The 55,229-nt window shown below is 62.7% G+C and carries 43 protein-coding genes; 26 read left to right on the top strand and 17 right to left on the bottom strand.

Annotation, left to right across the window (positions count from 1 at the left end; translation table 11 throughout):
• The 5 genes from CO670_RS25095 to CO670_RS25115 all read right to left on the bottom strand — a co-directional run.
• Window positions 1–491, bottom strand: a 491-nt coding sequence (locus CO670_RS25095) for an aldehyde dehydrogenase family protein (RefSeq protein WP_141502379.1), incomplete at its 3' end; no start/stop codon positions are given.
• Between the two features lie 137 nt (window positions 492–628).
• Window positions 629–940: a cupin domain-containing protein gene (locus tag CO670_RS25100; RefSeq protein WP_097592738.1), complete on the bottom strand. Its 312-nt coding sequence runs from the start codon at window positions 938–940 to the stop codon at window positions 629–631.
• Complete coding sequence (locus CO670_RS25105; protein WP_097592739.1) at window positions 924–2,612, bottom strand: choline dehydrogenase; 1,689 nt, start codon at window positions 2,610–2,612, stop codon at window positions 924–926. The genes CO670_RS25100 and CO670_RS25105 overlap by 17 nt, the downstream gene beginning before the upstream one ends.
• 70 nt (window positions 2,613–2,682) lie before the next feature.
• Complete coding sequence (locus CO670_RS25110; protein ID WP_097592740.1) at window positions 2,683–3,681, bottom strand: glycine betaine ABC transporter substrate-binding protein; 999 nt, start codon at window positions 3,679–3,681, stop codon at window positions 2,683–2,685.
• 147 nt (window positions 3,682–3,828) lie between these two features.
• Window positions 3,829–4,758 (bottom strand): NAD(P)-dependent oxidoreductase, encoded by a 930-nt coding sequence (locus tag CO670_RS25115; protein WP_097592741.1) that lies wholly within the window; start codon window positions 4,756–4,758, stop codon window positions 3,829–3,831.
• A gap of 98 nt (window positions 4,759–4,856) precedes the next feature.
• On the opposite strand from CO670_RS25115, the gene CO670_RS25120 reads away from it, so the two are divergent.
• Window positions 4,857–5,738, top strand: coding sequence for a LysR family transcriptional regulator (locus CO670_RS25120; RefSeq protein WP_097592742.1), 882 nt, complete (start codon window positions 4,857–4,859; stop codon window positions 5,736–5,738).
• Window positions 5,739–5,864: 126 nt separating this feature from the next.
• On the opposite strand, the gene CO670_RS25125 is transcribed toward CO670_RS25120, so the two are convergent.
• Complete coding sequence (locus CO670_RS25125; RefSeq protein WP_097592743.1) at window positions 5,865–7,151, bottom strand: ABC transporter substrate-binding protein; 1,287 nt, start codon at window positions 7,149–7,151, stop codon at window positions 5,865–5,867.
• Between the two features lie 191 nt (window positions 7,152–7,342).
• Between CO670_RS25125 and CO670_RS25130 the strand changes: the two genes are divergently transcribed.
• The 12 genes from CO670_RS25130 to CO670_RS25185 all read left to right on the top strand — a co-directional run bounded on the left by CO670_RS25130 (window position 7,343) and on the right by CO670_RS25185 (window position 21,448).
• Entirely contained in the window at window positions 7,343–9,862 is a 2,520-nt protein-coding gene (locus tag CO670_RS25130) for a hypothetical protein (protein ID WP_097592744.1), read from the top strand.
• 17 nt (window positions 9,863–9,879) lie between these two features.
• On the top strand, window positions 9,880–10,974 hold the full coding sequence (locus CO670_RS25135) for a glycoside hydrolase family 88 protein (protein WP_097592745.1): 1,095 nt from the start codon (window positions 9,880–9,882) through the stop codon (window positions 10,972–10,974).
• Window positions 10,971–12,335: a glycoside hydrolase family 28 protein gene (locus CO670_RS25140; RefSeq protein ID WP_097592746.1), complete on the top strand. Its 1,365-nt coding sequence runs from the start codon at window positions 10,971–10,973 to the stop codon at window positions 12,333–12,335. Before CO670_RS25135 ends, CO670_RS25140 begins: the two co-directional genes overlap by 4 nt.
• Window positions 12,323–13,429, top strand: coding sequence for a sn-glycerol-3-phosphate ABC transporter ATP-binding protein UgpC (ugpC, locus tag CO670_RS25145; protein WP_097592747.1), 1,107 nt, complete (start codon window positions 12,323–12,325; stop codon window positions 13,427–13,429). Before CO670_RS25140 ends, ugpC begins: the two co-directional genes overlap by 13 nt.
• A gap of 2 nt (window positions 13,430–13,431) precedes the next feature.
• Window positions 13,432–14,418 carry a sugar ABC transporter permease gene (locus CO670_RS25150; RefSeq protein ID WP_097592748.1) on the top strand — a complete coding sequence of 329 codons (987 nt, stop codon included), beginning with the start codon at window positions 13,432–13,434 and terminating at the stop codon, window positions 14,416–14,418.
• A gap of 13 nt (window positions 14,419–14,431) precedes the next feature.
• A complete protein-coding gene (locus tag CO670_RS25155) occupies window positions 14,432–15,478 on the top strand; it encodes a carbohydrate ABC transporter permease (protein ID WP_176539018.1) in 1,047 nt (348 codons plus the stop codon).
• Window positions 15,479–16,045: 567 nt separating this feature from the next.
• The gene (locus tag CO670_RS25160) at window positions 16,046–17,968 is read left to right on the top strand and encodes a HAMP domain-containing methyl-accepting chemotaxis protein (protein ID WP_097592750.1); all 1,923 of its coding nucleotides are present in this window, start codon (window positions 16,046–16,048) and stop codon (window positions 17,966–17,968) included.
• 226 nt (window positions 17,969–18,194) lie between these two features.
• The gene (gene blh, locus CO670_RS25165; RefSeq protein ID WP_097592751.1) at window positions 18,195–19,490 is read left to right on the top strand and encodes a bifunctional sulfur transferase/dioxygenase Blh; all 1,296 of its coding nucleotides are present in this window, start codon (window positions 18,195–18,197) and stop codon (window positions 19,488–19,490) included.
• A complete protein-coding gene (gene bigR / locus CO670_RS25170) occupies window positions 19,490–19,828 on the top strand; it encodes a sulfite-sensing transcriptional repressor BigR (RefSeq protein ID WP_245425981.1) in 339 nt (112 codons plus the stop codon). Before blh ends, bigR begins: the two co-directional genes overlap by 1 nt.
• On the top strand, window positions 19,825–20,232 hold the full coding sequence (locus CO670_RS25175; protein WP_097592753.1) for a YeeE/YedE thiosulfate transporter family protein: 408 nt from the start codon (window positions 19,825–19,827) through the stop codon (window positions 20,230–20,232). Before bigR ends, CO670_RS25175 begins: the two co-directional genes overlap by 4 nt.
• Window positions 20,229–20,669, top strand: a complete 441-nt coding sequence (locus CO670_RS25180; RefSeq protein WP_097592754.1) for a YeeE/YedE family protein — start codon at window positions 20,229–20,231, stop codon at window positions 20,667–20,669. The genes CO670_RS25175 and CO670_RS25180 overlap by 4 nt, the downstream gene beginning before the upstream one ends.
• Complete coding sequence (locus CO670_RS25185) at window positions 20,666–21,448, top strand: sulfite exporter TauE/SafE family protein (RefSeq protein WP_097592755.1); 783 nt, start codon at window positions 20,666–20,668, stop codon at window positions 21,446–21,448. Before CO670_RS25180 ends, CO670_RS25185 begins: the two co-directional genes overlap by 4 nt.
• A 68-nt stretch (window positions 21,449–21,516) precedes the next feature.
• On the opposite strand, the gene CO670_RS25190 is transcribed toward CO670_RS25185, so the two are convergent.
• Window positions 21,517–22,554: a LacI family DNA-binding transcriptional regulator gene (locus CO670_RS25190; RefSeq protein ID WP_097592756.1), complete on the bottom strand. Its 1,038-nt coding sequence runs from the start codon at window positions 22,552–22,554 to the stop codon at window positions 21,517–21,519.
• A 422-nt stretch (window positions 22,555–22,976) separates the two neighbouring features.
• Entirely contained in the window at window positions 22,977–23,609 is a 633-nt protein-coding gene (locus tag CO670_RS25195) for a TetR/AcrR family transcriptional regulator (protein ID WP_097592757.1), read from the bottom strand.
• A 111-nt stretch (window positions 23,610–23,720) separates the two neighbouring features.
• On the opposite strand from CO670_RS25195, the gene CO670_RS25200 reads away from it, so the two are divergent.
• The 5 genes from CO670_RS25200 (at window position 23,721) to CO670_RS25220 (ending at window position 31,837) form a co-directional block, all read left to right on the top strand.
• Window positions 23,721–24,794 carry an efflux RND transporter periplasmic adaptor subunit gene (locus CO670_RS25200; RefSeq protein WP_097592758.1) on the top strand — a complete coding sequence of 358 codons (1,074 nt, stop codon included), beginning with the start codon at window positions 23,721–23,723 and terminating at the stop codon, window positions 24,792–24,794.
• Window positions 24,791–25,879: an efflux RND transporter periplasmic adaptor subunit gene (locus tag CO670_RS25205; protein ID WP_097592759.1), complete on the top strand. Its 1,089-nt coding sequence runs from the start codon at window positions 24,791–24,793 to the stop codon at window positions 25,877–25,879. The genes CO670_RS25200 and CO670_RS25205 overlap by 4 nt, the downstream gene beginning before the upstream one ends.
• Complete coding sequence (locus CO670_RS25210) at window positions 25,876–28,947, top strand: efflux RND transporter permease subunit (RefSeq protein WP_097592760.1); 3,072 nt, start codon at window positions 25,876–25,878, stop codon at window positions 28,945–28,947. Before CO670_RS25205 ends, CO670_RS25210 begins: the two co-directional genes overlap by 4 nt.
• A gap of 133 nt (window positions 28,948–29,080) precedes the next feature.
• On the top strand, window positions 29,081–30,259 hold the full coding sequence (locus tag CO670_RS25215) for an alpha/beta fold hydrolase (RefSeq protein ID WP_097592761.1): 1,179 nt from the start codon (window positions 29,081–29,083) through the stop codon (window positions 30,257–30,259).
• Between the two features lie 126 nt (window positions 30,260–30,385).
• Window positions 30,386–31,837, top strand: coding sequence for an NCS1 family nucleobase:cation symporter-1 (locus CO670_RS25220; protein ID WP_097592762.1), 1,452 nt, complete (start codon window positions 30,386–30,388; stop codon window positions 31,835–31,837).
• A 97-nt stretch (window positions 31,838–31,934) separates the two neighbouring features.
• On the opposite strand, the gene CO670_RS25225 is transcribed toward CO670_RS25220, so the two are convergent.
• Window positions 31,935–34,910 (bottom strand): NAD(P)-dependent oxidoreductase, encoded by a 2,976-nt coding sequence (locus CO670_RS25225; protein ID WP_097592763.1) that lies wholly within the window; start codon window positions 34,908–34,910, stop codon window positions 31,935–31,937.
• Window positions 34,911–35,110: 200 nt separating this feature from the next.
• Window positions 35,111–36,994, bottom strand: coding sequence for a HAMP domain-containing methyl-accepting chemotaxis protein (locus tag CO670_RS25230; RefSeq protein WP_097592777.1), 1,884 nt, complete (start codon window positions 36,992–36,994; stop codon window positions 35,111–35,113).
• Here CO670_RS25230 and CO670_RS33080 point away from each other — a divergent pair.
• The 3 genes from CO670_RS33080 to CO670_RS25240 all read left to right on the top strand — a co-directional run bounded on the left by CO670_RS33080 (window position 36,945) and on the right by CO670_RS25240 (window position 39,082).
• A complete protein-coding gene (locus CO670_RS33080; RefSeq protein WP_176539017.1) occupies window positions 36,945–37,181 on the top strand; it encodes a hypothetical protein in 237 nt (78 codons plus the stop codon). The genes CO670_RS25230 and CO670_RS33080 overlap by 50 nt on opposite strands.
• A gap of 12 nt (window positions 37,182–37,193) precedes the next feature.
• The gene (locus CO670_RS25235; RefSeq protein WP_097592764.1) at window positions 37,194–37,904 is read left to right on the top strand and encodes a DUF4272 domain-containing protein; all 711 of its coding nucleotides are present in this window, start codon (window positions 37,194–37,196) and stop codon (window positions 37,902–37,904) included.
• A gap of 134 nt (window positions 37,905–38,038) precedes the next feature.
• Window positions 38,039–39,082 (top strand): magnesium and cobalt transport protein CorA, encoded by a 1,044-nt coding sequence (locus tag CO670_RS25240; protein ID WP_097592765.1) that lies wholly within the window; start codon window positions 38,039–38,041, stop codon window positions 39,080–39,082.
• On the opposite strand, the gene CO670_RS25245 is transcribed toward CO670_RS25240, so the two are convergent.
• From CO670_RS25245 to CO670_RS25265, 5 genes are all read right to left on the bottom strand, one after another.
• A complete protein-coding gene (locus tag CO670_RS25245; protein WP_097592766.1) occupies window positions 39,083–39,856 on the bottom strand; it encodes an aminoglycoside phosphotransferase family protein in 774 nt (257 codons plus the stop codon).
• A gap of 24 nt (window positions 39,857–39,880) precedes the next feature.
• On the bottom strand, window positions 39,881–40,762 hold the full coding sequence (locus CO670_RS25250; RefSeq protein WP_097592767.1) for an MBL fold metallo-hydrolase: 882 nt from the start codon (window positions 40,760–40,762) through the stop codon (window positions 39,881–39,883).
• Window positions 40,763–40,788: 26 nt separating this feature from the next.
• Complete coding sequence (locus CO670_RS25255) at window positions 40,789–41,232, bottom strand: type II toxin-antitoxin system PemK/MazF family toxin (protein WP_097592768.1); 444 nt, start codon at window positions 41,230–41,232, stop codon at window positions 40,789–40,791.
• Window positions 41,229–41,483, bottom strand: a complete 255-nt coding sequence (locus tag CO670_RS25260) for a hypothetical protein (protein WP_097592769.1) — start codon at window positions 41,481–41,483, stop codon at window positions 41,229–41,231. The genes CO670_RS25255 and CO670_RS25260 overlap by 4 nt, the downstream gene beginning before the upstream one ends.
• 69 nt (window positions 41,484–41,552) lie before the next feature.
• Window positions 41,553–41,915, bottom strand: a complete 363-nt coding sequence (locus tag CO670_RS25265; protein WP_097592770.1) for a hypothetical protein — start codon at window positions 41,913–41,915, stop codon at window positions 41,553–41,555.
• Between the two features lie 226 nt (window positions 41,916–42,141).
• On the opposite strand from CO670_RS25265, the gene CO670_RS25270 reads away from it, so the two are divergent.
• Genes CO670_RS25270 through glgB form a run of 3 tightly spaced genes read left to right on the top strand, consistent with a single transcriptional unit; the run spans window position 42,142 to window position 50,855 of the window.
• On the top strand, window positions 42,142–45,366 hold the full coding sequence (locus CO670_RS25270; RefSeq protein WP_097592771.1) for an alpha-1,4-glucan--maltose-1-phosphate maltosyltransferase: 3,225 nt from the start codon (window positions 42,142–42,144) through the stop codon (window positions 45,364–45,366).
• Window positions 45,367–48,648, top strand: coding sequence for a maltose alpha-D-glucosyltransferase (treS, locus tag CO670_RS25275; RefSeq protein WP_097592772.1), 3,282 nt, complete (start codon window positions 45,367–45,369; stop codon window positions 48,646–48,648).
• Window positions 48,645–50,855, top strand: a complete 2,211-nt coding sequence (gene glgB / locus CO670_RS25280) for a 1,4-alpha-glucan branching protein GlgB (RefSeq protein ID WP_097592773.1) — start codon at window positions 48,645–48,647, stop codon at window positions 50,853–50,855. Before treS ends, glgB begins: the two co-directional genes overlap by 4 nt.
• A gap of 6 nt (window positions 50,856–50,861) precedes the next feature.
• On the opposite strand, the gene CO670_RS25285 is transcribed toward glgB, so the two are convergent.
• Together CO670_RS25285 and CO670_RS25290 are read right to left on the bottom strand one after the other, a co-directional pair.
• Window positions 50,862–52,490, bottom strand: coding sequence for a thiamine pyrophosphate-dependent enzyme (locus CO670_RS25285; RefSeq protein ID WP_097592774.1), 1,629 nt, complete (start codon window positions 52,488–52,490; stop codon window positions 50,862–50,864).
• Entirely contained in the window at window positions 52,487–53,662 is a 1,176-nt protein-coding gene (locus CO670_RS25290; protein ID WP_097592775.1) for an amino acid aminotransferase, read from the bottom strand. Before CO670_RS25290 ends, CO670_RS25285 begins: the two co-directional genes overlap by 4 nt.
• Before the next feature lie 148 nt (window positions 53,663–53,810).
• On the opposite strand from CO670_RS25290, the gene CO670_RS25295 reads away from it, so the two are divergent.
• Together CO670_RS25295 and CO670_RS25300 are read left to right on the top strand one after the other, a co-directional pair.
• Entirely contained in the window at window positions 53,811–54,278 is a 468-nt protein-coding gene (locus CO670_RS25295) for an Lrp/AsnC family transcriptional regulator (protein WP_009995216.1), read from the top strand.
• 127 nt (window positions 54,279–54,405) lie between these two features.
• Window positions 54,406–55,197: a hypothetical protein gene (locus CO670_RS25300; protein ID WP_097592776.1), complete on the top strand. Its 792-nt coding sequence runs from the start codon at window positions 54,406–54,408 to the stop codon at window positions 55,195–55,197.
• The last annotated feature ends 32 nt before the right edge of the window (window positions 55,198–55,229 follow it).

A 55,229-nucleotide genomic window follows, 5' to 3' on the forward strand; every position in this document is an offset into this window, starting at 1 on the left:
TTCCAGCAGGCGATCTGCTGCGGATAGTTCCAGGCGCCGATGCCGACGCAGACGCCGAGCGGCACGCGCTTGGTATAGGCGAAATCCTGGCCGAGCGGGATATGGGCGCCGTTGAGCCCGGCCGGCGCGACCCCACCGAAGAATTCGAAGGCATCGGCGCCGGAGGTCGGATCGGCGACGATCGTTTCCTGGATCGGCTTGCCGGTGTCGAGCGTTTCCAGTTCGGACAGTTCGCGGTTTTTCTCGCGCATGATCTCGGCGGCGCGTTTCAAGATACGCCCGCGCGCCATCGGGCTCATCGCCGCCCATTCCGGCTGGGCGCGTTTGGCCGCCGCGATCGCCTTCTCGACGATCGCAGGCGTTGCCGCGTGCAGCCGGGCGATCACCTCGCCGGTGGCGGGATAGAGGCTCTCGATGACGGTGCCGTCGGTATCCTCGACATATTCGCCGTCGATAAAGTGCGAGGCTGTCGGCTGGGCTTTGAGCTCCAATTTGTCACTCCTTTTCGATGTTCAGAGGCCGGCGACTCTTGGAAGACGTGGATAAAAGAGCCCGCCCTTGCGGGCAGGCAAGTGCCGCTCTTGGGAACGAAATGAGCGGGAGAGGTTTCAACGAGAGGACGCGTGAATTACGCCGGCGATCCGGTGTCATGGTACCTATAGAGATTGGTGATCGGCTCCAGCACGGTCCAGACACCTTTGATGTCAGGCTTGATCGTCACGAAATCGTCTTTCTGGACGGCGAGCCTCGTGCCATCGGTGAAGGCAATTTCCGCCCGCCCCTCCATGACGCAGAACGACACCGCGCGGTCATAGTGGATCTCGAAGGGCTCCCTCGCGTCCGCCTCCCATGCCGTCCAGGATGCGACCCTCTTCTTAATTTCCGGCGTTGCGCGATCTCGCTGGACCCGATCCGTTTGAAAATTACGATCCGACTGCATGGTCACGATGTCCTTCCGTTGGGGCTTTGTAGTAGGCGATCTCACTTGCCGGCAGCGGCGTTCGGCCCCGAATGAGGTCGGATGCCTTTTCCGCGATCATGAAGGTCGTGGCGTTGATGTTTGCGCTTGGGATCGAAGGAATGATCGAGGCGTCGACGATACGCAGCCTCTCCGCTCCGATGAGACGAAGTTCGAGATCGACGACCGAGCGGGAATCGCCTGTCCGGCCCATCCGGGCGGTTCCGCAGGGATGGAACGAGCTCGTTACATCCTGCCGGATAAACGCCTCCAGTTCCGCATCGCTCCTGCATCGTTCGCCCGGAGCATCCTCGCGCTTCCGGTAGGGTGCGAATGCCGGCTGGGCCAGGATCTCCCTGCCGAGCTTCAGGCCCAGGAGGGTCTCCTTCCTGTCCCGTTCGGTCGCCAGATAGTTCGGATCGATCAGAGGCGGCTGGGCCGGGTCCGGTGATCGAAGGCGCAGCGAACCGCGGCTTTCCGGCCGCATAGGACCGACGCCGAGGCGATAGCCGCCGACGCGAGGATCGGGAATCCAGTTGGGTCCGAAGAAGACCGGGAAAAAATGGATCTGCAGGTTCGGATGCGTCACGCTGCTGTCGCTGCGCATGAAAGCGCCGACATGACACTGGTTGACGGCCGCAACGCCACCCTTGAACGCGAACCACTGGATGCCGGCCAGCATCATCTTGTCGAGCCGGAGATACTGGTTGAGGCTGTATCTGAGATCGCATTCGACCTGGATGTGGGTTTCGAAATGATCCTGGAGATTCTGTCCCAGCATCGGAACGTCGATCAGGGGCTCGATCCCCAGTCTCTTCAGATCGTCCGCAGGTCCGACTCCCGACAGCATCAGGATCTGAGGGCTGCCGAAAGCCCCGGAGCTCATGATGATCTCTTGGGCGGCGAAAACATCGACGGTCTCCGACCCACGGCGGAGCCGGACGCCGATCGCCCGGTTGCCCTTGAACAGGACTTTCAGAACCTGGCAGCCGGTGTGGATATGCAGGTTTCGCCGGGTCGGCTGCGCGTGAAGGTAGGAGGTGGAGGAACTTGAGCGAATGCCCTGCCCAACGCTCATCTCGAAGCGGCCGACGCCCTCCTGGCGATAGCCGTTGAAGTCCGCGACCTCTTCGTGGCCGGCCTGCTTGCCTGCCTCGAGAAAGGCCTGGTTCAAGGCGCCGAGATGCTCCTGACGCTTGACTTTCACCTTGCCCTCGGAAGAGCGGAAAGGGCCTTGTGCGCCTTCCAGACGCTCGAACCGCTTGAAGTAGGGAAGGCAATCGGCGAACGACCAGCCGTCGCAGCCGTCCCTGTCACGCCAGTCGTCGAAGTCGCGCGGATTGCCGCGCAGGAACGTCATGCCATTGATCGATGACGAGCCGCCAAGGACGCGGCCGCGCGGCTGGTCGATCTCGCGATTATCGAGATAGCGCTGCGGGGTCGTCTTGAACCAGTAATTATAGGTGCTGGTCGGCTTGAAAGCCGAACGAAGGCCGGCGGGCATTCGCAAGATCCAGCTGCGGTCCGAAGGGCCGGCCTCCAGGAGGAGAACCGAGGCGCTCTCGTCCTCGCTGAGCCGGCTGGCAAGCGTGCAGCCGGCCGTTCCTGCACCGACAATGATGTAGTCGTATCCTTCAGCGCGAAATGTCGGCACGGAAGATCTCCTGGCAGCAAAGGTTTGGTATTGAGGGGCGGGCAGGGCCGCCCCCTTTTCAAAGCTTCGGTCAGAGGGAGGCTTTGATCTTTTCCGCGGCCTCTGGCGAAACCCACTTCGTCCAGATTTCCGGGTGCTCGGAGAGGAAATGGCGTGCGCCATCTTCGCCGGTCGCCTGGTTCTCCGTCATCCACGCCATCAGCGCGTTCACGGTCTTGTTGTTCCAGCTGCGCGCCTTCAGGTAGTCGACGGCGGCCGGATCGGTGCGCTCGATGAAGGACTTGGAAGCGAGCGTCAGGACATTGTCCTTCGGGAACGTGTTCGGCTTGGGGTCCGCACATGTATCGACGGAGGTGCAGCGCTTCCATTCGGCCGCATCGTGCTGCGCGCCGAAATCCACCGGCACCATATCGTACATGCCGAGAAGCGAGGTCGGCTCCCAATAGAAGCCGAGCCAGGGCTCCTTGCGCTCGTAGGCCTTGGCCATGGAGCTGTCGAGTGCAGCCGCGGAGCCGGTGTCGATGACCTCGAAACCCTTGCCCTTGACGTCGAAGGCTTTCGAGAGCTGGTTCGTGGCGATCGTGCCACCCCAGCCGGTCGGGCCATTGAAGATCGCTCCCTTGGAGGGATCCTCCTGCGACGGGAAGGCTTCCGGATGAGCGAGTATCTCGGCAATTTTGTTGATGTTCGGGTTCTTGTCGAGCATGTAGCGCGGAATGAACCACCCGGCCTGGCCGCCATCGGTCAGCGAGGGCACGAGGGCGACGACGCGGCCCTCGGCCAGCGGTCCCTTGACCAGCTCGGGAAACAGATCGACCCAGGCCTCCGGAATGATGTCGGGCTTGCCCTTCTCCACCTGCGAGGTGATGCCGGATGCCGCGTCGACCACGATGATATCGGCGCTGCAGCCATACCCGTCGTTGAGAATGATCTTGTCGACGTTCGAAAGCACTTCCGCGCTCTGCCAGTTCATGCTGGCGATGGATACCTCACCGCAATCCGCCCTGGCGGCGGGAGCAAATGCGACGAGCGGAAGTGCGATGGCCGCACCAAGTGCGATAGTTTTCATGTTCCTTACTCCGTTGGTTTTTATGGTTTCCGGTTGGGAGGAGCAGCCATCGGATGTCGCCACCCGACAATTTCCTACATGGTCGGACAGCGATGGCTGCCTTCTTGTCTGCTGCCATGACCATGGATCGGCCGCGCCAAACGGCGGCTATTCGGCGGCCTGGTGCGTGACCAGCCACGGCGCCACCCAGTCGCCGTTGACGCGAAGCTCGATACCGGCGTCGTCCTCGACGACCTTGCACACCGTCATCTCGCCGGCATCAGGTCCGTAGCGTTCGGCCGCCTCGCGGAAACGCGCATGGCAGGCATCGAGGAGGTCGGATCGCGTGCCGGTGTCGTCAAGCAATTCCTTGATCAGCCCAAGGTCCTTGAGGCAAAGCTTGAGCGGGAATGAAGGATCGTAATGGCCGGCAAAGATCGACGGGACATCGTGTTGCATCACGAAGCTGTCGGCCGCACCGCCCTTCATCACGTTCCACCAGACATCCGGTTCGAGGCCCGCCTTTTTGGCGCAAACCATCGCCTCGCCGATCGCCGCGGCGTGAACCTTCCACAGCTGGTTGTTCACCAGCTTGGCGACGTAGCCGTTGCCGTACCGCCCGACTTTTCTCAACTCGCCCATGGCTTCGATCACAGGACGGGCGGCCTCGACGTCCGCATCCGCGCCGCCGACGAACATCGGCATGTCGCCGCGGATCGCTGCGTCGACCGACCCCGTGACGGGTGCATCGACGGGCCGGCCGCCGGCATCGACGAAGGGCTTTATCAGCTCGCGCATGAAGCGCGGCGACGACGTCGTCATGTCGATCCAGATCTTCCCCCGGCAATCGCCGCGGAGCAGCCCTTCCGGTCCGTTGAGAACGGCGTCCAGATGCGGCGGGCCGAAGACCATCGAGACGACGCAGTCGACACGGCTGATCATCTCGCCCGGGCTGCCGACCCAGGTGGCGCCCATCGCAACATGGTCGGCGGCCGCTTCGTGCCTGAGATCGAAGACGCAAGTCTCGAACCCCGCGCGAATGATGTTCTTCGCGGCATTGCTGCCCATGGTTCCCAGCCCGATAAAGCCGACTTTCATCTAATCCTCCCGGATGCATGTCCTCGGAAGAGACTAGACCGCAGCTTTGCTATTGGTAAAATGAGAAGTACCTATAGGTATAATTGGATATCTTAATAATGATCGATCTCGATATGAGGCTGCTACGGTCGTTCGTCTCGGTTGCGACGGAGAGGAATTTCTCCCGCGCCGCCGAGCGACTTGCGTGCTCGCAGGCCACCGTGTCGCTGCGCATCAAGAGCCTGGAGGAGATCCTCGGGCGAAAGCTCTTCAACCGGAGCTATCATCTCGTCGAACTGAGCGTTGCGGGCAAGGAGCTCCTGCCGCACGCGCAGATCATTCTCGACCACCATGATGCCCTCTTCGACAAGATGAGGAGCGGGAAAGTGGCGGGAAGCGTTAGCCTCGGCATCGCCGAAGATTATGGCGAGCCGTTCCTGTCACGTCTCATGCGCGTTATCGACAGTTCGTTCCCTGGTATCGAACTGAACGTGACATGCGCGATGAGCATCAGGCTTCAGAAATTGCTGGAGTCGCGGAAGCTGGATCTGGCGATCGTCACATTGCCAAATCAGAGGGAGCGCTCGACGCTTCTGAGCCGTCCGAAGCTGGTCTGGGTTTCCTCAGGCGATTACGTCGTCGACAGGAAAAAGCCGTGGCCGATGGCGTTCTATTCCGAAGGCTGCGCATTTCGCGCGGCCGCGGAAGCGGCGCTGAAACGGGAGGGCCATGCCTATCGCGAGGTGCTGACCACAGGAAGCGGCGAGGCGATCAAGAGTGCGGTCAGCTCCGGCACCGCGATAACGGTGATGGCCGAAGGAATCGTGCCCTATGGTTTCTCCGTCCTGCAGAGGGAGGCCGGTCTTCCCGAACTTCCCGAGAGCTGCATTCAGCTGGTCGAACGGGAGGATGGCCTCTCCAAGGCAGCGCAGCAGGTGAAGGTTTCGATCATGAAGCTGCTCGGTGTATCCGCGGATCATCCGGCCGCTTATCAGGCCTGAGTTTCCGCCGCCGATCGAAGTGGCGGGATGGCCGCACGGGCAAGGCCCCAAAAAACGATCAGCCACGGCCCGTTGCGAGGTCGTGGCTGATGCAGCGCGCAATCTGTGGGAGACAGGCGCGGCCGGTTACTTGTTGGCGGCGAGCGCCACGTTGACCTTTTCGACGTCGGCGCTCATGGCCTTGAAGGTGTCTTCGAGGGAAAGCTCGCCGACGATCAGCTGACTCATCCGCTGGACGATGAGCTGATAGATGGCGGACGAACCCTTGAGGCGTTCGAGGTCGCGGGCTGCCTTCGGCGCGCTATTGCGGGCCGAAAGGAAGACCGACATGGCGTCCTTGGCGTTCTTGCTGTCGAGCTTGTACTGCGGATCCTTGATGTCGGCGCCGGTCAGGATGACGTAGTTTTCGGCGATTTCACGCTGGATCTTTTCCGAGCCGAGGAACTCGATGAAGGCGGCGACGGCTTCAGGGTGCTTGGTGCGCTTGAAGCCGACGATCGCGGTGCCGCCCGGCATCGCGTAGCAGCCGGCATCGCCGCAGGGCGCGCTGATCGCCGTCCAGTCGAAGGCGTCGGCGATCTTCTTCTGGAACGGATTGACCATCCAGTTGCCGGCGAGATAGGTCACGACATTGCCGTTGACGAATTCGTCGCCCATGTTCTTGTACTGGGTTCCGCCGGCCGCCCCCCACATTTCCTTCGGGAAGGAGCCGTCCTTCGTCCAGTTGTAGAGATCGGTGATGTAGCGCTTGGCGGCATCGTCGGGGAAGGAGAACTTGCCGTCCTTGACGTAGTTCGAGCCGTAGGAGAAGGCCGCGCCGGAGAAGCGGTGGCCCGAGCGGTCCATCGTGAAGGGGATCTGGGCGCCGGTCGCCTTGGCGACGCGCGCGGAGGCTTCGACGATCTCCTTCAGCGTGGCGGTCGGCTTCGGAAGCGGTTCATTCGCCTGTTCGAAGAGCGTCTTGTTGACGAAGGGCAGATTGAAGGTCTGTGACGCGACATAGCCGTTGATCGAGTTCGGATCGTTGACGCCGGGGAAACGAAGCGTGTTCAGGCTGTCGCCGTGCAGCTTGGCGAAGCCGTCCGGGTCTTTCATCAGCGGGCGCATGTCGAGGTAATAGGGCGCGAGCTGCCAGTCGGTGATCTTGGCGATATCAGGACCTTCGCCGATGGCAAGCTGCACCGGCAGTTGCTTGGCGACGGCATCATAACCCGAGGAGACGAAGTTCACCTTGATGTCGGGATGCGCGGTCTCGAATTCCTTGCTCAGCGCTTCCATCCGCTCGACATAAGCCTGGTCGTCGTCGGTGAAGAGAAAGGTGATCGTCTGGGTTTCGGCCATGGCCACGCTGGACCAGGCGAAAGAAACGGTGGCCAGCGCCAGTGCGAAAGCCCCTGAGAGATAGGTTTTCATTTTCATCCTCCCATGAAAACATTTTCATCAATCGCGGCCTCAGCCATCGATAAGTGAATTTCATATACTTGACATTCGTTCCGTCAAGCTATTTTCTAAGCGAATAGCGATGTTTTTGAGCATTTTTCAAAAATAACGCACCCAAATCACCTAATGAAAATATTTTCATTGGATTGCGGAGGAGGCGATCTGTGAAAACGGAAAGCATCAAGCAGCCGGACGACACGGCGCCAGCCTACAGCGTGGCCGAGGGGCAGACGATCACGGCATGGGCCGTTTCCGCCCTCATCGAGCGCTATTTTCCCGGCGAGCCGGCCCCGGCCGAAGATCGCGTCAACTATCGTTTCATCAACGGTTTCGTGGATGTCGGCGACCTGCCGTGCCGCAAGGCTTTCTGGTCCACCATGGTCGGTCGCGATCTCGCCCCCGACACCTCCTGGCCGACCGAAAGCCTCTATCTTCCCGGCTCGAACCGCCGCGTCGAATTCACCAGCTTCTGGCATGTGCCGACACATGTCAGCCGGTGGCTGAAGGGCACGTTCAGGACGGACGCTCCCCGCACGCTCGACCTCGCCCTCAAGACCTGCGGCGGCGTTCGCATATGGGTCAATGGCCAGGAGGCGGTGCGTTTCGAGCCGTTCAAGCGCAACACCGAAAGCGCAACCGAGATCGCGCTGCCGCTCGACGCCGGCGACAACGAGATTCTCGTCCATACCGAAGACCTCGCCGAACGCGATACGACCTGGTTCTTCGAGCTCGAAATGCTGGACAGGGAGCCGCTTTCGGTTCTGCTGCCGGTCGCGCTCGATCAGGACGAGGTGCGCGAACTGGAGGCGCTTTCGCGCGGCGTGCGCCCGGCGCGCGACGTCTTCGTCAACGAGCCGCTGGAAATCGTCTTCGATACCGCGCCCGAGCGCGACCTGCCGGTGGAGATCAAGGTCGTCGGCCACGGCCATGAACGGCCGGTTCTCGCCCATGCGAAACTGACCCTTCACGCCCATCAGGGCCTGCTGATCGCCGAGGATGTCCGCGGCATTGCTGACGGTTATCACGGCATCCACATGACGATCGGCTCCGGGCCCGGCTCCGTCACCCGCGTCATCGATGCCGCCTTCATGAGCAGCATCGCGCCATTGCCGGCAGAGGCATCGCTTGCGGGCCGCAAGCGGCAGGCGCTGGAATACAGCGCCCGCTTCGGCGCCAACCGCGCCGGGCGTCTCATCGCGATGATGGAAACCGGCCATCTCGACCAGGAAAGCTTCGACCGCATCGTCGATGCGACGCTTGCCTCCATCGATGCGCGCGAGGATTGCTCCGATTTCATCATGGTGCCGCTCCTGTGGCTGCTCGGCGCCTATGGCGACCGGATGCCGGAGGCAACGGTCGAACGCATCCGCCATTCCGTCCTCTCCTACCGCTACTGGGTCGACGAGCCGGGTAATGACGCGATGTGGTTCTGGAGCGAGAACCATGTGCTCTGCTTCCATACGAGCCAGCTGCTGGCCGGGCTTCTGTTGCCGGACGCGATCTTTTCGGCCTCGGGCCGCACGGGGCGGCAGCAGGCGGAACTCGCCGTGGAGCGGCTCGGGCGCTGGTTCGACAGCGTCGAGGCCCATGGCCTGGCGGAGTGGAATTCGGCCGCCTATTACCCAATCGATTTCATCGGCCTGCTCGCGCTGGAGCGCTGGGCAGACAGCGGGATCGCCGATCGCGCCCGCGGCCAGATCGACCTCATCTTCCGCATGATCGCCCTCCACACGCTCGCGGGCGTTCCCGCCGGCTCCCAGGGCCGCGCCTATGACAAGGAGCTGCGCGCCGGCCCGCTCACCGAGCTGGCGCCCTTCGCCCAGGTCGCCTTCGGCACCGGTTGGCTGAACAACGGCGTTGCGGCGCTGACCATGTTCTGCGCCGGCGACTATGAGCCGCCGGCCGATCTCGCCGAGCTGGCTTCGCTGTCGCGGGGAAGAAGCGTCGAGGCGCGTTACAGCCAGGGGCTGGAGAGCGGAAAGCTCGTGCTCTTCAAGAACGAGGCGGCGCAGCTTTCGACGGTCGTCGACCACAAGACCGGCCGGAAGGGACACCAGCAGCACGTTCTGGATATCCGGCTCGCCGGCCATCCGATGGCGAGGCTGTGGGTAAACCATCCCGGCGAAGACGACCCGTGGGGCAATCAGAGACCGTCCTACTGGGCCGGAAACGGCATCCTGCCGCGTGTCGCCCAGCATCGCGATGTCGCCCTGCTGATCGAGGAAACGGGTGACGCACGGCACGCCTGGACGCATGCCTATATCGGCCGCGACGGCCTCGACGACCTGATCGTCGAGGACAAGTGGCTGATTGCCCGGTCGGGCAGGGGATTTGCCGCCCTCTGGGCGTCGAACGGCCTGGAGCTGGTCACCGACGGCCCGACGGCCGGCCGCGAGGCGCGCTCCTATGGACCACTCTGCGGCTGGGCGGCCATCGCGGCATGCGGCAATGGCGATGAGTTCAAGGCCTTTCTCGAGCGCCTGTCCCAGACGGCGGTTTCTTTCGATCCCGCGCTTCGGCGTCTTTCCCTGACGCCGCCGGGCGGTCCGGCGATCTCCCTCTCTTATGCCGATGGTCTTTCGATCGCCGGCAAGCCTCGGCCGTTCACGCATGACCAGCCGCACCCGATCCTCACTCACGACAGCGCGGCTACCGCCGCCGCTGACGGGCCGTTTTACTCCTGAGAATATAGGATTTCAGCATGAACACAGCATCTGTCGACAACGCCGCTCTCCTGACGACGATCGATCGCGTGGCGACGGCTTTCAGCCGGCTCAGGGGCATCAAGGAAGGTCTCGTGACCGACAATGCCGCCTCGGGAATCCAGTTCGACGAATGGGACTGGGAAGTCGGCGTCGGCCTTTACGGCTTCCTGCGCCGCGCGATTTCCGCCAACGACCAGAAGGCGCTGCAGGAGCTCGTCGCCTGGTACGGCGCCCAGATCGACCGCGGTCTGCCGCCGCGCCAGATCAACAGCACGGCGCCGATGCTGCCGCTTGCGATCCTCGTCGAGCATGTCGACCGTCCCGATTTCCGCGCCCTCGTCGAGGATTGGGCCGAATGGCTCGTCAAGGAGTTGCCGAAGACCGAAGACGGCGGCTTCCAGCACGTCGTCAAGGAACGCCTCAACGACGGCGAATTATGGGACGATACGCTGTTCATGGCCTGCCTGTTCCTCGCGCGCGCCGGCGTGCTCTGCGAGCGCAACGACTGGATCGACGAGGCCGTCTATCAGTTCGTCATCCACACCCGCTATCTCTCCGATCCGGTGAGCGGGCTCTGGTATCACGGCTGGACCTTCAACGGCCGGCACAATTTCGCCAATGCCTTCTGGGCCCGCGGCAATGCCTGGATCACCGTCGCCATTCCCGAACTCTTCGATCTCGTGCCGACGCTCGGCGAAAAGGACCGGCGTTTCCTGTCGAACGTCCTCGTCAGCCAGGTACGTTCCCTGAAAGCATATCAGCGGCCGGACGGCATGTTCACGACGCTGCTCGACGATCCCTCTTCGCCGCTGGAAACCTCGGCCACCGCAGGCATCGCCTATGGCATCCTGCGCGCCATCGACGCCGGCATTCTCGGCGAGAGCGACAAGGTCCATGCCGAGCGCGCGCTGAAGGCCGTGCTGGCGCAGATCGACGAGGAGGGCGTCGTCCACGGCGTTTCGGACGGCACGCCGATGGGCCATGACCTCGATTTCTACCGGCGCATCCCGAACCTGCCGACGCCCTACGGCCAGGCGCTGACCATGCTGCTGCTGACGGAAGTCTTCATCGAGAGCGGCCGACGCCAATGAGTGCCACCTCCCGCGTCGCGATCGAAGCGTTCGACGGCGATAATACCGATCGCCTGCAGGCGGCGATCGACACCCTTTCGGCTTCCGGCGGCGGACGCCTGGAACTCCTGGCGGGCATCCACCTCTGCCAGGGGCTCCGGCTGCGCTCCGGCGTCGATCTGCACCTTGCTGCCGGCGCGATCCTGCGTCCCATCCCCGACTATGCGGCCTATGCGCATACGACGGTTTCGGTGATCGCCGAAAAATCCGATCGCGGCATGATCGTCGCCAAGGGCGCGCGGCGGATCGGCCTGACGGGGGAAGGGCGCATCGAAGCCGGCTGCGAGAGCTTCATCATCGGGGACGACGAGACCGTCGGCACCTTCATCCCGGCCGAATTCCGTCCGCGCGTCGTCGTCTTCGAAGGCTGCGACGAGGTCGAGATCAGTACCGTCACGATCAGCCGCTCGCCGATGTGGACGCTGCATTTCGTCGGCTGTACCGATCTTGCGGTCCGCAACGTCACGATCGAAAACGACCGCCGCCTTCCCAATACCGATGGCATCGTGCTCGACGCCTGCCGCGGCGCGGTCATCGAGGATTGCAGCATATCGACGGCCGACGACGGCATCTGCCTGAAGACGAGCATCGGTCCCGAAGGTGTGGCCATCGGGCGATGCGAAAACATTCTCGTGCGCCGCTGCGCTGTTCAGAGCCTCAGCTGCGCGCTGAAGATCGGCACGGAAACGCATGGCGATGTCAGCAACGTCGTGTTCGAGGATTGCAGCGTCTCCTCTTCCAACAGGGCGCTCGGCATATTCTCCCGCGACGGCGGCCGGATATCGAATGTGAGGTTCTCCAGGATTGCCGTAGAGTGCCGCGAGACCCCGGACGGTTTCTGGGGCTCGGGCGAGGCGTTGACCGTCAATGTCGTCGACCGTATCGCCGAACGGCCTGCGGGCGCCGTCGAAAATCTTGTCGTCGAAGACGTGACCGGCCGCATGGAAGGGGCGATCACCATCATCGCGGCCGCGCCGGCGGGCATCCGCAACGTGTCGCTTGCCCGGATCGCCATCGATCAGCAGCCCGGGCAGCTCGGCACCGGGCGGACCTACGACCTGCGCCCGACCAATGCCGATCTCGCGCCGAAGGCCGATGGCGGCGGCCGCGCCAATGCCTGGACCCGCGGCGCGGACGGCCGGGTGATCGGCCTGCAGGACTATCCCGGCGGAATGCCGGCCGCCTATGTGGCCGGCGTCGCCGGGATCATGATGAACGAGGTGCGGATTACGAGACCGGCACCGTTGCCGCAAGGCTGGAACGAAAACGACGTCGTCATGGAAACGGCGGCACCTGATGGGAGTGGGGCATGGCAGAACTGAAACTTTCCACCGTCAACAAGGCGTATGGCACGGTCAAAGTCCTGCATGACGTCGAACTTGACATCAAGGACGGCGAATTCGTCGTCTTCGTCGGCCCGTCCGGTTGCGGCAAGTCGACCCTGCTGCGCGTCATCGCCGGCCTCGAAGAGGTCACGGCGGGCACGATCGCGATCGGCGGACGCGACGTCAGCGCGCTCTCGCCGGCCGAGCGCAAGATCGCCATGGTCTTCCAGTCCTACGCGCTCTATCCGCATATGAGCGTGCGCAAGAACCTCGCCTTCGGCCTTGAGAACCTGAAGTTCAAGCGCGCCGAGATCGAGGCGCGAATTGCCGAGGCCGCTCGGATGCTGGCGATCGAACCCTATCTCGACCGGCGCCCGAAGCAGCTTTCGGGCGGCCAGCGCCAGCGCGTGGCGATCGGCCGGGCGATCGTGCGCGAGCCCGACATCTTCCTCTTCGACGAGCCGCTGTCCAACCTCGATGCGGCGCTGCGCGTCCAGACCCGCGCCGAGATCACCAAGCTGCATCGCGAGATCAAGACGACGATGATTTATGTCACCCACGACCAGGTCGAGGCGATGACCATGGCCGACAAGATCGTCGTGCTGCGCGCCGGCCGCGTCGAGCAGGTCGGGGCGCCGCTGGAGCTGTTCGACAATCCGCGCAACCTCTTCGTCGCCGGCTTCCTCGGCTCGCCGCGCATGAACATCATCAAGGGCAAGGTCGCCGCCATCACCGAAAGCGGCATTGCCATCGATGTCGCCAGCGGCGGCAGGATCGTCAGCGATGCCGGTCCCAAGGGCATTTCGGTGGGGCAGGAGGTTCTCGCCGGCATAAGGCCCGCGCATTTCTCCCGTTCCGGCGAAAACGGCCTGCCGTTCATCGTCCAGTATCACGAAGGCCTCGGCACCGAGACCTATGTCTACGGCAATCTTGCCGGGCAGGACGAACAGATCATCATCCATGAAGCCGGTCATTTCGCGCCCGTTCAGGGCGACCGGATCATGATCGATGCCGATCCGGCGCGCGTCCATCTGTTCGATCCCGAAAGCGGCCTGGCTTTTGCCCGCCGCTCCGGGCAGGGGAGGCGCTGACCATGGCTGCTGCTGCATTGCTCTCCCAGGCGGGCGACACGGCGATGAAGGTGGTCGAGGCGCCGATGAATGCGTTCGAGCGCCTCTTCGGCCGCAAGCGCATGCCCTGGCTGTTCCTGGCGCCGAACCTCGTTCTCTTCGCCATCTTTACCTTCCTTCCGATCGCGATCGCGGTCGGTTACGCCTTCACCGGCGGCACCAATCTCTTCGTCTCGGAGCGGCCCTACGTCGGCTTCGACAATTTCCGCGCCCTGCTTTCCTGCGGCAATTACCTGCAGCCGGGAACCTGCCAGGAATCGCTGTTCTGGACGGCGGTGTGGAACACGCTCTGGTTCGTCGCATTGAACGTCACCGCCACCTTGCTGGTGGCGCTGATCACGGCGCTGATCCTCAACCGGGCGATCTTTGCGCGCGGCTTCTTCCGGGCGATGTTCTTCTATCCCGTTCTGCTGTCGCCCGTCGTCATCGGCCTGATCTGGAAATGGTTCCTCGATCGCAACGGGCTGCTCAACGCCTTCTTCCAGATGCTCGGCGTTCCCCCTGAGATCTTCCTGCTCGATGTCGGCTGGTCGCGCTTCTTCGTCGTCGTGGTCTCGGTCTGGTTCCACATGGGTTTCTACACCCTCATCCTGCTCGCCGGCCTCCAGGCGATCCCGAAGGAACTCTACGAGGCCGCCTCCATCGACGCCGCTTCGCCGCGCCGCACGCTGTTCAGGATCACGCTGCCGCTGCTTGCGCCGAACCTGCTCGTCGTATTCATCCTGCTGATGATCAAGTCCGTGCAGATCTTTGACGAGGCTTGGGTTCTGACGAATGGCGGCGGCCCGGGCACGGCCAACAGCTTCATCGTCCAATATATCTACCAGATGGCCTTCAGCAGCGATCTTCGCCTCTTCGGCCTTGCCTCGGCCGCCTCGGTTCTGATGGGGCTGGTGCTTCTGGTTCTCACCCTCATACAGCTGCGCCTCGGCAAGCGAATGGAGTCCTGAGATGAAAAGCTCTATGAACCCGATCAGCTTCATGACGCGCACGCGCCGGGCCGGACGCATCGACATTACCGATATCCTGTCATGGGTCTGGCTGATCGGCGGCACGCTCGCCGTGCTCGTTCCCGTCCTCTGGGCCGGCCTCTCCTCGCTGAAGCCGGCGGCCGAAATCACCCGCTTTCCGCCGACGCTGCTGCCGCGCGCCGCGGTGGAGCAAACCGTGCCCGGCTTCGACAAGCCGCTCAGCCTCTGGCAGGTGACGATCGACGGCCAGGCGCGTGAAATGGCGATGGTCCGGCGCATCGGCCTCAAGGCGCAGATGGTCGATCCCGCCAATCCGGGACAGCCGGTCAGCGTCGACGTGAAGGGGATCACCCCGGTGCAGCACATGACCGTCGCCACCGAGAACTACACCGATCCGCTGACGCGCTTCAACTTCCTGACCTTCCTCAAGAACTCGGTGTTCGTCACCATCGTTGCGACGCTTTTGACGCTTGTTGTCAACGCCATGGCGGCCTTTGCCCTGTCGAAATACAAATTCCGCGGCGACACGACGGTTTTCGTCATCATCATCTCGACGCTGATGATCCCGCTCGCCGTCGTCATGGTGCCGGCCTATCTCGTCATCGTTGGCGTCGGGCTTGCCGACAATCTCTGGGGCGTCATCCTGCCGACCATCGCGTCTCCCACAGCCGTCTTCCTGCTGCGGCAATATATGCTGACCATTCCGGACGAGCTGATCGAGGCGGCGCGCGTCGATGCCGCGAGTGAATTCTGCATCTTCTGGCGCATCATCCTGCCGCTGACGGCGCCGGCTCTGGCGGTTCTCGCGATCTTCTCCGTGCTCTGGCGCTGGAACGACTTCCTCTGGCCGCTGATCGTCCTCAACAGCCGCGAGAATTTCACCCTGCAGGTGGGCCTCAACGCCTTCCAGGGCGAGTTCTCGGTGCAGTGGCACTATATCCTGGCGATGACCTTCCTCAGCCTGCTGCCTGTCACCGTCGTCTTCCTGTTCCTGCAGAAATACATCACGACCGGCATCGCCGGAACGGGAATGAAATAAACAAACCCGGCGCATGACTCCCGGGAGATCGGGGTCGAGACGTGGAAAGCCCTCCCGGCGTTGCAAACAGCGTCCACGTCTACCGCGCCGGCAGAGCGCGCCGCATCGGAGCTGATCCGTGCGGCGCGCTTCGGCTGCATGGCTTGCCGGATCGGTGCCTGTTTTCTGGGCGGAATTGTCGGCTCTTTCTGTACAATTTCGACATGACTATCCGAAATGCGCAGAATTGCGCGCGCCCGCGGCAACGTGATTGTATCGTTTACACCATCTTAATTTCCGCGTGCAATTTCTTGCATGAGGCGGAAACAATAATAATCCGGCCATGATGGGTCGAAGAAATTCCGTCATTTTCCCGAAGCCGTAAGTATAGATTATCGGATTACTGGGGGCGGTGAGTGCCTTTCATAAACAAGACCCGAGATTTGACATTCTGATATTTCAAGAATTTGCCGGTGTATTGCTTCTGGCGCGAGAATACGCACTTCCGCCTGGCTGACGGGAACATCGGAACAGATACGATTCCGGATTTCATTTCAAATTCGTAAGCACATTAGGCTGGAACAATACATGATCTCTCTGAAGTCTCTCAAAATAGGCCCGAAACTGCTGGGGTTGACGGTTTTCACTGTCGTCGTCGGGGTCAGCGTCAGCGTTTATGTCTCCTCCAAGCTGCGGTCGATCGACGATACCTACAGCACGCTGCTGGCAGTGGATGCGAGCGGGACGAACAAGCTTGCGGAAATCACCGGCAATTCCGACTCGATCGGCCGCGTTCTCTTCCGCCTCATTGCCGAGCCGGACGTGGACAGCATGAAGAAGTCGGAGGGCGAGCTGGCGCAGGTATTCGATGAGACGGCCGGCTTCATCGATGATGCCGCAAGCCATTATCCCAGCGAAAAGACGCGGTTTGACGAGCTGAAAGCGGATCTGCGCGCGCTGCAGGCCACGACCCCTCCCATCGCAAAGGCGGCCATGGCAAGCGACAATGCCACGGCGCTCAATCTGGCGACCGAAAGCTTCAAGCCGGTGAGAATGAAGTTCGATGCGGATGCAACCGAGCTCTACAGCTGGGCAAAGGCCGAGATGCAGCGGAAGAACGATGCTGCGAGCGCCGTGACCAACGCAACAATCTCGACCAGCTATATCGTGCTCGTGCTCGCTGCGCTCGCTTCCCTGGCGATCGCGGCAGCCGTCAGCCTTGGCCAGATCGTCCGGCCGATCCGCCGCCTGACGGAAACGATGGGCGCCATCGCCGGCGGCAACCTGGCCCTCGATATTCCCGGCGCAGACCGCCGCGATGAAATCGGCGAAATGTCTGCCGCCGTCGAAGTCTTCCGGGCCAATGCGCTCGCCAACAAGCGGCTGGAGGAAGAGGCCGCCACCAACCGCAACATGACCGAAGAGGAACGCCGCCAGAAAGCGGAGGCCGAGAGGCTGCGCGCCGAGCAGATGGCGCAGGCGACGTCGGGCCTTGCCGATGGCCTGAAGCATCTTGCCGGCGGCGATCTCGGCTACCAGCTGACCCAGTCCTTCGCGCCGGATTTCGAAAGCCTGCGGGGCGACTTCAACGCTGCCGTCAACCAACTTCAGCAGACGCTGAGAGCCGTCGCGCAGTCGACCGGCCAGATCGACAGCGGCACGCGCGAAATCAGCACCAGCGCCCAGGATCTCGCCAAGCGCACCGAGCAGCAGGCCGCCTCTCTGGAGGAGACCGCAGCCGCCCTCGACCAGATCACGGCCAATGTCTCGAACTCCTCGAAGCGCGCCGATGAGGCCCGCGCCGTGGCGGTCCAGGCCAATGCCAGCGCGGTTCAGTCCGGCAAGGTGGTCGCCGATGCGGTTCATGCCATGCAGAAGATCGAGCAGTCCTCGAACCAGGTGTCCAACATCATCGGCGTGATCGACGAGATCGCCTTCCAGACCAATCTCCTGGCGCTCAATGCCGGTGTGGAAGCCGCACGTGCCGGCGATGCCGGCAAGGGCTTTGCCGTCGTCGCGCAGGAAGTGCGCGAACTCGCCCAGCGCTCGGCGCAGGCCGCCAAGGAGATCAAGGACCTCATCCGCAACTCCTCCGTCGAGGTCGAAAGCGGCGTCCGGCTCGTCAGCGAAACCGGCGAGGCGCTGAAGACGATCGAGGACTATATCGTCACGGTCAACCAGCACATGGATGCGATCGCCACATCCGCCAAGGAGCAGTCCGTCGGGCTTTCGGAGGTCAACACCGCCGTCAACCAGATGGACCAGGTGACCCAGCAGAACGCGGCGATGGTCGAGGAAAGCAACGCCGCCAGCGCCACGCTCGCCGGCGAGGCCGGCCGTCTTCGCGACCTCATCGGCCGCTTCCAGCTCGGCGACAGCAGCGCCTCCCAGGCCGCCGCCCTGCGCAAGACCGCGACGTCCATGGCCTCGCCGTCCCGGAACGCCGGCGCCAGCCGCCCCGCCGCGCGCGGCAATCTGGCGGTAAAGCAGGAGGAATGGTCCGAGTTCTGATCTCGGCCCTGGAGGGCGGAGCTCGACCTTCCCGTTTTAGATTGGAGCGGTTCAGGCTTCATCGTCTGAGCCGCTCCATTTGTGTTTGCGGAAGCCGGAGCATGTTGCCCCGAGATGTTGAGTGGAAGCCTTCGGCTCATCCGCTGGAGTTTCCCATGCGTCTTGACTCTACATCAATATACATTATATGAAAATATATATTGATGTAGAGCGGGAGTGCATCCTCATGGACTTGGTGGAGATCGATGATCACCTGATTGTATCGGGTCAGCCGGATTTGGCCGCCTTCGCCGATCTGGCGAGGAAGGGCGTTGTCGCGGTCATCAATGCCAGGCCGGATGGTGAGGAGGCAGGCCAACCGGGGAATGCGGCCGAGGCTGCCGCTGCAAAGGCGGGCGGACTTGACTATGCCTTCGTGCCGGTCGCGGGCTCGGCAATCACCGAGGCCGATATTCGCGCCTTTCAGAGGGCGAGGGAGGAGGCAAGGGGGCCAATCCTTGCCCACTGCAAGAGCGGCACGCGCGCACTGACGCTGCATGTACTCGGCGAAGTGCTGGAAGGGCGAATGGAGCAGGACGAGGTTCTGGCCTTCGGCAAAGTCCATGGCATCGACCTTTCGGGCGCTGTGCGCTGGCTCGATCGCGACAAAGCGAAGGCGCCGTATGTGAAGGGCTTTCATGACGCCCGCACGGGCAGCATTCAGTATGTCGTCACCGATCCGGCGACAAAGAGCTGTGCCGTCATCGATCCCATTCTCGACTTCGACGAGAAATCGGGATCGACGTCAACCGCCCATGCCGATGCGCTCCTGGACTATGTGCGAACCGAGGGTTTGAGCATCGAATGGATCCTTGATACCCATCCTCACGCCGATCATTTTTCGGCCGCTCACTACCTGAAGCAGAAGACAGGCGCGCCGACGGCCATCGGATCACATGTCACCGATGTGCAAAAGCTTTGGAAGGGCATCTATAACTGGCCGGAGCTTGCGGTGGACGGATCGCAGTGGGATCGGCTGTTTTCGGAAGGCGATATATTCAAGGTCGGTACGCTGGAAGGGCGGGTCATCTTCTCGCCCGGCCACACGCTCGCCTCGATCACCTATGTCATTGGCGATGCAGCCTTCGTCCACGATACGATCTTCATGCCGGATTCCGGTACGGCCCGCGCCGATTTTCCCGGTGGCAGTGCTGCGGTCCTCTGGAGCTCGATCCAGCGAATTTTGTCGCTTCCGGACGAAACCCGGCTTTTCACCGGCCACGACTACGAGCCGGCTGGGCGCAATGCAAAATGGGAGAGCACGGTCGGCGAGCAGAAGCGCTCCAATCCGCATCTCGCCGGCATGACGGAAGAGCGTTTCGTGGCTCTGCGCGAGGCGCGGGATAGGACACTGCCGATGCCGAAGCTGATTCTGCACGCGCTTCAGGTGAATATACGTGGCGGCCGGCTGCCGGAGCCCGAGGAAAACGGCCGGCGCTACCTGAAGTTTCCGCTGAACGCCCTAGAGGGAGCGGCATGGTGATGGAAACCGAAAAGCCGATGCGCGCCACCGTGCCGCCCGAAGAAATGTCGAATTTGGCAGGCGAAGTCGCTTCGCTCCTGAAGACGCTGGCCCATCCGGTAAGACTTATGCTCGCCTGCGCATTGGCCGAGGGCGAGTATTCGGTCGGGGAGCTGGAAGAGAAACTCGATGTCCATCAGCCAACCCTGTCGCAGCAGCTCGCGGTGCTGCGCGAGGCCGGGATAGTCGAGACCCGTCGCGATGCGAAGCAGATCTTCTATCGTTTGACGGAAGAAAAGGCGGCCCAGCTCATCCAGGCGCTTTATTCCATCTTCTGTCGTCCGGGGGAACGGAGATGACGACCTATCTCCCATCCTTGTTCGGCGGGATGCTGCTTGGGCTTTCCGCAGTTGTATTGCTCATCGCGACAGGACGAATTGCGGGTATCAGCGGCATCCTCGGTCGCCTCCTTCAAGGCAGTATGGCGCCGGTCAACCTCGCCTTCGTCATCGGCCTCCTCATGGGCCCCCTGCTTTATGCCGCGGCATATGGCGGCTTTCCGGCGGTGACTGCGGTGACGGCCTGGCAGCCGGTGCTGATAGCCGGCCTTCTGGTTGGCATCGGCACCCGGATGGGATCCGGCTGCACGTCGGGCCATGGCATCCTTGGGCTTGCTCGATTTTCCAAACGCTCGCTTGCGGCAACCGCCACTTTCCTCGCCGCGGGAATGGCGACGGCAACCGTTATGGGAATGCTGCAATGAACGGTCATGCTTTTATGCGCCCTGTCGCGGCCGTCGTTGCGGGTGCGATTTTCGGTTTTGGGCTGTCGCTTTCAGGGATGATCGACCCCGCCCGCGTGCTTGGTTTTCTCGACCTTGTCAGCGGCAACTGGGATCCGAGCCTGGCATTCGTCCTTGGCAGCGCGGTGGCTGTCGCAGCGCCGGGTGTCATGCTCCAGCGCCGAATGACAAAACCTTTTTTCGACGAGCAGTTTTATTTGCCGCACAAGACGGCAATCGACACGCGCCTGCTGGCAGGCTCGGCGATCTTTGGCGCCGGTTGGGGCCTCGCGGGCTTCTGCCCGGGGCCGGCTGTCTCTGCCCTTTCGATGGGACTGCCATTCGTGATGCTGTTCGTGGCGGCCATGGCGGCAGGCATGATCCTGCATGACCGATTCCTGGAAAGGGTGCTGAGATGACGGTTTCACTCGTCGCGGCGCTTGGCTCAGGTGGTCTGGTCGGCTTCATTCTCGGGCTGATCGGCGGCGGCGGATCGATACTGGCGACGCCGCTTCTTCTTTATGTCGTCGGCGTTGCCAATCCGCATGTCGCTATCGGTACTGGGGCGCTCGCGGTTTCGGTGAACGCCTATGCGAGCTTCGTCGGTCACGCCCGTAAAGGCCATGTCTGGTGGCGTTGCGCTATCCTCTTCGCGCTGGTCGGCATCATGGGCGCGATGATGGGGTCGAGCATTGGTCTTTTGGTCGATGGCAAGAAGCTGCTATTCCTGTTCGGGCTGGTGATGGTTGCCGTCGGTCTCCTGATGATGCGGCCACGTCGGGATCAGGCAGGCCGGGAACGGTCGGTCGATCTCCGCATGTGCCTCGTGACCGCCACGGCGGCCATCGTCACCGGCGCGGCCTCGGGCTTCTTCGGGGTTGGGGGAGGATTCCTGGTCGTGCCCGCACTGATCTTCGCCACGGGCATGCCGACGATCAGCGCTATCGGCTCCTCGCTGCTTGCCGTGGGAACCTTCGGGTTGACGACGGCGATCACTTACGCCGGCGCTGGGCTGGTCGATTGGCCGCTGGCCATCGAGTTCATTCTGGGGGGCGTCATCGGGGGCGGCCTGGGAATGTTTCTTGCGATGAGCCTCGCTGCCAGAAAGGCGGCCCTCAATCGAATATTCGCTGCGCTCGTGCTCGCCGTCGCGGTTTATGTCATGGCGAAGAACCTTCCGCTCATTTCGACAACGTAAGCGCCGCAAGGAGCGAGGCCATGATGTGGCGCGAAAACCGCCGCACTTTCCGGCTTCATGCTCGGGCATCAACGCGGCGGCGCGATGCTGCCCCTCAGCACGAGGTGGCAGCCGAGTTCGAGGCGGTGGGCGGGGCGTTGCGGGTCGTTGGCGATCAGGCGTTGTTCGATGAGGGCGAGTGCGGCGGCGCCGAGCTTGTCGGTTGGGACGCTCACCGTCGAAAGCGGCGGGCGGCTGAATTCGCCGGGGACGATGTCGTCGAAGCCGAGGACGGAGATTGCATCAGGCACGCGGATGTCGCGGTCGGCGAGCGCCTTGAGGCAGCCGAGGGCGAGGTTGTCGGCGGCGCAGAAGACGGCGGTGGCGCCTTTCAGCGTCGGGTCGCGGTCGAGCAGCGCGTTGATGGCGGCCTCGCCATGTCTCGGTTCATATCCCTCGGCCGCGACGATCATGTCTTTGGGCACGGGAAGCCGGGCGGCGAAATAGGCGTCGGAGAAGCCGTCATAGCGGCGCTGGATCGTCGTGCGGCCCTTCCAGGTCAGGTGCAGGATGCGGCGATGGCCGAGCCCCAGCAGGTGCTCGATGCCGAGGCGCGCGCCGAAGCGGTTTTCGGGCGTCACCGTATCGACCAGCATGGCCGGGTCCTCGCCGTTGACGATGACGACGGGCATGTCTGATGAGGCGAGGCTGCGGATGAGTTCCGGCTGATCGTCGTTCAAGACCACGATGCCGTCCGCACGCTCGGACATTGCGATCTGCCGGACCTCGGCGCCGTCGATGCGCCGGCCGGTGCTGACGTAAGGTACGATGCGGATGCCGCGGCGCTCGCATTCCCGGCGCAGGCCGTTGAGGATCGTCCAGCTCACGAGGTTGAGGTCGCTCTCCGGCGCGGCGTCGTCGGGAATGGCGAGAAGCAGCACGCGCAGCGCCGCAATCGTCGCCTTCTTGCGGCGGCGGTCGAGGTAGCCGAGCCGTTTGGCCGAATCGAGAACCCTTTCGCGCACCTCGATCGTCAGCGGTGCGGTTCCGTTCAGCGCGTGCGAAGCCGTGCTCAGCGACACATCCGCATCGCGCGCGACATCCTTGAGATTGACTTTGCGTTCCACTTTAATCCGTCACGAGTTGAGGCCGTGCCTTCGAAGGCTCAGCTAACTCGATGTTTTCACATAAAGACTTCAGAAAATCCATGTGCGGTCGCGGTATTTTTCGTCATTCCGCCGAAACAGCGCCCTGCCGAGCGGCAAGCGGCGAAAAACACCATCGGATTTCCATGGCAGAGCCCGCATCGGCTCTGCGAAAATGATCGGCAAAATTTCTGAAAAATCGGGTCCTTAAAAACCTCTTTGTCACTAAAACCATATGAATTCAATATGTTAAGAGTGGCAAAGGGGTTTTTAAGAGAGGTCAACATTTTAAAAAATGGATGGCGCGGCAGACGTTCGCGCATTTTTAAAAATGTTGGGCCTCCTTAAAAACGTCCTTCCAAACCTCCATGGCGGAAAAATCGGCCGCGCGAAACCTTCTGCAATCAGTGAGGTTTGGCGAGCAGGCCATTGATCAGCAAGTCGAAATAGGCCTTGAGGAAGGCCTCCTTGTTGGGCGGAGGCTCGCGGCGATCGTCGAATATCAGCCGCAGGACCGTCCTCGTCAGGATGGGCGCGACGACGAGGTCGGAGAATTCCACCGGAATTTTCCGAAACTCTCCCGACTCGACCCCTTCCAGAATGAGTGCGTCGATCTTGGCGATGATCGGCGCGATGAACTCGTCATGGTGGCGATCGATCAGGTCGGGGAACCGCTGCCCTTCGGCAATGACGAGTCGAATCAGTTCGCGGGTCGTGCGGTCCTCGGCGATCTGTTCATAGAGCAGGCTCAGAAGAGAAGGCAGCCTGTCGGCGGCCTTGCCGCTGAGCCCGCCGGCCACTTCCAGCAGTTCCTGGAACGGCACGGAGAAGTGGTTGATCATTGCTTCGAAGAGCTTTTCCTTGGTTTCGAAGTAGACGTAGACCGTGCCCTTGGTGACGCCGACCCTGTCGGCGATGTCTTCGACGCGCGTGCCTGCGAAGCCGCATCTGACGAATTCCTCGAAGGCGGCATCCAGGATCTGGATGGGGCGCAGCGCTTTCTGTTCCGCGCGCGTAAGCTTCTTCATTGCTGCCATTTTTCCTCGCCTCCCTGTCGTGCCGGTCCTCGTTCCCCGCAGCACAAAGTTTCATTGACTAATGCGTCAGTCAATTATATAGCAGCTGCCGTTGAGAGCAAGAGGTCAACTATGAGAACCATTCTGGTCGCCACGGCGATCCTATGCGCCATCGGTCTGGGATCATGCAGCGACGGGGGCGGGCCGACCGAGCCGAGCCCGCGGGAAGTCGGCGCCGTCACGGCCAAGTCCGAGCCGCTGGCCGAGGGCGGGGCGCTGACGGGAGAAGTCCGGGCACGCATCCAGACCGATCTGTCCTTCCGCGTCAGCGGCAAGATCATCGAGCGGCTCGCCGAGGTCGGCCAGTCCGTCAAGGCGGGGCAGGTCCTGGCGCGCATCGATCCGGAAGAGCAGAAGGCCGATCTGGATGTGGCGGCCGCCAATCTTCAGTCGGCTGAAGCGCAGCAGACCCAGGCACAGCTTGCATTCGACCGCCAGCAGAGCCTGTTTCGAACGCAGGTGACGACGCGCGCCGCGCTCGACCAGGCGCAGGAGGCGCTTCTGACCGCGCAGGCATCGACGAAGTCGGCGCAGGCGCTGCTGGAAACCGCCCAGGATACGCTGTCCTATACGGAGCTGAAGGCGGATGCCGATGGCGTGATCACCGCCCGCAACGCCGAGGTGGGGCAGGTGGCGCAGGCAGCCCAGGTCGTCTTCACCCTTGCCCATGACGGCGACCGGGATGCCGTCTTCGACGTGGTCGAAAGCGCCTTCCTGCGTCCGGTCGACGGCGATGGCACCGTGACCCTGCTCTCGGACCCCGCGCAGAAAATCACGGCGAAGGTTCGCGAAATTTCGCCGACGATCGATTCCTCCACCGGCACCATCAAGGTAAAGCTCGCCATATCGAGCGACGCGCCCATTCCGCTCGGCGCTCCCGTCGTCGGGCGTTTCACTTACGTCCCTGAGGACGTCATCCAGCTGCCCTGGTCGGCAATGACATCCAAGGACGGCAAGCCGGCCGTCTGGATCGTCGATCCCGCCACATCGGCGGTTTCGGTCAGGGCGGTCGAGATCGCCGGTTACGAGACCGGCAGCTTCATCGTCAAATCGGGTGTGACGACAGGAGAGGTCGTGGTGACCGACGGAACCAAGTTCCTCAGGCCCGGTGAAATCGTGTCTTATCTCAAGGAAGCTTCCAAGTGAGTATTCGTCTCAAGATAGCCGCACTGATGCTGGGCACGGCCCTGGTTGCCTCCTGCTCGCCGAAGGCAGAAGAGAGCGGGGAGGAAGCGCCCCGTCCGGTGCTGTCGATGACGGTCAGGCAGACGCCGGCTTCGAGCCTCAGCCTGACCGGCACCATCGAGCCCATGATCGAGACCGATCTCGGCTTCCGGATTCTCGGACGGATGATCGCCCGCAACGTCAATGTCGGCGATATCGTCAAGAAGGGTGACGTCGTCGCCGCCATCGATCCCGTGGCGCTGGAGCTTGCCGTGCGCAACGCGCAGTCCGACGTGGAAAACAGCGACGCCCAGCTCAGAAACGCGGTGACCACGGAACAGCGCCAGCGGGCGCTCGTGGAGTCGCGCTCGGGCACCGAGGCCTCGCTCGAAGAGGCCGAGCAGGCAAGGCGCACGGCTGCCGCCGCCGTCGCCAAGGCGCAGGCCAATCTCGACAAGGCCAGGGAGCAGCTCGGCTACGCCCAGCTCCGGGCGGAATTCGACGGGGTGGTGGTGGCGACATCGGCCGAGGTCGGGCAGGTCGTATCGGCGGGCCAGACGGTGGTGACCATCGCGCGGCCGGACAAGCGCGACGCAGTGGTCGACATTCCGCAGGCCGCCGCCCAGAAGCTGAAGATCGGCGCGCCCTTCGAAGTGACGCTGCAGCTCGATCCGACGATCCGCACGTCAGGCGTCGTGCGTGAGATCGCGCCCGAGGCCGAGACGGCCACCCGCACGAGCCGGACCAAGATCGCGCTCACCGATCCGCCCGAAGCCTTCCGGCTCGGCTCCGTCATCACGGCCGCAGCTACCATCGCCGCCGATCCCGAGATCCTGCTGCCGTCTTCGGCCATCCTCGCCGGCACCGACGAGACGAGCGTCTGGATCGTCGACGTGCCCGGCAGGAAAGTCTCGTTCCGCCGCGTGAAGATCGACGGCGACCTCGCCGACGGCGGCACCGTCCGCGTCACCGAAGGGCTTGCCCCCGGAGACAGGGTGGTCGTGGCCGGCGTGCATAAACTTCAGGATGGCCAGGCCATCAGGATCGACCAGGAGATCAGCCAGTGAAGTCCTTCAATCTCTCCGACTGGGCGCTCGAACACCGTTCGCTCGTCTGGTACTTCATGATCGTCTTCATTCTCGCAGGCGCCTTCTCCTACCTGAACCTCGGCCGCGAGGAAGACCCGAATTTCACGATCAAGACGATGGTGATCACCGCCCAGTGGCCCGGCGCTTCCGCTGAGGAGGTGACGCGGCAGGTGACCGACCGGATCGAGAAGAAGCTCCAGGAGCTGGAATCGCTCGACTACACCAAGAGCCAGACCGTTGCCGGCCAGACGACCGTCTTCGTCGAACTGCTGCCGACGACCAAAGCGAGAGATGTTGCCCCGACCTGGCTGCGCATCCGCAACATGATCGCCGATATCAAGGGCGATTTCCCGACCGGTGTCGTCGGTCCCTTCTACAATGATCGCTTCGGCGACGTGTTCGGCAACATCTATGCCTTCACCAGCGACGGGCTGACCCAGCGCCAGCTTCGCGATCTGGTGGAAGACGCCCGCTCCGAGGTCCTGACCGTGCCGGATGTCGGCAAGGTCGACGTGATCGGCGCCCAGGACGAGGCGATCTATCTCGAATTCTCCACGCGCCAGATCGCAGCACTCGGCATCGACCAGCAGTCTGTCATCCAGACCCTGCAGGCCCAGAATGCCGTGACGCAATCCGGCTTCGTCGATGCCGGGCCGGAGCGCATCGCTCTGCGGGTAAGCGGGCAGTTCACCTCCGAGGAAAGCCTGCGGTCGATCAACCTTCGCATCAACGACCGCTTCTTCCCGCTGACCGACGTCGCCACCATCAAGCGCGGCTATGTCGATCCGCCCTCGGCGCTGTTCCGCTTCAATGGCCAGCCGGCGATCGGGCTTGCCATCGGCATGAAGCAGGGCGCCAACCTGCTGCATTTCGGCGAAGCGCTCGACGCGCAGATGAAACGCGTCGTCGCCGATCTTCCGATCGGTGTGGATGTCCACCGCGTATCCGACCAGCCGCATGTCGTCGACGAGGCCGTCTCGGGCTTTACTCGCGCGCTCTTCGAAGCGATCGTCATCGTGCTCGTCATCAGCTTCATCAGCCTCGGCCTTCGCGCCGGCATGGTGGTGGCGATCTCCATTCCTCTCGTGCTCGCCATCACTTTCGTCGTGATGGAATATTCCGGCATCTCCCTGCAGCGCATTTCGCTCGGCGCGCTGATCATCGCGCTCGGGCTGCTCGTCGACGACGCCATGATCGCCGTCGAGATGATGGTTGCCCGTCTGGAGGCGGGTGACGATCTGAAGAAGGCCGCCACATATGTCTACACATCGACGGCCTTCCCGATGCTGACGGGAACGCTCGTCACCGTCGCGGGCTTCATTCCCGTTGGTCTCAACAGCAGCGCGGCAGGCGAATTCACCTTCACGCTTTTCGTGGTCATCGCGGTGTCGCTTCTCGTGTCCTGGATCGTGGCGGTGCTGTTCACGCCGCTTCTCGGCGTCACCATCCTGCCGAAGACCATGAAATCGCATCACGAGAAGAAGGGGCGCTTCGCCGCTATCTTCTCCTGGCTTCTCGGGCTGGCGATGCGCTGGCGCTGGATCACCATCATTCTGACCGTCGGCGTCTTCGGCCTTTCGGTCGGCGGCATGGGGCTGGTGCAGCAGCAGTTCTTCCCCAATTCGGACAGAACCGAGCTCATCATCGATTGGAACCTGCCGCACAACAGCTCGATCGCCGAGACCAACAGGCAGATGGCCAAGTTCGAAAAGGAGATGCTGGCCGGCAACAAGGACATCGATCACTGGACGACCTATGTCGGCCAGGGCGCGCCTCGCTTCATCCTTTCCTTCGACGTGCAGACGCCCGATGTCTCGTTCGGACAGACGGTGGTCGTCACCAAGGGGCTCGATGTGCGCGACAAGGTGCGGGCGGACCTGCAGACCTATCTGACCAAGACCTTCCCCGGCACCGACGCCTTCGTGAAGCTTCTGGACATCGGTCCGCCGGTGGGCAAGCCGGTGCAGTACCGGATCAGCGGTCCCGATATCCAGAAGGTGCGCGATATCTCCCAGCAGTTTGCCGGCATCGTCGGTGCGCATCCGCTGCTGTCGAACATGGTGCTGGACTGGAACGAGCCCTCGCGCGTGGTCAAGGTCGATGTGCTGCAGGACAAGGCGCGCCAGCTCGGCATCTCCTCGGAGGATATCGCCACCGCCCTCAACGGCATCGTCGAAGGTTCGACGGCGACGCAGATCCGTGACGACATCTACCTGGTCAACGTCATCGGCCGCGCCAAGGCGTCGGAGCGCGATTCCATCCAGACGCTCGAAAACCTGCAGCTCTCCAGCTCCAGCGGCAAGGTCATGCCGCTCTCGGCGGTGGCGAATTTTCGCTACGAGCTCGAACAGCCGACGATCTGGCGGCGCGACCGGCAGCCGACCATCACGCTCAAGGCAGCCGTGATCGGTTCGACGCAGCCGGCGACGATCGTCGACCAACTGAAGCCGAAGGTCGAGGCGTTCCAGAAGAACCTGCCAGTGGGATACAAGGTGGAAATTGGCGGTGCCGTTGAATCCAGCGCCGACGCCCAGGGGCCGATCGCCGCCGTCGCACCGCTGATGCTGTTCACGATGGCGACGATCCTGATGATCCAGCTGCAGAGCTTCAGCCGCCTCTTCCTGGTCTTCGCGGTGGCCCCGACGGCGCTGATCGGCGTGGTCACGGCGCTGCTGCTCAGCAATGCGCCGATGGGCTTCGTCGCCATCCTCGGTGTGCTGGCGCTGATCGGCATCCTGATCCGAAACTCCGTCATCCTGGTCGTGCAGATCGAGCATCTGCGCGCCGAAGGTGTCGCGCCCTGGCAGGCCGTCATCGAGGCGACCGAGCACCGCATGCGGCCGATCATGCTGACGGCAGCGGCGGCAACGCTCGCGCTGATCCCGATCTCGCGCGAGATCTTCTGGGGGCCGATGGCCTACGCCATGATGGGCGGCATCGTCGTCGGAACCGCGCTCACCCTGCTGTTCCTGCCGGCGCTCTACGTCGCCTGGTTCAGGATCCCGAGGGATGAAGGCGTTCGGGCCGAAACCGCCGCAGAGGCATGAGGACAGCCTTCGGCGGCCATCGCCTACGGCCGCCGCCGCTGCGGCCGCTGCAACACCGGCCGCGATGAAATGGGTGGGATGGCGCAGGCGATGCCATCCCACAGCGCGCATATGCCTTGAGGGAAAAGGACCGATGGCTGAACGATATTCCCGAGGGCTGCCGAAGGCAGGTCCTCAAACCCTGCCGAAGGCTGCTCCGGCGATTATCGTCGCGATCGCGCTGGCGATGCTTGCCAGCTGCACCACGAGACCGTCGCCCGAGGTCTTGACGCCCGTCCGTCTGAGCGAGGCGGTCCATTCCGAAACGAGCCCGGACAGGGTGAGCGTGCTCGCTGCGACCAACAGAACCCCCGATGGCATGCGGGGCGGCTTCGGCAGTGCGTGGGCCGAGAAGCTCACTTACGAGCAATACGCCTTTTCGGTCCCTTCCGGGAGGAAGGATGCCGCCATTACCTATCCCACGGCCAAGCTCGATCCGGAGCGGCAATTTGCCGTGGTCGAACGCAAGCAACTTCCGAAGGACGCTTTCGTGCAGCAGGCGCTCGCCTCCGTGCAGCCCGACGGCACCGTCGGCATTTTCGTCCACGGCTATAATTACAGCTATCAGGAGGCGCTTTATCGCACCGCCCAGATCGCCGCCGACGCGAAAATTCCAGGCGCGCCGATCCTGTTCTCCTGGCCTTCGGCCGCTTCCGTCGCCGGATATGTCGCCGACCGCGATGCCGCGCTCTCCTCGCGCAGCGAGCTCGATGGCCTCGTCACGTCGCTCTCGGCATCGGGCAGGGTGAAGCGCATCATCCTCTTCGGGCACAGCATGGGCGGGTTCCTGGTGATGGAAACGGTGCGGGAACTCAAGCTGCAGCATCGCGACGCCGTCATCGGCAAGCTGGCGGTGGTGCTCGCCGCACCCGATATCGATGTCGATGTCTTCCGGTCGCAGCTGAAGGATATCGGGCCAATGCCGATCCCGATCTCGCTCCTGGTTTCCAAGGACGACCGGGCGCTGGTGGCCTCCAGCTTCATCGCCGGAGAACGGCCGCGCGTCGGGCGGCTCGATATCGACGATCCCTTCATCGAGGAGGCGGCCTTGAAGGCGAGGCTTCGGGTCATCGACATCACGTCGATCAAGACATCCGACGGGCTGGGCCACGACCGTTATGCATCGCTCGCCAAGTTCGGCGCCCAGCTTGCCTCCTTCGAGAGCGGCAGGCGCTCGAGCGCCGGCGATGTCGGCGCCTTCGTCTTCGATGCCGCCGGTGCTGCGGTCGCAAGCCCGTTTCGCCTGGCCGGGCGTGTCGTTCGCTCACAATAGCCGGAGTCTGTACAGCCGGGCATTCAAGATTGTGTACAATATGACTATTAAATTGTCATATGCCTAAATGAAGAGCACACTTCCATCCGTGGCCGAGTCGGTCATTGGGGATATGGGAGGGCATTCATGAGCATACGAAATCCGTCTCCCTCGTTATATAACGAGGATCTTGCACCCGCCGAAGAACGCAAATGGGGTGCATTCAGCATCTTCAACGTCTGGACGTCGGACGTTCACAGCCTGTGGGGCTATTATCTGGCGGCGAGCCTGTTCCTGCTCTGCGGCAGCTTCGTGAATTTCGTCATTGCCATCGGCATCGGCTCTCTCGTCATCTTCTTCCTGATGAGCCTGGTCGGCAATGCCGGCGTGCGCACGGGCGTCCCCTTTCCGGTGCTGGCGCGCGCCTCCTTCGGCACCTTCGGCGCCAACGTTCCGGCCCTGGTCCGGGCCGTGGTCGCCTGCTTCTGGTACGGCGCGCAGACCGCCGCCGCATCCGGCGCCATCGTCGCCCTGCTGATCCGCAACGAGAGCCTGCTTGCCTTTCACCAGAACAGCCACATGCTCGGCCATTCGACGCTGGAGCTCATCTGCTACGTGATCGTCTGGGCGCTGCAGCTGCTGATCATCCAGCGCGGCATGGAAACGGTCCGCAAGTTCCAGGATTGGGCGGGTCCGGCCGTCTGGATCATGATGCTGATCCTCGCAGTCTATCTGGTCGTTAAATCAGGCACTTTCTCCTTCGGTTCGGAAATCCCGCGTGACGTCCTGATCGAAAAGACCAAGGATGCAGGCGTGCCGGGCGAACCCGGCTCGATCGCAGCGCTTGCCGCCGTTGCCGCCACCTGGATCACCTATTTCGCTGCGCTCTACCTGAACTTCTGCGATTTCTCTCGTTACGCGACGAGTGAAAAGGCGCTGCGCAAGGGCAACCTCTGGGGCCTGCCGATCAACCTCCTGGCCTTCTGCCTCGTCGCCGGCGTCACCACCACGGCCGCCTTTACGGTCTATGGGGAGGTGCTGCTGCATCCCGAACAGATCTCGGCGAAATTCGACAGCTGGTTCCTGGCGCTGCTCGCCGCGCTGACATTCGCGGTCGCAACGCTCGGCATCAACGTCGTGGCGAACTTCGTCTCGCCCGCCTTCGACTTCGCCAACGTCTTCCCGCGCCAGATCAACTTCAAGCGCGGCGGATACATCGCCGCGCTGATCGCCCTCGTGCTCTATCCGTTTGCACCCTGGGAAACGGGTGCGGCGCATTTCGTCAACTTCATCGGTTCGACGATGGGGCCGATCTTCGGCATCATGATGGTGGATTATTACCTCATCAGAAAGAGCCAGCTGAACGTCGAAGCGCTCTATCATGAGAGCGGCGAGTTCCGCTTCCAGAACGGGTGGCACGGCAATGCCTTCATCGCATTCGCGGTGGGCGCGCTCTTCTCCTCGATCCTGCCGACCTTCACCTCGATCCTGCCGGATTGGTGGGGCACCTACGGCTGGTTCTTCGGCGTCGCCATCGGCGGAGCGATCTATTTCGTGCTGAGAATGGGCGCCCGGCGCAATCCCGCCTTCGCGTCCTGACGAACGCGAACGCCCGGCATGACCGACGACTGCCCCTCCCCACTTGTAACCTTGGTGGGGAGGGGTCTTGGGCTCGGTCAGAACCCGTCGAAGAGTCTTACCCCTGCGCCGGCCCGTAGAGGCCGAGCTGCTCGAGAAGCGCGCGCTGCCGGTCGGCATTTTCGACCAGCAGGCTGGTATAACGCTCGACGATCCGCTGGCGGTGATCCTGGTCGGAAACGGCCGAGAGCGCACCGGTGATCGCGGCGATCTTTTCTGAAGCCTGGCGCAGTTCTTCCAGAAGCTCCGACTTGCGGCCGGCTTCCGCGACGACCTGCTTCGTCACCTTGCCGATGCCGGCCGGCGTGCGGCTGCCGCCGGAGACGTAGCCTTCCGGCAGGTCGCCCTTGAGATTGACGACCGATTTGAAGCGGATGACGTCGAAGATCTGGTCGACCGCCTGCCTGGCGCCGGTCACCCGCGACGGGTGGTCGGTGTCGGCGGCGGCGTGCGGCAGGAGCTCCAGCTTACCCTTGTGGCGCTCTTCGAGCGGCAGGTAGGGCAGCATCGGCCCGCTGAGCGCACCGGTCGCGGCATCCCTGAAGAGATCGGCGTCAATCGCCGCATGGGCGATCTTGCCGGAGGCAAGCGCTGCATCGAGCGCGCCGGCGTCAACGACTTCGCCGCGGTCGTAATTGACCAGCATCGCGCCATCCTTCATGGCGCCGAGCACCTTCGCATCGACGGTGCCGGCATTGGAATAGGTGCCGGTCGCGGCATCCAGGCGGCCGAGGCCGATATGGACGGAAAGTACGTCGGCGCCGCTTGCCGCTTCGACCGGGCTTGCGGCATAGTCGAAGCCCTCAGCTTCGATCCAGCGCTTGTGATGCTCGCGGGCATAGATTGCCACCTTCATGCCGAAGGCCTTGGCGAGCTTGGCGACTTCGCGGCCGATATTGCCGTAGCCGAGAACGGCAAGCTTGCGGCCCTCGAGTTTCGCCGTCGGGAAATCCTTGAGCTGGCGGCCGGTATCGAAATCGCCGCCGGCGACCATCCGGTGGAGCCGATCGACCGGCAGGTCGGGCACGACCTTGAGGATCGCCTTCACGGCCATCTGGGCGGTCGCGCGGCTGTTGATGCCGGGCGTGTTCATCAGGGCCGCAGTGCCGCCCTCGCCATTGCCGCCGCCCCAGGAGGCCGAGCCCATATTGCCGGTGCCGGCGCCGATGCGCACGCCGCCGAGCGGGAAGACCGAGCCCTTCGGAATGAAGGTCGCAGCCGCGATCAGCGCATCATACTGGCCCTTGTCGGTCTGCGGCAGGATCTCCGCCTCGGTGCTAAGGTTCGGCTGATAGAAGAAATGGATGCGGCCCTTTTCGAGGCTGGCGCGATCACCGAGCGGGCCGAGATGGAAGCTGCCGCCCTTTTCCTCGATATAGGCCTTCACCTCGCTGTAATCGGGCTCGCCATCGGCGCCGAAGCGCAGGCCCACCAGATCGGCGATCAGCACCGTATAGGCGCGGTTCGGGTCGTCCTTGCGGACGGCGCCATCGGCCTTGACGGGGGCTTCGAAGGTCACGCCCTGTTTTGCGAGCTCCTCTTCGAGCACGACGATCTTGGCGCGCAGATAAGCGTATTGCAGGTTTTCCAGGAGTGCCACGACATCTTCGGGCTCGCGGATGCCGCCGACCCAGGCGCGGTAATCGCCTGGCGTGCCCGGGAAGGCATTAACGTAGCGGGCCGCATCGAGGCCGGGCTCGTATTCGCCGTTCGGATGGGTGATGCCCTCATAACCGAGCAGCTGCTTGGAGCGGGCGATGATGCGGGCGTGGATGCCGGCATCGGTGATGCCGTCGTCCTCGACCTTCAGCAGCGTCACGGCCGCGCCGCGGCGCTCGGCATCGGTGACGGTCAGCGACAGCAGCGGATGGGCTGCGACCCACTCGTCGATCACGGCGCGGTTGGCGGCGGAGCGGCGGTTGAGATCGACGACGGAGCCGACCCGGGCTTCGGACTGCAGCAAGCCGAAGGTGGTCTCGGCAAAGGCAAGCGCGCTGTAGGTGTTGATGACGCCGCCGAGCATGCGGTCTTCGCCGGCATCGTAGAACGGGCCGGCATCGACGGAGCGCTTGGCCGAGAACGGCTGCCGGGGATCGATCGGCGGCGCGATCTTCAGCTGGCGCGGGATCGCCCAGGCGGGATCCTGCTGGTTCTTCTCGATCAGCGCCAGAGCATGCGGCGTGAAGGAGGCGACGAAATAGCCGGAGATGCCGCCGATCGCCTTCTGGAAGGGCATGAACAGGCAGCACTTCGCCATGACGGCGCTGACCAGTTCAGGCTCCCACGGCATGGCCCCGAGCATCGAGGTGGCGTCGAATACGGCATGGCGGTTGGCCGGATCGCCGTCGAGCCAGTTCAACAGCTCGTGGATCTCGGCGCTGGTATAGGCATTGGCCCCTGTCGTCTCATGGCCGACGCCGACGAAGATCGAGACGCCGAGGCTGGACAGTTCGGCCGCCGTCGGGATCACTCCTTCGGAGGCGGCGAAATGGATGCGGGTCTCGCAGCCTTTTTCCGCGAAGCGCTGCATCTCGATCAGCTGCGTCGCCCAGGACTGGCGGAAGAAGCCGGCGGCCTTGGACGGATCGCTCTCCGGCCGCGGCGTATCGACATAGACGCGCTGGGCGGCGTCGTTGGCATTCATCAGGTGCTGGATGCAGACGGTGAAACCGCTATGGCCGCCGCCGAGCCCCACCGCCATGCGGTTCTCCTTCGGGAAACCGAAATAGCGATGGATCGCCCGCATCATGTCGGTCAGGATCTTGTCGGCCGGATAGCCGCGATGCATGCTACGGGAAATCTCGGCCGTGGTGAAGCCGCCGATATCGTTGCCACGGTCGTCGAACTTGCGATAGGTTTTCTCGATCCAGGCGTCAAAGGCGATCCGCCGCAGGCGGCTATCCACTTCGTCGGTCGTCGCATCGGTGATCGGCCCGACGCCGAAGAACGGGTTGGACGGCAGTTTCGGCGCGCCCGACGCGGTCTGTCGAAGGGCGTTCAATCGCTGTTCCTGCATCTGCGCGATATCTGTCATGGCCTGCCTGTCTGTTTTCGGAGCTGAAATCGCTTTTATGGTGAAGCGACTGCTCCGGCGAGACAACCTCATATGCGCCGAACGACAGGCGAAACGCGCCATCGGTGTTCGTGATGGCGCGATTGGCAGCGGGCCGGACGCGTCCTATCGTCCGGCAGAATGTGCGGCGAGCTTGACCCGGGAGATCGCGAGAGCAGCCCTTAGCCGCGTGCGGCAACCGCATGGATGGCGGCGCGAGCCGCCGGCTGCGTGATCGATCGCGCCGTCGCGCGAAGCGCCGCCGATTGGCCGGAAGCCGCATCGTCGAGGCGGAACTGGCTGACGAGCTCGCGAAGCTTCTGGGCTTCCTGCGCCAGCGAATCCGATGCCGCCGTCGATTGCTGCACCATGTGCGCGTTCTGCTGCGTGGTCTGATCCATCCGGTTGACCGCGCCGTTGACTTCGCTGAGGCCGATCGACTGCTCCTTCGCGGAGGTTGCGATCGAATCCATGTGCTGATTGATCTCGGTGATGAAGCCGCCGATGGTCTTCAGCGCCTGGCCGGTATCGCGCACCAGCTTGACGCCGCCCTCCACTTCTTTCGAAGAATTCTGGATCAGGCTCTTGATTTCCTTGGCGGCACTTGCCGAGCGCTGGGCAAGTTCGCGCACCTCCTGGGCGACCACCGCAAAGCCCTTGCCGGCCTCGCCGGCTCTGGCCGCTTCCACGCCGGCATTGAGCGCGAGAAGGTTGGTCTGGAACGCGATTTCATCGATGACACTGATGATGTTGGAAATCTGCTGCGACGAGGTCTCGATGCGCTCCATCGCCTCTTCGGCATGGGAAACGACGTCGGCGGAGCTGACGGCGCTGCGGTTTGCCTCCGTGGCGACCTTACGCGTCTCCTCGGTCCGTTTGGTGGAGTTCGATACGTTGGCGGTGATCTCTTCCAGAGCGGCGGCCGTTTCCTCCAGCGAAGCGGCCTGCTGCTCGGTGCGCCTGGAAAGATCGCCCGCACCCGAGGAGATTTCCCGCGTGCCCTCGTCGATCGTGCCGATGCTGTCGGAAATCGCTCTCAGGGTCGCGCCGAGCTGGGTGACGGACTGGTTGAAGTCATGGCGCAATGCCTCGAAATCGGGGGCGAAGGCCTCGTTGAGCTGGAAGGCGAGATCGCCCGAGGCGAGCCGCTTCAAGCCGCCGGCAAGGCCTGACGTGGCGATGCGCAGCCGCTCCGAGGCTTCGGCTTCCGCTTGTGCCTGGGCGGCAAGACGATCCGCCTCTGCCCGGCTGCGATTTTCCTCGGCTTCCATCGCCATGCGCTTGTTGGTGATTGCGGCCTGGCGGAAGATCTCCACCGCTCCCGCCATCGAGCCGATTTCGTCGGCACGGTCGGAGAAGGGAATTTCCGAACTCGTGTCGCCCTCGGCGAGCCTGCGCATTGCGGCGGTGATGCCGGTAATCGGATTGGCGATGCCTTTCAGCACGAAGACGACGGCGCCGAGAACCAGCAGTCCGGCAAAGCCGATTGCGGCAAGCAGGTAGAATTCGATCGAGGCGAAGGTCGTCTTGCTGAGCTCCGCGGCCTCCCTGCTGCCCTCCACGTCAAGTGCGACCAGGGCTGTCGTGGCTTCCTTGAGCTTGTCCGAATAGGAGCGCATATCGGCGCCCAGATATTGCCCGGCTTCCTCGGTCTTGTTGGCGCGGGACAGAACGAGCAGCTGCGAGCTGCTGGCGATGTAGCCGCCGACGCTCTCCTTTATCGATTTGATCAAATCGCGCTCATGGTCGGAAATAGCCAGCGAGAGATAGGTATCCACCGATTTTCGGACCTTGTCTTCGGCGGCTGCGATGGCTTCTTCCCGGCTTTTCTTTTCCACCTCCGACTGCGCGATGATGTGATCGCGATAGGCGAGGCGCAAATTGGTCATATCGAGGTTGATCGCCTGCGATGCCTGCACGCTCGGCAGCCAGTGGTTTGCTATTTCTTCCGTCGAGCCGTTCGTCTTTCGAAGCCCGTCGACCGCGAGATAGGCGACGAGGCCGAAGAGAACGGCGATGCCGCTGAAAATCAACAGCAAACTGGACTTGATGTTTGGACGGTGCATGAAAAAGCCCTCAATCGAGCGCCGGCGGCAGACCGGGCTGGCCAAGGTATTTTGTAGCGAAAAAAATTTAACGATTTGTTCCGTGGGTAAAGGCGCGTTTACCAATTCCGCCAAAAGCCGCCCTTGTTTTCGGGCCGACAATCCCGCTGATACGGAAAAATGCCTATTGGTCGCGTTGCCGCGATGACAGGAGCCGGACATGATGAAGCGCATATTCTCCACTCTTCTCGCACTGATCATTCCGGTGCAGGCCGCCGTTTCTCAAACCGCCGATGAGGCGCAGGCGCGCAAGGCAAGGTCTGTCGCCCTGCTTCAATCGGAAGGTGTTCCGACTATCGATCACCTGCCGGCGATCGAGCCCGAGCGCACGAGTACGCGGCGGAATACCAAGGCGGTGGTTCAGCGCGCCATCGCGCTGGCGATCGTCGCCGTCAAAGGCGAGACCGGCGACCATACGATGGGCCAGGCCCTGATCCGGCAGTTCGACGCCGCAAGTTTCTTCACTCCGGACGAGCGCGCCTTCATGGACGACCCCGATCCTTCCGATCAGGACCGGACCAATTTCACCTGGCGTTACGAAGGCGCATACGTCATGCTGTGGGCGCTCGGCATCACGCCGGAGCTCGAACGACCCGACCATATCTGCGACGTGCCGTTCATCGCCAACACGCTGCGCGAACTTGGTACGGACGGCTTGATGCGCCGCGCCAAGCTGCGCCCGCAGGCCGAACTGCTCGACGCCGCCGACCTGATCTACCGCTACGATTGGGCCGCCGTGAACGCCAGGCTGAAGGGCGAAGAGCCGCCCGCCGGATTGGACAAGGGCGTGGTCTATGAGCGCCACTACGCCCTCAACTGGCTGATCGGCTACATGGATCAGGACTGGGACGATATTTCCACGGATACGTGATGGCGGTGATGCTTCGCCAGCCGGCACCGCACCGAGACGGATGCATGTTTTACGAAATGGCATTATGATCGGCGCAACGCCTGGCCGGCGTTGGGGGCGGATGCATGGTCCGCGGGAGTGGGAGGACGGCAGGATTGGAACGGCTGAAGGATCTGGAGAGTGTTTCCGCGCCCGCCGGCAGCGGTTCGGCATCGCAGCCGCATGAGCGGCGGGGTGTCGTCGCCGCCGCCGTCTACCAGCATGGGCAGCGCATTCGCGACATCAGGATCGAGGAGGCGGGCGAATGGCGAAACCGCGAGAATGCCATCGTCTGGATCGGCCTGCATGAGCCGGATGAAGTGCTGCTGCATCAGATCCAGGCGGAGTTCAACCTTCATCCGCTGGCGATCGAGGATGCGGCGCAACCCCACCAGCGCCCGAAGCTGGAGATCTATGGGGAGGCGATGTTCATCGTCGCCCGCACCGCCCATATGAAGGATGGCGAGATCATCTTCGGCGAAACGCATCTGTTCGTCGGCCGCGGTTATGTCGTCTCCGTGCGCCACGGAGAATCCTCTTCCTACCTGGCGGTCAGGCAGCGGTGCGAGGCGACGCCCGCCGCTCTTGCCCATGGCGAGAACTACATCCTCTATTCGATCCTCGATTTCATCGTCGACAATTACATGCCTGTCATCGAGGTCGTGCAGGAGGAGGTCGAGAAGCTCGAGGATCTGGTGCTGCGCGAACAGCTGGGCAAGTCCGATATCGAGCGGCTTTATCTGCTGCGCCGCAAGCTCTTGCGGCTGCGCAATGCCGTGGTGCCGCTCGTCGACGTCTGCCGACGATACGAGCACATCGATCTTCCCGGCATGGACCCGACGCTGCAATCGCTGTTTCGCGATGTAACCGATCACGTGCGCCGGGTTCAGGAAGATATCGACGCGCTGCGCGAGGTGCTCGCCTTCGCCTTCGAAGCGAGTGTCATGATCGGCCAGACGGAACAGACGGCGATCGCTCGCAAGCTTGCCGCCTGGGCGGCGATCCTCGCCGTTCCCACGGCGATCGCCGGTATCTACGGCATGAATTTCGACGATATGCCGGAACTGAAATTCCAGTATGGCTATTTCTTCGTGCTCGGCGTCATCAGCGTCCTTTGCCTCAGCCTTTTCACTTTCTTCCGCCGGCGGAAGTGGCTTTAGTCAGGAGAGCGCCTTCAGCAGCCGATCTCGATGTGTGCCGATATACTGGATGTCGTTCAGATAGAGGCTCGCATCTCCCGTCGCGACATCCTCGACAAATGTCTCGTCTCCAGCGGCGGCATTTGCCAACATGAAGTCGACAAGGGCTTGAAGCCGTCTGCGGATCATCTCCGGAAGCTGTTGGCGTTCTTCGACCGTCGCCCCATAGGCGGTGCAGAAGATTTCCGCCCGTCGCAACTGTTCTTCGAGTCCGAAGGCGACAGCCGGATTGGCGGGATCGGAGAGGGGCGCCCAGCGATAGACCGCATAAGCGAGATCCCACAGGCGCGGCGCGGGATGGGAAGTGTCGAAGTCGATGATCCCGACAGCCTCGTGATCCATGGTGGCGACGTTATAGGGCGCGAAGTCGGCGTGGCAGATGATCTCCCTTGGCTCCTGCGGCGGCAGCATCCATGTGTTGATCTCGCCATCCGCTTCCAGAAAACCTTCGGAGGCCGAGTGAAAATCGCGCAGCAGCCTCGCTGCCGAGATCAGCATCCGCTCCGATCCGACAAAGGGATCGCCGAGGTCTTCGCAGACGCGCCCGGCGACGTAGCCCACGACCTCCTGGCCTTCGGCTGATATTGCGATGGGCTCCGGCGCTGCGCGGAAGCCTCTATTCCTGAGATGGCGCAGGAACCGATGCACCGTCGGCGTCCAAGCGCCCGATGGTCTGATCACGCTATTGCCGTCGCGCCAGATCTGCCCGGTCCGCCCGCCCTCCAACTGCTTCACGTCATGCCTCCCAGTGCGACTGCTCTATGCGGATTTCAGTTTTTCGCCATGCGCCTGAACCGTGGCGCCCAGATTTGTCTCATGGCAGTTCCGGTAGAACGCCAGGGTATCCGAAGGCATGTCGCCGGGAATGGCGACGAAGTCTTCGAGCCTGAACCCGCTTGCATTGCCGAGTTCCGGGTCCGCGAGCCGGCTCCCGCCCAAACGACCGACGCGATCGGCCAGACTCTCGAAATAAGCGAGGTTCTTAGCGACCGTCGATGGAGAGCACGTCCCGCCATGCGCAGGGATGACCAGTCTCGCATCAAGGTCGCGGATACGCTCCAGCGAGGCGCGGATCAGGCGAAGATCATCCGCACTTCTGCTCCAGACCTCGGGAACGGGATATTCGACGGCGTCGACGGCCAGGCAGACGCGCAGTTCGGGAATCCAGACGGCGAGATGGTCGGGCGTGTGCCCCGGCGTATGAATGAGTTCGAGCGTCAGATCGCCGCCGTTCAGAACCATCGATCCGGAGAAGGTGATGTCGGGGCCGATGAGCTCGACATCGCGAAACCGCGCTTCCTCGCCAGCCTTGTCCTGCAGGACCTGCCGTGTCGCGGGATCGCGCAGGCGGTCGAGGGCCGCGGCATGCGCAATGATCGGAGCACGCCCTGCAATGGCGGCATTTCCCCAGAAGTGATCCCAATCCATATGCGAATTGACGACGATCAGCGGGCGGACCTCGGCCTTTTCTTCCAGCAGATCCAAGGCCGTTCTGCAAAGCTCGGGCGTGCCGAGCGTATCGATCAGCACGTTGAACCTCTCGGTCCTGACAAACACGGCATCCACTTCGTCACCCGCCCTGACGATCACGATCCGCTCGTCGAGTCCGGGGTGGGAGCACAATTCTATCGATGGGTTCACGTCATGGCCTCCTGAGGGCAGTAAGGCTACTCGTCCCGCGGCGTAAACGACAGCTTTCTCCTATTGTTTTCGGCAAGGATCGCAGCTTTGATCTGCTTGAAGAATTCCTCGGGAATAAACCCGTATTCGACGCGACTGGGGTCGTCGGGTCGCGGGCGCAGGTCAAAACCGGGCCAGATAAAGCGGTTCAGCTGGGTTAGCCGCAGCCAATGCCGCCCGTTGTCCAAGCCGAGCGATTTTGCGATTGCGGGTGGTATTTCGAGTGATGCCGGGTCGTCGGGCTGGTTGGGTTCAGAATGCGTAATCGGTACGACGACGACTTGAATCGCCGCCGTGTCTTTCACCTTCGTCGCAAGAACGATCGCACAAGGCCGATCCTTGGACGCTTCGTATTTTCCCTTGTCGTAATCCTCTTTCCAAAGAAACGAGTATCTGACCACCAAGCCGGGCGCAGGTGCGGGAAGCTTCACTTAGGCACCACGCCGTATTGAGCATTTTCAATGTCTGAAATGGTCTCGTCGTCCAACTCTCCGACAACGAGAACTTCACGCTCCCGGCGTTTCAGGTTTATGTAATGTTCAAGCTCGCTCGCAGAAAGATAGCCGCCGATGACTCGCCCATGGCTGGTGACCTCGATGACCTTTCCGGTCATTGCCTCATCCTGATACCGCGCGAAGCTACGGGAAAATACTGTTGCGGGCACTCTTATTGCCGTGGCCATTCCTTGTCTCCATGATTACGTGTAAAATACGTAAATTACAAAATTTTTCAATATAATAATGAATGTGTTTCACTCCGGCCTCCGTCTCCGCTCCACCGGTACATGCACATCCCAGCGCTTCATCACTGCGTTCGGCACGGCAGTTTCGCACATCACCATCACACTGGGTTTCGAGCGGCCCAGGCTTTTCGGCGTCCATTGCGCCAGAAGCGGCACCGCGCAACGGGGAACCAGCACCTTCGCATTGGGTTCCAGCACGTCCCATTGCTCGCGCCCTTTGGCGTTTTCCTGCGCGATGAAGCGCCTGGCCTCCTCGCGTATTTCGAAGAGGCCGTGCTTGTCCGGTGTCGAGCGATCGGTGTCGATGCTCCAGGCGGCGAGGCACGCGACGCAGACCGGCAGGGTCGCGATGAAGAATATCGGTCGAAGCATTGCCGGCTCTCCAGCGCTCGAAAATTTCCGGATCGGAAGAGTCAGAGGATCTTTTATCGTATGGTGAGAATATCGCTACCGGCAAATCAGGCGGCATCGATGCGGTTGAGCAGGCTCGCACTAGATGCTGCCCGCAATGTCCCATGCAGCCGTGAATTGACGGGTTGAGTGGAACAACCTCCGCCAAAGGAAGTTTGCCTGAAAAGCAAACTCGAGGCGGCGGCCGATGTTGTTATCTGCGAAGCAGGGTGCGGTGAGCACCCCACCCAGAATTTATTATGTCAATCCGCTACTTCTCCAGGGCATCGATGCATGGCGCGAGGTTTTCGACCATGCCGCGGATACCGGTTTCGACCATGTGCTGACGGCGCCCCTGTTCGACCGGGGCGGGGATTACAGCGTTTTTACCTCTCATGACTTCGATCGACTCGATCCTGAGCTGGAGCTTGGAAGCGCGGTCGAGGAGGGCGTGTCCCGCCTGTCGGAGGCCGCCGGCAAGAGCGGCGTCGGCTTGATGATGGATCTGATGCTCGACGGGAAAGCGCAGAACCCGCCAGCAGGCTTTCATCCCGTCGATCCCCGGCGCTCGCCGCTCGATCCGGCTGAGCCGATGACCATGATGGGAGCGGAGTGGCGATCGCAGCTGCTGTCGGAATGGACCGAACGGCTGCGGCGTCTCTCCGCCGCCGGTCTTTCCGGCTATCGGGTGCTTGGGATCGACCGGGCGGCGCCGGCGCTGTTCAAATCGCTGATTGCAGCCGCGTGCGAAAAGGCCGAGGTGCAGTTCTTCGCCTGGACGCCCGGCACCGATTTCGCAGTTAGACGCGCCATCGCCGATGCGGGTTTCATGGGGTGTTTTTCATCGATGGCCTGGTGGGATCTCGACGAGAGATGGTTCGTCGAGGAGCATCGCCTCCAGGAGCCGCTCGGCTGGCAGGTCGCCTTTCCCGAGCCGCCCTTCGCCAGGCGGATCGCTCACGGAACCGAAAGCCGCGAAATCCTCGAGCGGCGCGCCGTCAGGGCGCTGCGTCTTGCCGCCTCGCTCGGCGGCGGGCTGATGGTTCCCATGGGTTTCGAATATGGCGCGGCGACGCCGCTCGACCCCACCCATGGCGACGGCTCGGGCCTGCGAAAGTTTCGCCACGATCTCGCCTTCGATATCTCCTCCGAAATCCGCGTGGCCAATAGCGAGATCGGCAAGGCCGGCCATGCGCGCGCTCCGTCGCTTCGCCTGGTCCGCAACGCTAGCGGGCCAGTTTCGGCGCTTGTGCAATCCGAGGGGCGGGATCTTCGCAGCGCCTCCGATGTGCGCTTCATCCTGCTGAACAGAGACCTTCGGCGAAGTGCCGCGGCACCGGTGACGGCGCTTCGCGAGGCCGCCTCCGGTTTTCTTCCCGTCGCCGATGGCGCGGCCCTGCGTCTGCGGGCAGGGGAGACCCGGGTGATCGAAGCCAGGGCGCCGGAGCCGATCACTTCAAGGCCTGCTCTCGACATCGAGCAGGCGACGGCATCGCCGCGGCTCGCCATCGAAAACATCACGCCGCGGGTTGATGACGGGCGCTTTCCGGTCAAACGCGTGGCCGGCGAGACCGTCACCGTCGAGGCGGATATATTCGCCGACGGTCATGACCCGCTTGCAGCCGTCCTGCTCTGGCGGCCGCACGATGCCATGGCGGAGTGGAACGAGACGCCGATGCAACTGGTCGAGAACGACCGCTGGCGTGCCGAATTCCTGCTGGAGCGCATGGGGCGCTACGAATTCGCGGTCGAGGCGTGGAAGAACCCCTTCGCGATCTTTCGTTACGAGCTGACCAAGAAGAACGATGCGCGGCTGGACCTGAAGCTGGAGCTTCAGGAGGGGCTGAACCTCGTTCGCACCGCAAAGGCGCAAGCGCCGGCAGCGCTCGGCGCCGACTTGCAGGCTCTCATTGGCAACCTCGAAAAGGCTTCCGATCCCGAGCGCACGGCGATCCTGCTCGATCCCGAGACGTCGGAGCTGATGAACCGGGCCGACAGGCGGCCGTTCCGGCTTCGCTCCTCGACAAGCGCCGTCGATGCCGAACGCAAGGAAGCGGCCTTCGCCAGCTGGTATCAGATATTCCCGCGTTCGCAGAGCGGCGATCCCAACCGGCACGGCACCTTCGACGACGTCATCCCGAGACTGCCCGATATTCGCGGCATGGGCTTCGATGTACTTTACTTTCCGCCGATCCATCCGATCGGCACGACCAACCGCAAGGGGCGCAACAATAGCCTGAAAGCCGCGCCCGGCGATCCCGGAAGCCCCTATGCCATCGGCTCGGAAGATGGCGGCCATGACGCCATCCATCCCGAACTCGGCGATTTCGAGGATTTCGGCCGGCTGGTCGAGGAGGCGGGACGGCACGGGCTGGAGATCGCTCTCGACCTCGCCATCCAGGCCTCGCCCGACCACCCCTGGCTGAAAGAGCATCCCGGCTGGTTCGACTGGAGGCCCGACGGCACGATCAAATATGCCGAAAACCCGCCGAAAAAATACGAGGACATCGTCAACGTCGATTTCTACACGAAGGACGCCGTGCCTTCCCTATGGGTGGAGCTGAGGGATATCGTCCAGCTCTGGGTCGACCAGGGCGTCAAGCTGTTCCGCGTCGACAATCCGCACACCAAGCCCTTCCCGTTTTGGGAATGGCTGATCGGCGATATCAGGGCGCGCCATCCCGACGTCGTCTTCCTCTCGGAAGCCTTCACCAAGCCGAAGGTCATGTACCGGCTGGCGAAGATCGGCTTTTCCCAGTCCTACACCTACTTCACCTGGCGCAATGCCAAATGGGAGCTCGAGCAATATATGCGCGAGCTGACGGAGACGGCGCCGAAGGAATTCTTCCGTCCGCATTTCTTCGTCAACACCCATGACATCAATCCGGATTTTCTCCAGAACGCGCCGCGCCCGGCCTTCCTCATCCGCGCAGCACTCGCCGCCACGCTTTCGGGCCTGTGGGGCGTCTATAACGGCTTCGAACTGTGCGAAGGGCGACCGGACGCCAAGCGCAAGGAATATGCCGACAGCGAAAAATACGAGATCCGCGCCTGGGATTACGACCGGCCGGGCAACATCATCGCCGAAATCAGGATGCTGAACCGCATCAGGAATGAAAACACCGCGCTGCATTCGCATCTCGGCCTGACGCTGCTCCCCGCCTGGAATGACAACATCCTGTTCTTCGAGAAGGCGAGCCGCGCCCGCGACAATGTCCTGCTGATCGCGATCAGCCTCGATCCCCACAATTTCCAGCAAAGCGACGTCGAGCTGCCGCTCTGGAAATGGTCGCTCGGGGATGGCGGCGTGCTCGACGCCGAGGATCTGGTCGGCGGGCATCGTTTCAAATGGACTGGCAAAAGGCAGACCGTCGCGCTCAATCCGCAGGTCCTGCCCTTTGCGATCTGGCGCGTTCGCGCCGCGGAGGCATGAATGGACACGATGAACCCCGGTAACACCGAGCCGCTGCTCTGGTACAAGGATGCGATCATCTACCAGCTGCACATCAAGTCGTTCTACGACGCCAATGGCGACGGCGTCGGCGATTTCGCCGGCCTGCATGCCAAGCTCGATCATATCGCGGCTCTCGGGGTCAACGCGATCTGGCTGCTGCCTTTCTTTCCTTCGCCGCGGCGCGACGACGGTTACGACATCGCCGATTACGGCAATGTCAGCTCCGACTACGGGACGGTGGAGGATTTTCGCGCCTTCGTCGACGCCGCTCACCAGCGCAACATCCGCGTCATCATCGAACTCGTCATCAATCACACTTCCGACCAGCATCCCTGGTTCCAGCGGGCGCGCCAGGCGCCGGCCGGATCGCCCGAGCGGGATTTCTATGTCTGGTCGGATACCGATCAGAAATTTCCGGAAACGCGCATCATCTTCCTCGACACGGAGAAATCCAACTGGACATGGGATGCGGTGGCCGGCGCCTATTACTGGCACCGCTTCTATTCCCACCAGCCCGACCTCAACTTCGACAGCCCGCTCGTCATGGAGGAACTGCTGAAGGTGATGCGCTTCTGGCTGGAAACCGGCATTGACGGTTTCCGTCTCGATGCCATCCCCTATCTCGTCGAGCGCGAGGGAACAATCAACGAGAACCTGTCCGAGACCCATGCGATCCTCAAGCGCATCCGCGCCGCCCTCGACGCAACCCATCCCGGCGTGATGCTGCTGGCCGAGGCCAATCAGTGGCCGGAGGATACGCGCGAATATTTCGGCGAGGGCGACGAGTGCCATATGGCCTTCCACTTCCCGCTGATGCCGCGCATGTATATGGCGATCGCCAAGGAAGACCGGTTCCCGATCACCGACATTCTGCGCCAGACGCCGGAGATTCCCGAGAATTGCCAGTGGGCGATCTTCCTGCGCAACCACGATGAGCTGACGCTCGAAATGGTGACGGATGCGGAGCGCGACTATCTCTGGGAGACCTATGCCTCCGACAAGCGCGCCCGCATCAATCTCGGCATCCGGCGGCGGCTGGCGCCGCTGATGGAGCGCGACCGCCGGCGCATCGAGCTGATGAACGCGCTTCTTCTGTCGATGCCGGGAACGCCTGTCATTTATTACGGCGACGAGATCGGCATGGGCGACAACATCTATCTCGGCGACCGCGACGGCGTGCGCACACCGATGCAATGGTCGCCCGACCGAAACGGCGGTTTCTCCCGCACCGATCCGGCCCGCCTCGTCCTGCCGCTGATTGCCGATCCGCTCTACGGTTTCGAGGCTGTTAACGTCGAGGCGCAGAGCACCGACGCGCATTCGCTGCTCAACTGGACGCGCAAGATGCTGGCGCTGCGCGGCCGGCACCCGGCCTTCGGGCGCGGCTCGCTGCGTTTCCTCTCGCCCGAAAACCGCAAGATCCTCGCTTATCTCAGGGAATATGAAGGCGAGACGCTGATGTGCGTTGCCAATCTCTCGCGGTTGCCTCAGGCGGTCGAGCTCGACCTCTCGGCCTTCGAGGGCCGCGTGCCGATCGAGCTGACCGGCATGTCGCCCTTTCCGCCGATCGGGCAGCTCACCTATCTCCTGACAATGCCGCCCTACGGCTTCTTCTGGTTCCAGCTGGAGGCCGATGCCGATCCGCCGGCATGGCGCACGGCGCCGCCCGAACAGTTGCCCGATCTCGTGACGATGGTCATGCGCCGCGGCCTGCTCGATCTCGTCGATGAGCCCGCGCATGCGCGTGTGCTGACCAACGAAATCCTTCCCGCCTATCTCGCTAGACGGCGCTGGTTCGGAGCGAAGGACCAGCCGCTTCAGGCCGCGCGGCTGATTTCGGCAACGCCGATCCCCTATGCCGACGGCGTCGTTCTCGGCGAGTTGGAGGTGGTGCTGCCTGACCATACCGAATCCTATCAGCTGCCGTTGACGGTGGCCTGGGATGATGCCCAGCCTTCGGCGCTGACCCAGCAGCTTGCGCTCGGGCGGGTTCGCCAGGGCCGGCGGGTCGGCTTCCTGACGGATGGGTTTGCCGTGGAGCCGATGGCGCGCGGCATCCTGCGTGGGCTTGCCGACCGCTCGCGCATCACCGGGCGCACCGGCACGCTGGAATTTCTCGGCACCGAGCGGCTCGACCGGCTTGCTGTCAGCGACGACATGCCGGTCCACTGGCTTTCGGCCGAGCAATCCAACAGTTCGCTGATCGTCGGCGACATCGCCATGATCAAGCTGATCCGGCACATCTTCCCCGGCATCCACCCTGAGGTGGAGATGACGCGGTTCCTCACCCGCGCCGGCTACGACCACACGGCGCCGCTGCTCGGCGAGGTCGCGCATACCGATTCCAGCGGGCGCCGCTCCACCCTGATCATCGTCCAGGGCGCGATCCGCAATCAGGGCGACGCCTGGAACTGGATGCTGAACAATCTGCGCCGCGCCGCCGACGAGCTCGTGCTGGCCGACCCGGCGGTTGAACCCGGCGATGACGTCTTCCGGTCGCTGATCAGCTTCGTCGCGATGGTCGGCATGAGATTGGGCGAATTGCATGGGGTGCTCGCCGGGGAGAACGCGGATGCGGCTTTCAGCCCTGTCGTCGCCGGCGACGATGAGGTCGAGGCGATCAAGAAGGCGGTGGCGGGCGAAGTGGCCTATGCCATGTCGAAGCTTGCCGAACGCGAGAAGAATGTCGATCCCGCGGTCGATCTGCTCGCCGCACCGCTTCTCGAACGCCGCGCCGAACTCGTCAAACTCGGCGCGAGCCTGGCCGAGAGCGCCCGCGGCACGCTGATGACGCGGACGCATGGCGATTTCCATCTCGGCCAGATCCTGGTCAGCGAAGGCGACGCCGTCATCATCGACTTCGAAGGCGAGCCCGCGAAAAATCTCGCCGAGCGCCGCGCCAAGACGGTTCCGCTGCGTGACGTCGCCGGGCTTCTGAGGTCGCTGAGCTACCTCGTCGCCACCGCCCAGCTCGACAATGACGCGGTCACCGAACATGAGAACGAGGTGCGCCGCGATGCCATCGCCCGTTTCGGGCGCAATGCCGAGGCGGCCTTCCTCGATGCCTATTGGCAGGCGGTCTCCGTCTCCAGGGCGCTCGCCATGTCGCCCGATCAACGCAGGCGGGTTCTCGATGCCTTTCTTCTCGAAAAGGCCGCCTATGAAATCGCCTATGAAGCCCGCAACAGGCCGAAGTGGCTGCCGATCCCGCTCGCCGGCCTTACCGAAATCGTATCGCGCTTAGCGGGGGTCAATGCATGAATGTCGAACGCTCGGAACTTCTCTCAGGCATCGGACACGATGCGCTCTGGGCCCTGATCGAAGGGCGCCATGGCGATCCCTTCTCGATCCTCGGTCCGCACGAGGCGGGCGGCATGACGGTCGTGCGCGTCTATCTGCCGGGCGCCGACGCGGTCGATCTCATCGAAGCGGCGAGCGGCAGGGTGGTGACGCCTTTCAGCATCGCTCATCCCTCCGGCCTGTTTGCGGCGGCGACGGCTTCGAGAATGGGATACAGGCTGCGCATCCAATGGCCCGATGGCGAGCAGGTCACCGAGGATCCCTATAGCTTCGGTCTTCTGCTCGGAGAACTCGACCTCCACCTGATATCGGAAGGCACCCACTACAGCCTGAGCCGGACGCTCGGCGCGGTGGCGATGTCGATCGACGGCGTCGCGGGTGTGCGTTTCGCCGTCTGGGCGCCGAATGCGCGCCGCGTCTCGGTGGTCGGCGATTTCAATGCCTGGGACGGGCGGCGGAACCCGATGCGGCTGAGGCCATCGGCGGGCGTCTGGGAGCTGTTCGTTCCCCGGCTGGCGCCCGGCGAACGATATAAATTCGAAATCGTCGACGCACATGGGACCTGCCTGCCGCAGAAGGCCGATCCGGTGGCGCGCGCCAGCGAAGCCGCTCCGTCCACCGCCTCGATCGTCGCCTCGTCGACGCCGTTTCGCTGGACCGACGATGCCTGGATGAGAGGCCGGTCCCGGCAGGAAAGGCTGGAGGGCGCGGTGTCCGTCTATGAGGTGCATGCCGGCTCCTGGCTGCGCGATCAGAAGGACGGCAACCGGTCGCTCGATTGGGTCGAGCTCAGCCAGCGGCTCGTTCCCTATGCACGCGAGATGGGATTCACCCATATCGAGCTGCTGCCGATCATGGAGCATCCCTTCGGCGGTTCCTGGGGCTACCAGCCGCTCGGCCTCTTCGCCCCGACCGGCCGCTACGGCACGCCCGAGGATTTCGCCTATTTCGTCGACCGCTGCCACGGCGCCGGCATCGGCGTCATCCTCGATTGGGTGCCGGCTCATTTCCCGACCGATGTCTGGGGGCTTGCCCGCTTCGACGGCAGCCCGCTTTACGAGCATCAGGACCCGCGCGAAGGCTTTCACCGCGACTGGAACACGCTGATCTACAATCTCGGCCGCAACGAGGTGAAGGGCTTCCTGATCGCCAGCGCGCTCGAATGGCTCGAGCGCTACCATGTCGACGGGCTGCGCGTCGATGCCGTCGCTTCGATGCTCTACCGCGACTACAGCCGCAATGAGGGGGACTGGATTCCCAACCAATATGGCGGCCGCGAGAACCTGGAAGCGGTGGAATTCTTCAAGCACCTGAACAGCATCATCCACGAACGCTGCCCGCATGCGATTATGATCGCCGAGGAATCGACGGCCTGGCCCGGCGTCACCAAGCCGCCTGAAGAGGGCGGGCTCGGCTTCGACATCAAATGGAACATGGGCTGGATGCATGACAGCCTGAGCTATATCGAGAAGGACCCGGTCTATCGCAGCTATCACCACGGCACGATGACCTTCGGCATGATCTATGCCTATTCCGAACGCTTCATGCTGCCGATTTCCCATGACGAGGTGGTCTACGGCAAAGGCTCGCTGCTGACGAAGATGCCGGGCGACGAGTGGCAGAAATTCGCCAATCTGCGCAGCTATCTCGCCTTCATGTGGGGCCACCCCGGCAAGAAGCTGCTGTTCATGGGAAGCGAAGTCGCACAGCCGGGCGAATGGAACCACGACGCTTCGGTGAGCTGGGATGTGCTGGACAGGCCGGCGCATGCCGGCATCCAGCGCCTGGTGAAGGATCTGAACAGCCTCTACGGGGACGAGCCGGCACTGCAGTTCGGCGATTTTCATCCCGAGGGCTTCGAATGGGCGGCTGCCGACGATAGCGTCAATTCCGTTCTTGGCATGCTGCGTTATGCCAAGGACCGTTCTTCATCCGTCCTTGTCGTCTCGAATTTCACGCCGGTGCCGCGCCACGGCTACAGGATCGGCGTGCCCGATGATGGCGTGTGGATCGAGCGGATAACGACGGATGCACGCGAATATGGCGGCTCCGGGCTCGTCAACGGCGCAGTGTCGAGCGAACCCATCCCCGCCCATGGCAGGCCGGTCTCCCTGTCGCTGACGCTGCCGCCGCTGGCGACGGTCTTCCTCAAGGGACCGTTGCCCTGACAGGCTTTATTCGGCGTGCGGCGCCGGATGAATGAAAGGCCAGGGGCTTGCCTCGGATCCTGTTTCGATCGGAACCTCGATGAGCACGGGCTCATTGAGCGAGAGCGCTTTCTGCAAAACCTCTCTCAATTCGCCGGGGCTCGCCGCCTTGAAGGATCGGACGCCGAAGCTTTCACCGAGGGCGACAAAATCCGGATTGGTGAGCTCCGAGCCGAGATAGCGGCCTTGATAGGCCTGCTTCTGGTCGCGCAGCACATTGCCATAGGCCGAATTGTTGAAGACGATGGCGACCACGGCGATCTTGTGCTGGACGGCGGTGGCAAGCTCCTGAACACCGAACATGAAGCCGCCGTCGCCGGAAACGGAGATAACTGATTTATCGGGATTGGCGACCTTCACGCCGAGCGCCGTGTTGAAGCCGAAACCGAGATTATCCTGATAGCCGCATGTCACATATTGGCGCGGGGCGTAAACCGGGAAGGCAAAGCGGGCGGTAAAACCCATCTGGCTGATTTCTTCGACGAAGAATCCGTTTCTCGGCAGAGCGTCGCGGATGGCGTCGAGATAGGCGAGCTGCGGCTGCACCGCCGAAAAACGAGACTTGGCCTCTTCGTTCAGCGCGGCGAATTCGCGCCTCCGATTCTCGCGGCTGGCGCCTGCCAGCGCATCGATCAGCGCCCGCGTTCCATCCCCCGCATCCGCGACGATGCCGACATCGGGCTTGAGGCGGACCATCTCGGTGGGATCGATGTCGATGCGGATGATCTTGAGGCCCTTGGGCAGCCACTTCCACCGCATGAACTGCAATTCGAGCCGGCTGCCGATGCCGATCAGTACGTCGACCTTCTTCCAATATTCGTAGGCGGCAACGAAATTCAGATAGTGCGGATGGTCGTCGGCGACGATGCCCTTGCCGGAACGATGGGAGGTGACCGGCGCCTGCAGCAACTCCGCAAGTGCTGTGATCTCCGCCCCGGCCTCCGCCGCGCCGCCCCCGACCATGATCATCGGATTGCGAGCGCCCGAAATCAGCGCCGCCGCGGCGGCGATCTGGTCGGGATTGACGGCCGGATGAGGGGCTCTCGTGCCGACGGGCAGATCGGTTTCCGGGCCGGATTGTCCGAACACATCCCACGGGGCTTCGACCGCTCCGGGACCCTGGCGGCCGGAGAGCATTTTGCTCACGACCTCTGATATGACGGGGCCGGCTTCGGACTGGTGGTTGATGCGCTCCGCAATCTTGGTGATCCCGCGCATCGTCGCGAGCTGATCCGGCAGTTCGTGCAACTGTCCTCTGCCTTGCCCGATCAGGTGGGACATGATGTTGCCGGTGATGCAGAGCACCGGCGCATTGGCGCCGTAAGCGGTGCAGAGAGCCGCGCCGGAATTGAGCACGCCGGGGCCGGGCACGACGGTATAGGCGCCGATCCGGCCGGTGGACTTGGCATAGCCATAGGCCATGTAGGCGGCGCCCTGTTCGTGCCTCGTGTGGATGAAGCGGATCTTATCGCCGGCGCCGTAAAGCGCGTCGTTGAAATCATACATGTGGGCGCCGGGGATACCGAAGACGGTGTCGATCCCATGGGCGACGAGCGAACGGGTGATCGCCTGGCCGGTCGTTTCGTTCTTGCTCATTTCAGGCAGCCTTCGGCGCGGAGTGCTGTGACGACGGCGCCGGCATCGGCCGGCTGCATGCCGGCAAGGTTCATGCGCCCGGAATCGGCCATATAGATGCCGTGCCTGGCTCGAAGCGCCGCCGCCGTCTCCCTCGACATGGAGAGATTGGAAAACAGGCCGCGCTGGCGGCTGATGAAGGCGAGATCCGGTGCGGCGGCGGCAAGTGCGGCGCGATTGCCGTTGACGCGCTCGCACATTTCTTCGAGCTCGGCGCGCCACATTGCCGACATTTCGGGGCTTTCGAGAATGGTCCTGACGATCGCGGCGCCATGATCCGGCGGCATGGACCAGTTGACGCGGGCGAGCGCGGCCATGTTGCTCTCGGCTTTCCCTATGTCATCGGCATTGCGGGTCATGACATAGAGCGCGCCGACACGCTCGCGATAGAGGCCGAAATTCTTGTCGCAGGAATAGGCGATCAGCGCCTCGTCGACTGCATCGAGGATCATGCGCGTCGGCGCTGCATCCTGTTCGAGACCGTCGCCGAGCCCCTGATAGGCAAGATCGATGAAGGGCACAAGCTTGTGGGCGACGAGCAGTTCGGCAATCCGGCGCCACTCTTCCATGGTGAAATCGATGCCGGTCGGGTTGTGGCAGCAGCCGTGAAGAAGCACGACATCGCCTTCTTTGGCAGAAGACAGGGCCGCGACCACGCTTTCGAATTTCACCTGCTGCGAGGTGAGGTCGACGAAGGGATATTCCTTTACGGTGAGCCGCGCCGAACCGAAAATCGGAGCGTGGTTGGGCCAACTCGGCGCTCCCAGTAGAACCTTCGCCGATGGATTTGCCGTCTGGATGAGTTCCGCGCCGAGACGCAGCGCACCGCTGCCGCCCGGCGTCTGAATGCCGACGAGACGCTCACTGAAGGCCGGGGATGTCCCGAAAATGATCGGCTGCAGCAGACGCACGAACTGCAGATCGCCTTCCGGGCCGAGATATTTCTTGCTGTCCTGCGTCTCCAGAAGAAACTGCTCCGCTGCCTTGACGGCCCGCATGACCGGCGTGCGGCCCATGGCGTCGCGATAGACGCCGACGCCGAGGTCGATCTTTCCGGCTCGTTCGTCGGCCTGGAAGGCCTTGATGAGGGCAAGCAGGCTGTCGGCCGGCCGGCTATTCAGTTCTTCAAACACAGGTCCACCTCCGTTTATCCAAGGCTGGAGATTAACTGATCTTCCGTGGCGAATTTCTGCGATTATCTTCCTGTTTCAACATATCCATGCAGACATTATGCGTCAGATGGCTATACTATGCCGAAATTCCCCTCATTTCGGGTGATCCATGCTTGACCAGTTCGATATCAAATTGCTCGCCGCGCTTCAGCAAAACAGCGAGATGACGCAGGGCGAGCTGTCGCAGAAGGTCAATCTCTCCGCCACCCAATGCGCGCGCCGTTTGGAACGGCTGCGCAAGGAGCAATATATCCAGAGCGTCGTGGCCATCCTCAATCCCGCGAAACTGGGTTTCAGCGTCGTCGCCCATACGCTCGTCAGTCTGCGCGCGCATACGGAAGGCGGAAACGAGCGGCTTCATCGCTTCATCGAGACCGCGCCGGAGATTCTCGAATGTTATTCGCAGACGGGTGACGCCGATTTTCTGATGAAGGTGATGACGCGCGACCTCGACCATCTCAGCCAGTTTCTCGAACGAATGATCCGGGTCACCGACAATCTGGCCTCGGTCAAATCGAGCATCGTCCTGAAGACGATCAAGAAGACGACCGCTCTGCCGCTGCAAATCGTGACGTGAGCGTGTCAGCGCATGGAAGTTGCCGCAGCAAGCAGAGCGACACGCATACCGAACTTGCCAAAGCCTACCAAGACCCGATAGCCAAGACGTCATGATCTCTGCGTATTGATACCGGGAGAACTCTTAAATGGCATTCAAGCGGCGGCTTTTTTGGCTCGCTCTGATCGTGGCTGTGCTTTCCTGGCCGGCCTGGATCGCTTGGCAGTGGCATGCCGAACATCAGATCTACGCCGATCCGGAAGACCCCGCGCTGACCATCACACCTCAGCACATCGAGGCATTGCGGAAACTGCAGTTTGCGTGGAACACTTCGATCGAAAGCGGGGGGCCTGTTGTCAATCCACTCGCTCCATATGGCAGCGACGATATGGCCGCTGACCTCGGCCCGATCATCGGCACGAGTGATCGAATTGCTATCGCCCGATTTCACCGCGAGGTCTCGACGCTGCTGACTTGGGCTCTTGCCAATTGCGGGCTAGCGGACGGACAATATCACCTCGACCATCTCGATAATGCGACGATGCAACGCCGGCTTCGGAACGATCTCGCCGGATTGCCGGGCGCACGGATTAGTGCATATCTGGCAGAAATGCCACGCCTTGAGCCAGATGGCTATTTTCAATTCACCCGCCAGCATCTCCAACTCCTGCACCACCTGAGATTCGAGTGGCCGGACAGCCAGATCATCTCGACCGTCGCCGGTGAAGGCTATCCCGCGCCCGTGGTCAATTTCAAGCGACCGTTCGGCGACATGAGCGCGTTTGAAATCGATATGGCCGCGATTCTGGGCCAGCCTCGCCCCGTTCTCGACCATGTTGATCCAGCGCTGAATCGTTACTATTGGGAAATGTGGCCAGCACTGCAGGTATTCGTGCAGAACGTTCGCCTGGACGCGGCAAAGTCGACCTGCGTGGGCTAGAGCATGATGCCGAAAAGTGTGAGCGGTTTTCG

It is taken from the genome of Rhizobium sp. J15 (assembly GCF_002531825.1).
In the GTDB taxonomy this organism is placed as follows: Bacteria; Pseudomonadota; Alphaproteobacteria; order Rhizobiales; family Rhizobiaceae; genus Rhizobium.

What these genes read in the sequence shown, in the direction of transcription:
- CO670_RS25100 (WP_097592738.1), bottom strand. Translation starts at nt 940, where the DNA reads ATGCAGTCGGATCGTAATTTTCAAACGGATCGGGTCCAGCGAGATCGC.
- CO670_RS25110 (WP_097592740.1), bottom strand. Translation starts at nt 3,681, where the DNA reads ATGAAAACTATCGCACTTGGTGCGGCCATCGCACTTCCGCTCGTCGCA.
- CO670_RS25115 (WP_097592741.1), bottom strand. Translation starts at nt 4,758, where the DNA reads ATGAAAGTCGGCTTTATCGGGCTGGGAACCATGGGCAGCAATGCCGCG.
- CO670_RS25120 (WP_097592742.1), top strand. Translation starts at nt 4,857, where the DNA reads ATGATCGATCTCGATATGAGGCTGCTACGGTCGTTCGTCTCGGTTGCG.
- CO670_RS25125 (WP_097592743.1), bottom strand. Translation starts at nt 7,151, where the DNA reads ATGAAAACCTATCTCTCAGGGGCTTTCGCACTGGCGCTGGCCACCGTT.
- CO670_RS25135 (WP_097592745.1), top strand. Translation starts at nt 9,880, where the DNA reads ATGAACACAGCATCTGTCGACAACGCCGCTCTCCTGACGACGATCGAT.
- CO670_RS25140 (WP_097592746.1), top strand. Translation starts at nt 10,971, where the DNA reads ATGAGTGCCACCTCCCGCGTCGCGATCGAAGCGTTCGACGGCGATAAT.
- ugpC (WP_097592747.1), top strand. Translation starts at nt 12,323, where the DNA reads ATGGCAGAACTGAAACTTTCCACCGTCAACAAGGCGTATGGCACGGTC.
- CO670_RS25150 (WP_097592748.1), top strand. Translation starts at nt 13,432, where the DNA reads ATGGCTGCTGCTGCATTGCTCTCCCAGGCGGGCGACACGGCGATGAAG.
- CO670_RS25155 (WP_176539018.1), top strand. Translation starts at nt 14,432, where the DNA reads ATGAACCCGATCAGCTTCATGACGCGCACGCGCCGGGCCGGACGCATC.
- CO670_RS25160 (WP_097592750.1), top strand. Translation starts at nt 16,046, where the DNA reads ATGATCTCTCTGAAGTCTCTCAAAATAGGCCCGAAACTGCTGGGGTTG.
- blh (WP_097592751.1), top strand. Translation starts at nt 18,195, where the DNA reads ATGGACTTGGTGGAGATCGATGATCACCTGATTGTATCGGGTCAGCCG.
- bigR (WP_245425981.1), top strand. Translation starts at nt 19,490, where the DNA reads ATGGAAACCGAAAAGCCGATGCGCGCCACCGTGCCGCCCGAAGAAATG.
- CO670_RS25175 (WP_097592753.1), top strand. Translation starts at nt 19,825, where the DNA reads ATGACGACCTATCTCCCATCCTTGTTCGGCGGGATGCTGCTTGGGCTT.
- CO670_RS25180 (WP_097592754.1), top strand. Translation starts at nt 20,229, where the DNA reads ATGAACGGTCATGCTTTTATGCGCCCTGTCGCGGCCGTCGTTGCGGGT.
- CO670_RS25185 (WP_097592755.1), top strand. Translation starts at nt 20,666, where the DNA reads ATGACGGTTTCACTCGTCGCGGCGCTTGGCTCAGGTGGTCTGGTCGGC.
- CO670_RS25195 (WP_097592757.1), bottom strand. Translation starts at nt 23,609, where the DNA reads ATGGCAGCAATGAAGAAGCTTACGCGCGCGGAACAGAAAGCGCTGCGC.
- CO670_RS25200 (WP_097592758.1), top strand. Translation starts at nt 23,721, where the DNA reads ATGAGAACCATTCTGGTCGCCACGGCGATCCTATGCGCCATCGGTCTG.
- CO670_RS25215 (WP_097592761.1), top strand. Translation starts at nt 29,081, where the DNA reads ATGGCTGAACGATATTCCCGAGGGCTGCCGAAGGCAGGTCCTCAAACC.
- CO670_RS25220 (WP_097592762.1), top strand. Translation starts at nt 30,386, where the DNA reads ATGAGCATACGAAATCCGTCTCCCTCGTTATATAACGAGGATCTTGCA.
- CO670_RS25225 (WP_097592763.1), bottom strand. Translation starts at nt 34,910, where the DNA reads ATGACAGATATCGCGCAGATGCAGGAACAGCGATTGAACGCCCTTCGA.
- CO670_RS33080 (WP_176539017.1), top strand. Translation starts at nt 36,945, where the DNA reads ATGCCGCTGAAAATCAACAGCAAACTGGACTTGATGTTTGGACGGTGC.
- CO670_RS25230 (WP_097592777.1), bottom strand. Translation starts at nt 36,994, where the DNA reads ATGCACCGTCCAAACATCAAGTCCAGTTTGCTGTTGATTTTCAGCGGC.
- CO670_RS25235 (WP_097592764.1), top strand. Translation starts at nt 37,194, where the DNA reads ATGATGAAGCGCATATTCTCCACTCTTCTCGCACTGATCATTCCGGTG.
- CO670_RS25260 (WP_097592769.1), bottom strand. Translation starts at nt 41,483, where the DNA reads ATGGCCACGGCAATAAGAGTGCCCGCAACAGTATTTTCCCGTAGCTTC.
- CO670_RS25265 (WP_097592770.1), bottom strand. Translation starts at nt 41,915, where the DNA reads ATGCTTCGACCGATATTCTTCATCGCGACCCTGCCGGTCTGCGTCGCG.
- CO670_RS25270 (WP_097592771.1), top strand. Translation starts at nt 42,142, where the DNA reads ATGTTGTTATCTGCGAAGCAGGGTGCGGTGAGCACCCCACCCAGAATT.
- treS (WP_097592772.1), top strand. Translation starts at nt 45,367, where the DNA reads ATGGACACGATGAACCCCGGTAACACCGAGCCGCTGCTCTGGTACAAG.
- glgB (WP_097592773.1), top strand. Translation starts at nt 48,645, where the DNA reads ATGAATGTCGAACGCTCGGAACTTCTCTCAGGCATCGGACACGATGCG.
- CO670_RS25285 (WP_097592774.1), bottom strand. Translation starts at nt 52,490, where the DNA reads ATGAGCAAGAACGAAACGACCGGCCAGGCGATCACCCGTTCGCTCGTC.
- CO670_RS25295 (WP_009995216.1), top strand. Translation starts at nt 53,811, where the DNA reads ATGCTTGACCAGTTCGATATCAAATTGCTCGCCGCGCTTCAGCAAAAC.
- CO670_RS25300 (WP_097592776.1), top strand. Translation starts at nt 54,406, where the DNA reads ATGGCATTCAAGCGGCGGCTTTTTTGGCTCGCTCTGATCGTGGCTGTG.